Origin of the sequence: Bacteroides sp. AM37-9, from assembly GCF_003603455.1 — a bacterium.
GTDB classification, from domain to species: domain Bacteria; phylum Bacteroidota; class Bacteroidia; order Bacteroidales; family Bacteroidaceae; genus Bacteroides; species Bacteroides xylanisolvens.
This window is the reverse complement of the sequence record NZ_QTNF01000011.1, coordinates 1-56,502: the sequence shown is the minus strand read 5'-3', so window position 1 is coordinate 56,502 and position 56,502 is coordinate 1. Positions and strand designations below refer to the sequence as shown.

The window sequence follows — 56,502 nt, the reverse complement described above, 5'->3', positions numbered from 1 at the left end:
AAAGCATGGGCAGAAAAGAGTAAGACACAGGCATTGAAAAACTAAATAAAAGGCCAATGATATAGCTGGGGATGAAACATTGCCCGGCTATGTTTGTCTTGTAACCTTTCTATAAGGAATCTCTAATGTTTATGCGATATTTTCCGAGAGTGAAACGTTTCTCGATCAAATATAATAAATAATCTATAGGGAAGTATCTATAAAAATAATCGGAAGCAACAGGAAATACCCTGCTTGCTTCCGATTCTCTTTATATAATGATCTCGGATATTTATATTAATCCTGAACGAACTCTATCCTAAAAATGCTGTATATTATTTTTCCAACAACTCTTTTAAGAACTCGTCCAATTCCTTATCCAACCCTTTCAGCAATTCATCGTTCACGAGGATCGTATCATCGTCCACCAGTAACAATTCCGCTATGGTTTCTTTCTCTTCATCCACCAGAACGAAAGAGTAAGGCTTCAGGATAGTCACCTTGTCGAAGTCTCCGGCATCTTTCATTCTGCAAAGAATGTTGCGTAGAGAAGGTTCCACGCTTTCAAGGAAATCATCCCCTTCATACGTAGCCCATTCTTCGACCATGATGTTCGCCAGTTCTTCATCATCATCATTGTAAATATTAAGTTGTCCCGATGTCTGGTCCGGTTGGAGATGGATATCGGTTACGACAGTTTGTTCGCAGTTACATGTATATTTAGCGACTGCCTTTTGGATAGCCGATTCGATAATGGATAGTGATTGTTGGCTTAGTTTCATGGGTTCCTTCTTTTTATAAGTTCAAAGGTATAAAAAAAATAAGATTTGATACACAATTTCCTTAAAAATCATCATTAAATCGGCTCATTTGTAATTTTAACTTAGGTAATTGAGCGTTTCTCTCCTTCAATTCGGCTAAATACAAGGATGTAAGATAATAATTCGGCACATCGTCAATGCTGGCCTGAACACTATCTGTGATATTCTTTTTATCAATTTTCTTGGCTAGTTGCTGTGCTTTTTCCGCCCATTCTTCCGCTTTGGCCAGACTATCTTTCATTTCATAATAAACAGCTATGTTGAGAGCTGCCCGCATCTTCTTCTTTTGGTTCTTGGTACCTTCGAAAGCCTGGTTCCAAAGTTCGTATGCGTCGTCCCATGAATTTTCGCGTACATAGATGGCAGCATCACGCATGGGAACCGAACCTCCGGTATACAGATACCGTGTTCCTTTTTTCCACATGGGGACGAGATATTTCACCGGAACTGTCCCTGCAAATACCGCCGCTTCCTCCAGCATTTGTTTGTCGCGAATCATGCGGGTGGCAGCTTCTACGGCAGTACCTCCAAACTCTTCCCAAAAGATGCTGTCGTTAGGATGGAGCGTAGTCATCGGCCGGCTACGTTCGGGAAGATACACTTTCACCGTGGGATATACTTTTACGTCTACTGCTCCTTGAAAACAGTTGAACTCATTCAGAAAACGGACAGATTTAGTTGCTTTGAGTTGCAGATTTTCTAGTGCAATGATAAAATCCACTCCCAAACTAGAGGCTAACTGACGGACTTCCTCCTGGCTCAACGTACTTTCGCGGGCCAGTTTATCATTTGCCCGCAAAGCAGAATCACAGATGACTACTTCTTCAAAGTAACTCTGATGTGCGATTTCTTCAGCCAGTGATTCGGTGGCAATCTTAGGATCTCCGTTGGCGTATGCCGTTGCACGACTTACCAGCGGTGTACCTTCTTTGATCTTTTCAGTCGTTGTTATTAGTTTGTTATCGGGAGTGTTGCTGGTGTTATTCACGATAGCTACTTTCCGGAGTTGCGGAGGAAAGCTCAAGTCGGCAGGTTGCAGATAATCAATGGAAATCTGTTCCAAACTCTGACAACTGCCCAGTGTCAGCAGGAAGATAGTGACGAAAGCCAGTGAATAAGATTTTGCCATAGTTTTGTTCTATTTAGTAATTTGAACAAAAGTACAATTTTGGAGGAATAAAAGAAAGTCTCAAACAGTTTTTAACCGTTTGAGACTTTCTTTTGTGTATTGAAACTTGAGATTATACCTTAATGTTAAAAATTAAATAAGGCTTTTGAGCGAAGCTGATTAAAAAATGAGCACAAAGAAATAGAAACTCCTACTTACCCAACTTTTAACTCTCAACTCTCAACTCTCCCTTCTCAACTTCTTAAAGGTTTTTACCGTGACAGTTCTTATACTTCTTACCGCTTCCGCATGGGCAAGGATCGTTACGTCCTACAGTCTTTTCTGCACGGATGGGTTCACGTTTCTGCTGTTCACGAGTATCCTGGCTGGCAGCAGCCTGTTGGTTCGGATCACTCAAGTCCTGCTTGTTTTCGCGATACTTGCTCATATCCTGACGTTGTTCAGGAGCAGCCTGACGCACTTCCACACGACGGGCAGCCTGTTCGTCCGGAGCTTCCTGTACAGGAATTTGTCCGCGCATCAAGATAGATATAGTCTGGTTGTTGATCTTGTTCACCATGGCGTCGAACAAAGTCACAGATTCCAGTTTATAAATCAACAGCGGGTCTTTCTGTTCGTAACTTGCGTTCTGTACGGAATGTTTCAGTTCGTCCAGTTCGCGGAGGTTTTCTTTCCATGCTTCATCGATAACGTGGAGCAGGATTGATTTCTCGAACGATTTCACCACTTCTTTAGATTCCGATTCGTAAGCTGCTTTCAGGTTACAAGAGATATTATACATTCGTTTACCGTCTGTAATAGGAATCAGGATGTTTTCATACATGTGTCCCTGATTTTCATATACCTGTTTGATAACCGGATTAGCGATCTGTGCCAGACGTTCAGTTTTGCGTTTGAAGTTATCCATCGCAATGTTGAAAGTCTTTTCGGCCAACTTTTCTTTCTTCTCGTTACGGAATTCTTCTTCAGTGAACGGAGTTTCCATCGCCAATGTCTGAAGCAGTTCCATCTGGCAGCCTTCATAATCATTGTTTTCGATAGCATTGGCACAACGGTCCCAAATCATGTTCACGATGTCCATACCGATACGTTCACCCATCAAAGCGTGGCGGCGTTTGGTGTAAACCACTGTACGCTGCTTGTTCATTACGTCGTCATATTCCAACAGACGTTTACGAATACCGAAGTTGTTTTCTTCCACCTTCTTCTGGGCACGTTCGATAGAATTGGAAATCATCTTGTGCTCGATCATTTCGCCTTCCTGGAAACCAAGTTTGTCCATTACGCTGGCAATACGGTCGGAGGAGAACAGACGCATCAAATCATCTTCCAGTGACACAAAGAATATAGAAGAACCCGGGTCACCCTGACGTCCTGCACGACCACGCAACTGGCGGTCTACACGACGGGATTCGTGACGTTCCGTACCGATGATGGCCAAACCGCCCGCAGCTTTCACTTCCGGACTTAACTTGATGTCGGTACCACGACCAGCCATGTTGGTAGCGATGGTTACTGTTCCGCTCAAACCGGCAGTAGCAACGATGTCCGCTTCTTTCTGGTGCAGTTTGGCGTTCAATACCTTGTGCTCAATCTTACGCATGGTAAGCATCTTGCTCAACATTTCGGAGATTTCTACCGAAGTAGTACCCACCAATACCGGACGTCCTGCCTGAACCAATTTTTCGATTTCCTCGATAACAGCTTTATACTTTTCGCGTTTCGTCTTGTAAACGCGGTCGTTCATATCCTTTCTTGCAATCGGACGGTTGGTCGGGATCACGACTACGTCCAATTTGTAGATGTCCCAAAGTTCGCCTGCTTCCGTTTCAGCAGTACCGGTCATACCGGACAGTTTGTGATACATACGGAAGTAGTTCTGCAAAGTAATCGTTGCAAAGGTCTGCGTAGCAGCTTCCACTTTCACACGTTCCTTGGCTTCGATAGCCTGGTGCAATCCGTCAGAGTAGCGGCGACCTTCCATGATACGGCCTGTCTGCTCGTCTACAATCTTCACCTGTCCGTCGATCACTACATATTCATCATCTTTCTCGAACATGGTGTAAGCCTTCAACAATTGGTTGATGGTGTGTACACGTTCCGATTTGATGGCATAGTTTGTCAGAAGTTCATCTTTCTTTTCAAGCAGTTGTTCGTTAGTCAGATGTTGGTTTTCCAGTTCCGAAAGTTGTCCGGCGATGTCCGGAAGAACGAACAATGTCGGGTCTTCAGAGTTACCGGTAATCAGGTCTACCCCCTTGTCTGTCAGGTCTACACTATTCAGTTTCTCGTCGATTACGAAATACAGCGGATCAGTAACTTCATGCATGCGCTTGTTGTTCTGTTCCATGTAGATTTCTTCCGTCTTGAGCATACCTGCCTTGATACCCTGTTCACTAAGGAACTTAATCAAAGCCTTGTTTTTCGGCAATGCCTTGTGGCTGCGGTATAAAGCGAGGAATCCTTCTTCCACCTCTTTCTTATCGTTGGATGCGATCAGTTTCTTAGCTTCGGAGAGATATTTGGTAGCCAATACTTTCTGTGCTTCTACCAGACGTTCTACTAACGGACGGAGTTGCTCGAACAATTGGTCGTCGCCTTTCGGTACAGGACCGGAGATAATCAACGGAGTACGGGCGTCGTCAATCAATACCGAGTCGACCTCATCGACGATGGCATAGTTGTGCTGACGTTGTACAAGGTCTTTCGGGCTGATAGCCATGTTGTCACGCAGGTAGTCGAAACCGAATTCGTTGTTCGTACCGAACGTGATGTCTGCCAGGTATGCCTGACGGCGTGCGTCGGAGTTCGGTTGATGGCGGTCGATACAATCCACGCTCAATCCGTGGAACATATAAAGAGGTCCCATCCATTCGGAGTCACGTTTGGCGAGGTAATCATTCACGGTAACCACGTGCACACCGTTTCCGGTCAGTGCGTTAAGGAATACCGGGAGGGTAGCCACCAATGTTTTACCTTCACCGGTTGCCATTTCCGCAATCTTACCTTTGTGCAGAACGACACCACCAAAAAGCTGTACGTCGTAGTGAACCATGTTCCATACCGTATCGTTTCCACCGGCTATCCAGTGATTCTGGTAGATGGCCTTGTCGCCTTCGATGCGTACAAAATCTTTCGTTGCAGCCAGTTGGCGGTCAAAATCCGTAGCGGTAACAACGATTTCTTCATTTTCTGTGAAACGTTTGGCAGTAGCTTTCACGATAGAGAAAGCAACGGGCAGCACTTCGTCCAGTGCTTTTTCATATTTCTCCAGAATTTCTTTTTCTGTCTTATCGATTTGTGCGAAGACTTCTTCGCGGTCTTCCAGTTCCAGTGTCTCGATGCTTGCCTTCAACTCTTCCACTTTCGCACGTTCGGCGGTAGCCGATTCATGGATATATTTTTTGAGTTCTTCCGTTTTGGCACGGAGGGCGTCGTTGTCCAGTTTCTCAACCTCCGGGTAGGCAGCTTTGATCTTTTCCACCCAGGGCTTGATTTCTTTCATGTCTCGTGTGGATTTGTTTCCGAAAATCGAGCTTAAAAATTCATTAAATCCCATGTTATATTATTTAGTTTATTATTTATCTTTTTCTGCACCACAGATTTCACGGATTTACACAGATTTTTTCATATAGAACACGGATCTTTCTTTTTAATCTGTGTGAATCTGTGGGATTTGTGGCGAATAATCTCCGCAAAGTTACATTAAAATGCTGATTTATTTATGTTTTGCTCCCTGTTTTTGTGAGTAAATTTTTACCGTAGGTCGGTAATAGGAGCAGAAGTACAGGCATTGGGAGCCCGGATACGCATGAAATGTGCCAGTGTGGGCGCAATATGTTCAATGGTTACAGGTGTCCGGATAATGGCCGGTTTTACGGAATGTCCCATGAAAATCAGCGGTGAAGGGATATAAGAATGACGTACCACTTTGTTTTCGCCGCCGTTCTCGTTGACGATGGTCCATCCGGGAAGGACGTCGATTACGAGGTCGCCCGAACGTTTGCGGTGGTAGCCGTTGCGTATTTTATGAATTTCCGGTGTCCATGAACCCAGCAACAGCCGGTTGGCTGAATATGCTTCGTTCACTCCGCTGAACTGCATCAGGAATTCTGCTGACTTTTGTTGGATCTCTGCCAGATTCAGTTCCTTCTTTTCCAGCAATTTATGATTCAGATAAATCTGCTGGTTGTGGTGAGCTTCCACATACTTTCCTTCGCCATACGTAGCCATCAGGTACATATTCAATAGGGCGGCACAACGGTTGAGGTAAAACTCTCCGCCGGGAATCTTGTACAATCCCGAGTCAGCCGATTCGCTGTCCGTATATCCGGTGGAAGTGACGAAAATAAGCACGTTTTGTAGTCCTACTTTCTTGTCGAGCGCTTCGAGCAGGTTTTCGATGCTGCGGTCGAGACGCACGTAGGTGTCTTGTATTTCCATGGCACATTCCTGTACGGATTTATGTGCGTAGTTTCCTGCATAATAAGTAAGTGCCAATAAGTCAGTAATGTCATCCATGCCGATGGAGCTTTTGTTCAATGCTTCTTCGGCAAGTGCGTTCACTTCGTCATTCACAAAAGGGCTGGCGATGAAGCGTCTGTACTTATTGTTACGGTCGTCATCAAATTTATATTTGAAGAGTATATCCCGCCAATCTGGCAGAAAAGTGTACATGCCACGGGGGAATACCGGTTCCCATGTCATACCCGCAATACGGAAATCAATCGCCTGCCGGTCATTGTATTGGCTTGCCCACCACGGAAATTCTCCATAATAGGTCGTTCCGCTCCATTTTCCGGTGTTGGGATTGAGCCAGAAAGCACCGTTTCCGGCATGTCCGGCTGCGAAAAGCGCGGCATCGCAATCGGGGGCGATGGCATATACGAGTCCTTTGCCTTGGGTCGCTATTTTAAGCTCGTCGGCAATGGTGGAAGTCAGTAATTTGGTGGGTGCGGCCGTTTGGTCGGTGTAATATCCCATGAATGCCGTGTCGTCCGTACTGTTGACGGGGCGAAGGGTAGAGGCGTCCATCCATCGTTGGGAGATGATTCCGTTCATGGAAGGCGTCGTGCCGCTGTAAATAGCTGCGATGGCAGAAGCACGGTCTACGCCGCAGAAGGTATATTCGGCGTTATGGAACACTCTTCCCTCTTTCCAAAGACGTTTGAAGCCTTTCTCGCCGTAGAGTGACGAAAATGCTTCCAGATAGTCCGTACGCAGTTGGTCGATAGTCAGCCCTACCACTAATTTAGGGGCGGAAGGCAGTGACTGGGCTTGTAGCCCGGTGAAAGTCAGTACGGTGATGAGGGAAGTTAGTAGTCCTTTCATTATTTCTTTTTAGATGTCACAATCAGATTGCTTGCTGAACGTATCAGCAAAACGAGTGCCAAAGGTACAACAGCAAAGTCAAATCTTTGCGGAATTACAGGAAAAAGCACTATAAAAAGTGTTAAAACGACCAGATCCAAGGTCAAGTACCAGCATTTCTTCCCTTTTCGGACACAATATACGATGTAGGGAAGGAAAAGAAGTTGCCCCGGATGGAAAAACAATAACAGGAAATTGGAGCTGACTGCCGGGTGTTGGGAGAAGAGGGCGAGGAAGGCGAGGACGCATCCCACGATACCTGCCATGCCAAAAAGAACAAGGTCGATCCCCCATAATCCGGTTCTCCGGCGGATGCCATAGATCGTGGCGGCGGCTGTCAGTATAAATAAGAGTAACGAGCATTGGAGCGGAGTGGGCATCCAGCCGCTTTCATCCGGTTCGGGAGTGACGTCGATTATCAGTTCGTTGGCCTTGACAAGCGGACGGGAATAGGTATCTGTGAAAATCTGTGCGCCGTCGAAAGCATCCATCAGATAGAAGGGGGCAAACATCATTTGCCGTTGTGTGATGGGCTGGTCGGCTTCGCTTCCGATGCAGAGGTCGATGCCGAAACGCGCCCACGGATGTCCTTTGCAATATTGATGTACGATGTCGCGGAAAGTGCGCGAACCATCCTGCGGTTCCGTCGGATAAACCACCTTTCCTGCAATGCTTTCTTCTATCTTGTCCCGGGGACGGGTGGCGCAATTGTCGTAAAAGAAATTATAACGGTACACCCGGTTTTCCGGGCGATAATTTTCTTGTAATAACTGGATTAGTTCTGTTTTCTCTTCATCAGTCAGGTTCAGTGTTTGCTGCCACACGCTGCGTCCGTAGAATGCGTATTCAGCCGCAAAATGCTCATAATCCGTCACTCCCAGTTGGTAATCGGTTTCTCCGAGCGAGAAGCGGAAGATGAAGTTAGGAGTGTTGAAACTGAATAATCCGTAATTGAACACAACGTCAATCCCTTGTGACGGGTTTTCATAGCGGATGGCAGTGTGTCCGAACAGGGAATATATTTCTTCTCCGGGAGCGCAAGTCAACAAGCTCAAGCGGATGGAGTCGTTGCTGTTGGCAGGTGCTTGTCCGGCGGACGGAAGCAACAGGAAGAAGGAGAGGATTGTATATAAGAAAAAACGTTTCATTAGCAGGCTCGTTTTATTTTGGTGGCAAATATAGGAAGAATTGTTGGATTCGGGAAAACGGTGGTTCTGTTTTATCGGAATAGAGTCTCTATTTCATACAAACAGAGGCTCTATATGGCTTAAACAGAGGCTCTGTTTCCCTCAAATAGAGCCTCTATTTGGGGGCTAAAAAATCGAACAGCCAAACGAACACCCCCTGAAGGTGGCTCAACTGCTTGTCTGTCATGCGTTTGCAACGCTCGGAAAAAAGTAGGCGAACCACCAACCGAACATATATAAATACTAAAATATAATAATCTATATAATATAGTTCGCTCAACACACTTTTTCTGTGTTTTGTGAATGAAAAAATGAAGATGATTCAGGAAATTTGCCTTTAGATGAGATAAAACGGAGCCTCTGTTTGAATGAAATAATGTTTCTGCTGGAACGGAAAATTGATTACAAAATAGTGGAACGCTTTGTGGAACGCTGTTTTTCTCTTGTAATCTATTGCTTATTAGTAGTTTATGATGTAATGAAAAAGGACTGCCGAACGCAAAGTGGAATACATAATAAACAATAAAAGATAATTGATCTATTTAAAAATAGATAGTTCGATTTTTTTGTTTGGGGGGATTTCTAAAATGAAAAAAGAAGATAATTCCTCTTCTATGCTTCAACTTTTCTTTTTTTACTTTACCTTTGCGCCCGCTAAAGAACCAAAAGATTTGAATTTAATAATCGACATAGGAAATACAAAGGCAAAGATTGCTTTCTTCGACGGCGGAGAAATGGTGGATGTAGTAGCTGAATCCAATCAGTCTCTAGGTTGCTTGAAAGCTCTTTGTTCTCAATATCCGGTTGAACAGGGGATTGTGGCTACTGTCATTGATCTAAACGAAAAGGTTTTAGCTGATTTGGCCGCTTTGCCGTTTCCTTTGCTCTGGCTCAATCATCAGACTCCGCTGCCGGTTGTCAACCTGTACGAAACTCCCGAAACATTGGGATATGATCGTATGGCTGCCGTAGTGGGTGCTAATGAGCAGTTTCCTCATCGGGATATATTGGTGATTGATGCGGGAACTTGCATTACTTACGAGTTTATCGACTCAAAAGGCCAGTATCATGGCGGTAATATTTCTCCCGGTATGCAGATGCGTTTCAAGGCACTGCATCAGTTTACGGGACGTTTGCCTCTGGTGGACACCAACGGGCGCAAACTCCCGATGGGACGGGACACCGAAACGGCTATACGCGCCGGAGTGATGAAAGGGATGGAATACGAAATTTCAGGTTATATTGAGTCTATGAAGCATAAATATCCTGAACTTTTGGTTTTTTTAACGGGCGGAGATGATTTTTCTTTTGATAGCAGCGTAAAAAGTATCATCTTTGCAGATAGATTTTTAGTGTTGAAAGGATTAAATAGAATTTTAAACTATAATAATGGTAGGATTTAAACACACACTTTGTGCGCTTTTGCTCACGATGGTTACCGGAATGGCAATCGCTCAAAATAATACAAACTCTCCTTATACACGATATGGCTATGGCGACTTGTCCGATCAGAGTTTCGGGAATAGCAAGGCGATGGGGGGAATTGCTTTTGGACTTCGGGATGGAGCACAGATCAATCCGCTGAATCCTGCTTCGTATACAGCCATTGACTCGTTGACGTTTATTTTTGAAGGAGGCGTTAGTCTGCAAAATATGAATATTAGTGGCGGTGGTGTGAAACTGAACGCTAAAAACTCTAGCTTCGACTATTTGGCTATGCAATTTCGTTTGCATCCGAGGGTAGCGATGAGTATCGGTCTGTTGCCATTTTCCAATGTGGGATATTCTGTATCGGAAAGCAATGAGGCTACAGAAACTTCACCGTATAGCACGAAAAGCCTTACTGGTGAGGGAGGTTTACATCAACTGTATGTTGGTGCGGGTGTAAAAGTCTTGAAAAACCTGTCTGTTGGTGTGAATGCTTCTTATTTTTGGGGAGACATAACCCGCTCGTTGACGCAGCTTTATCCGAATACCGCTTCTGCTTATTCTTACATTAGGCAGAATGCTGTGTCAGTGTCGGATTATAAACTGGATTTTGGATTGCAATATACGCAAGAATTTAACAAAAAACATTCAGCCACTATCGGAGCAGTATATTCTCCGAAGCATAAACTGAATAATGATTATACAGTAACGACGCAAGCTAGCTCAACTGTCAGTCAGGATTGGGATGCTACGCTTGAAGTGCCTAATACTTTTGGCGTCGGCTTTACATATAACTATGACAAACGTTTGACTGTCGGTCTGGATTACAGTTTGCAACAATGGTCAAAAACAAAGTTTGGCGTAAATACATCGGATGATGCTGTACGTGAAGATTTTGATGAAACATACACGTATTGCGACCGTCATAAAATATCAGTGGGTGCGGAATATATTCCCAATTTGATTGGACGTTCCTATTTATCCCACATCAAATATCGTTTGGGAGCTTATTATACGACTCCGTATTATAAGATTGGCGGTAAAGACGCAGCCCGCGAATATGGCGTAACAGCCGGTTTCGGTCTGCCTGTGCCTCGTTCCCGTTCCATCCTTAGCATCAGCGGACAGTTTGTTCGTGTAAGTGGACAGGAATCGACCTTTGTAAACGAAAATATCTTCCGCGTTAGCATCGGATTGACGTTCAACGAACGTTGGTTCTTCAAACGCAGAGTAGAGTAATTGAGATGAATGTAAGAAGAGAAAGAATAGACGACTATAATAATAACAACTAAAATTTAGATACAATGAAAATTAAAACGCTTGTGGCTATGTTGTTCCTTTCGGCAGGGGCAACCACTGTGGTAGCACAGGATGCGACTAACTGTAACTCGAACAGTAGTATCTCGCATGAAGCTGTGCGTGCAGGTAACTTTAAAGATGCGTATACTCCTTGGAAAGCTGTGTTGGAAAACTGCCCGACGCTTCGTTTCTATACTTTTACTGACGGATATAAAATTCTGAAAGGCTTGATGGGACAAATCAAGGATAGGAATAATCCGGAATATCAGAAATATTTTGATGAGCTGATGAATACGCATGATTTGCGTATCAAATACACAGATGAGTTCTTGGCTAAAGGTACAAAAGTGTCTTCTGCTGATGAAGCTCTGGGTATCAAAGCAGTAGATTACATCGCTTTCGCTCCGAAAATTGATGTTAATCAGGCTTATCAATGGTTGAGCCAGTCGGTAAATGCAGTAAAAGCTGAATCTGCTGCCGCTACTATCTTCTATTTCCTGCAAATGTCTTTGGATAAACTGAAAACAGATCCTAACCATAAGGAACAATTCATTCAGGATTATCTGGCTGCTTCTGAATATGCTGATGCTGCTATTGCTGCTGAAACGAACGAAGCAAAGAAGAAAAACTTGCAAGGTATCAAAGATAATCTGGTTGCTTTGTTTGTAAACAGCGGAACAGCTGATTGCGAATCACTGCAAAACATCTATGGACCGAAAGTAGAAGCTAACCAAACAGACCTGGCTTACTTGAAGAAAGTAATCGACATCATGAAAATGATGAGATGTACGGAAAGCGAAGCTTATCAACAGGCTGCTTTCTATGTGTACAAGATAGAACCTAGTGCAGATGCCGCTACCGGATGTGCTTACCAAGCATTTAAGAAAGGTGACATCGACGGTGCTGTCAAATTCTTCGACGAAGCCATTGGATTGGAAACTGACAACGTGAAGAAAGCTGAAAAAGCATACGCTGCCGCAGCGGTATTGGCTTCTGCTAAAAAACTGTCTCAAGCAAGAGCATATTGTCAGAAAGCTATCGGGTTCAACGAAAACTATGGTGCTCCATATATCCTGATTGCCAATCTGTATGCAATGAGTCCTAACTGGAGCGACGAGTCAGCTTTGAACAAGTGTACTTACTTTGCAGTAATCGACAAACTTCAACGTGCAAAACAAGTAGATCCGAGCGTAGCTGAAGAAGCTAACAGCTTGATCGGTAGATATTCTGGTCATACTCCACAAGCTAAAGACCTGTTTATGTTAGGTTACAAGCAAGGCGACCGCATCACTATCGGCGGTTGGATAGGAGAGACTACAACGATTAGATAACCGTATGTTGCGAAAACGAAGAAACCGTTTGTTGCATAAAAGCATGAGCATAACAATCACCTTCGGGGTGGTTGTTATGCTTCTTTTATTATCTTCCTGTGGCGGAAAACAGAAAGCTATGGGAGAGGCTATCACAGAACGTGATTCTCTTCCGGTGATGACCACATTGGGAGTTACTACCCTTATTTCCGATTCCGGAGTGACACGTTATAGGGTGAACACGGAAGAGTGGATGATGTACGACCGTAAAAAGCCTTCGTATTGGGCGTTTGAAAAAGGTGTGTATATGGAGCAGTTCGACTCTATCTTTAATGTAGAAGCCAGTATTAAGGCAGATACTGCCTATTATTATGACAAAGAAAGACTTTGGAAGCTGATAGGGAATGTGGATATACAGAACCGCAAAGGAGAGCGTTTTAATACCGAACTGCTCTACTGGAATGAGGCCACTCAAAAAGTGTATTCCGACAAGTTTATACGTATTCAGCAACCGGACAGAATTATCACAGGACACGGCTTCGACTCGAACCAGCAAATGACTATATATACCATTCGTAATATTGAAGGTATTTTCTATGTGGACGAGGAAGCGAGTAGCGGTCCGCCCCAACCGGAAACAAAAGCACTGCCGGATTCAGTGAATAAAGATACTGCGAAATAGGCGAAGTCATATCATTGTACCGTATCTCGTAAATCGTCTGATCGTAAATCAAAACTTATGAATATTTATATCTCTCTAATTATCACCATGGTCTTTTCCGCTTTCTTTTCAGGAGTGGAGATTGCCTTTGTGTCGGTAGACAAACTGCGTTTTGAGATGGAACGCAAGGGGGGAATTACGTCCCGCATCCTTTCTATCTTCTTCAAGAACCCGAATGAATTTATCTCTACCATGCTGGTGGGGAATAATATCGCACTGGTCATCTATGGTATCCTGATGGCACAGATTATCGGCGACAATCTGCTGGCGGGATTCATTGACAATCATTTCCTGATGGTGTTGGCGCAGACCGTTATTTCTACCCTGATTATCCTGGTGACCGGAGAGTTTTTGCCGAAAACAATCTTCAAAATCAATCCCAATCTGGTCTTGAATGTTTTTGCCATTCCGCTTATTGTTTGTTATGTGGTTCTCTATCCCATCTCCAAATTAGCCTCCGGCTTGTCTTGTATTTTCCTTCGCCTCTTTGGAATGAAGGTTAATAAGGATGCGTCCGACAGAGCTTTTGGAAAAGTCGACCTCGATTACTTCGTACAAAGCAGCATTGATAATGCCGAAAATGAAGAAGAGTTGGACACGGAAGTGAAAATCTTCCAGAACGCCCTCGACTTCTCGAACATAAAAATCCGCGACTGCATCGTTCCCCGTACCGAAGTGGTGGCTGTTGATTTGACTACTTCGCTGGACGAGCTGAAAAGCCGCTTCATAGAATCCGGAATCTCCAAGATAATCGTGTATGACGGGAATATCGACAACGTAGTCGGTTATATCCATTCGTCGGAAATGTTCCGTGCCCCGAAAAACTGGCATGAGAATGTGAAACAAGTGCCGATTGTGCCCGAAACCATGTCCGCTCATAAACTGATGAAACTCTTCATGCAGCAAAAGAAAACGATTGCCGTAGTGGTGGATGAATTTGGCGGTACGTCCGGCATCGTGTCTCTGGAAGACCTCGTTGAAGAAATCTTTGGAGATATAGAAGACGAACACGATAACACTTCCTATATCAGCAAGCAAATCGACGAACGCGAGTATGTGTTGTCCGCCCGTCTGGAGATAGAAAAAGTCAATGAGACGTACGGACTCGACTTGCCCGAGTCGGATGATTATCTGACAGTAGGAGGGTTGATCCTGAACCAATATCAGAGCTTCCCGAAGTTGCATGAAGTGGTCCGGGTAGGACGTTATCAATTCAAGATAATTAAGGTCACAGCGACAAAAATAGAACTCGTGCGATTAAAAGTCTTGGAATAATGACGATAATCAAGAAATTTTTAGCCAATAAATAGATGCATATTAGCATTTTTTGTATCTTCGTGCGCTAAAACGACAAAAGAAAGAAATAATAATAAACATAAATCGTATTAATCAAAATGGCAACGTTACAAAACATTAGGTCGAAAGGACCTCTATTGGTGATTGTTATCGGCTTGGCGCTGTTTGCTTTCATTGCGGGTGACGCATGGAAGGTGATGCAGCCGCATCAGGCACATGACGTAGGTGAGGTGAACGGAGACGCTCTTTCCGCTCAAGAGTATCAGAATTTGGTAGAAGAATATACCGAAGTGGTGAAACTCATGCGTGGGGTGACCGCCTTGAATGACGAACAAACCAATCAGGTGCGCGATGAAGTATGGCGTTCCTACGTAAACAATAAACTGATCGAAAAAGAAGCAAAAGCACTGGGACTGACTGTTTCTGCTGCTGAAATCCAGGACATCCTGAAAGCAGGCGTTCATCCTTTGTTGAGACAAACTCCTTTCCAGAATCCGCAAACAGGAAACTTCGACAAGGATATGTTGAACAAGTTCCTCGTGGAATATGCCAAGATGAGCGAATCACAAATGCCGGCACAGTATGCTGAACAATACAATAACATGTATAAATACTGGTCTTTCATTCAGAAAACACTGATCGAGAGCCGTCTGGCAGAAAAGTATCAGGCATTGGTGTCTAAAGCTCTTCTTTCCAATCCGGTGGAAGCACAGGACGCTTTCGATGCAAGAGTGAACCAGTACAACGTGTTGATGGCTGGTATTCCTTACTCTTCTGTAGTGGACTCTACAATCGTAGTGAAAGAATCGGAACTGAAAGACTTGTATAACAAGAAGAAAGAACAATTCAAGCAATATCAGGAAACTCGTGACATCAAGTACATTGATGTACAAGTGACTGCAAGTGCTGAAGACAGAGCTGCTATCCAGAAAGAAGTGGACGAAGCTACTGAACAGTTGGCTACTACTACGGAAGATTATACTTCTTTCATCCGCTCGACTGGCTCGGAAGCTCCTTATGTAGACTTGTTCTATAACAAAACAGCTTTCCCGTCAGATGTAGTTGCCCGTTTGGACTCTGCTTCGGTAGGTACTATTTATGGTCCTTACTATAACGGTGCCGACAATACAATCAACTCTTTCAAAATTGTAGCTAAAGCTGCTGCTGCCGATTCTGTCGAATTCCGTCAGATTCAGGTATACGCAGAAGATGCTTTGAAGACAAAGACCTTGGCTGACAGTATCTACAACGCGATCAAAGGTGGCGCTAACTTTGCTGATCTGGCAAAGAAATATGGTCAGACTGGTGATGCAAACTGGCTAACTTCTGCACAGTACGAAGGTGCACAGATAGACGGCGATAACCTGAAATTCATCTCTGCTATCAACAATACAGGTGTGAACGAATTGGTAAACTTGCCGATGGGACAAGCAAACGTAATTCTTCAGGTAACGAACAAGAAATCTGTAAAAGACAAATATAAAGTAGCTGTTATCAAGCGTGAAGTTGAGTTCAGCAAAGAAACTTACAACCGCGCTTATAATGATTTCAGCCAGTTTATCGCAGCTAATCCTAGTGTAGAAAAGATGGTAGCTAACGCTGAAGAAGCCGGTTACAGATTGCTCGACAGAATGGATTTGAGCAGCTCTGAACACAATATCGGTGGTGTAAGAGGTACAAAAGAAGCGTTGAGATGGGCGTTTGATAAAGCAAAACCGGGTGATGTTTCCGGCTTGTACGAATGTGGCGAAAGCGATCACATGATGGTAGTAGGTCTGGTAGGCATTAAGCCGGAAGGATATCGTCCGTTGAAAGCAGTACAGGATCAGTTGAGAGCTGAAATCGTAAAAGATAAGAAAGCTGAAAAGATTATGGCTGACATGAAAGCTGCCAATGCAACTTCATTCAACCAGTACAAAGAGATGACTAATGCAGTCAGCGACTCTTTGAAGATGGTTACTTTTGCAGCTCCTGCATACGTATCAGCATTGCGCAGCAGCGAACCGCTGGTAGGTGCTTATGCTTCTGCAGCTGAAGTAAATCAGTTGAGCGCTCCTATCAAAGGTAATGCCGGAGTATTTGTATTGCAGGTATACGGTAAGGACAAACTGAACGAAACATTCGACGCAAAAGCAGAAGAAGCTACGCTGACTAACATGCACGCACGTTTTGCCAGCCGTCTGATGAATGATTTGTATCTGAAAGCAAACGTAAAAGATACACGCTTCTTGTTCTTCTAAACAAGTAGCAAGTAATAGATATTAGGCACGGATTACACGGATTTACGCGGTTTAAACTTATGAGGGAACCGCGAAACCCGTGTAATCCGTGCCTTTTTTGTGCTCGTTTTTTTTGTTTATGGTCTTTGTTATCTGATTAAATTTCCATATCTTGCCAATCTTTATCAATTGGCTTTGCGAAATACTTCATTAACTAATACGAATCTATATTATGACTAAACAACTAGCCCAGTATTCAGTTCCCGCTGAAAATTCACGTGTTATCCGTGTATTCCTTTCGTCAACGTTCAGAGACATGGAGATGGAACGTTCTGCATTAGTCAAACTCTTTAAGGGTTTGCAAGTGAAGGCTGCCAGCCGTGGTGCCACCATTTCATTGGTTGATTTGCGTTGGGGAATCACAGAAGAAGATGCGAAAAGCGGCAAGGTTGTTGAAATATGCCTGAAAGAGATCGTTAACTCCCGGCCTTTCTTCATAGGTATGGTAGGCGACCGCTATGGATGGTGTCCCAGTTATGAAGATTTATCTCAAACTCTCAATGACAGCTTGGAATATCGTTGGATAGAAGATGACTTGAATCACCATTTGAGTGTGACGGAAATTGAAATGCAGTTTGGTGTACTGCGCAATCCCAATCCGTTACATGCCTATTTTTATATAAAACAGTCGGCAGATGATGAACTGTCTTGCCCTGAAGAGGAGGCTCTTAAATTGAAACGTCTGAAAGAGAGTATTTTGCAACAGGATCGTTATCCTGTGCAAGAGTATGATTCGCCCGATCAGTTGTGTAACCTTGTGGAAGCTGCTTTCACGGAATTGCTTGAACGGGAGTTTCCTGACGTACTGACCGTTGAAGATAATCAAGCATTGCAAGAACAACTGACGCGCAATGAACTCTTATTCAATTATCACCCAATACCTGAAGCAGATCAGGCGTTTGCTGATTTTTTGGCGGCGGATGAACAGCGGTGTCTGGTGGTAACGGGCGGTTGCGGTCTTGGCAAGAGCGCTTTGTTGGCTCATTGGAGCGATTTAGTGAACAATGATATGCCGATGATTCCTATCTATCATCGCTTGGATAGTACTACATTGTCTTCTTATCCGGAAACGTTGGCGAGAATGTTAGCTTCTAAATGCCAGAACGCACTCAAGCATCAATCTTTGGGTGAGGAAAATTTGTTCGCGGCGGAAGTCTCAAAAGAACTGGACTCGACCCAAAGCACTGCCAAATCCATCATGGACGCCGTGAAAAACTCGGTTTTGATGGGAGATGCTGGCTTGAACACTTTTTCAGGGAACACACTTCGAAACCTCAAGGAGATTGAAGAAGATTTGAATTCTATCCAAAAGTTCAGTCAGTTGTGGAGTGCGCTGGGTGCATCAAGATACCCTATCATTCTGTTGATTGATGACATCAGTTATCTGAATCCGACTGAAGCATCCCTGTTTTCTTTATTTGCATCTATTCCCCCGAACGTGAAAGTCGTGTTGAGCTTTTCTGCGTCATCCACTGCCTACCTGCCCTTTGTTCAGAATGACTACGCTCATTTCCAGTTGAATGGTTTTTCACAGGCGGATGCCAAGTCGTTCTCAAAGCAATATTTGTCTACTTACTCCAAGGCTTTGTCCGCACAACAGGAAGATATTCTTGCTTCGTGGGTGCTGGCTAAACAACCGCGCTGTTTAAGTGTATTGCTCAACGAGCTGGTTTCGTTCGGTCAGTACGATGCTCTCAATGAATATATGAGTGGATATTGCCGGCTCAATGAGGTTGGGCAATTCTATGACAGTGTGCTACGGCGTTTGTCGGCTGATTATGGTTTCGAAGAGATTGGAAGAACGCTTCTGATGCTTTCACTTACTTTAGAAGGATTTACCGAAGATGAAGTGAAGAGCATGGCAGACATTAATCAGATACTTTGGTCGCAGTTGAGAGTGGAAATGAGCAGCTGGCTCACCAACAAAGGAGGACGATATTGCATTGGTGACACACAAATGGTAGAGGCAATCGAACGCTATTTCGCTCAAGATGACGAATGTATAGATGATAGTCGCCATGAAATTATTTCCGCTCTGCTGGATGAGGAAGAGATCCTTTCCCATCCGTTGACTTTTGCCGATTATAACTATCGCATGAAACAGTTCTGCTACCATGATTCGTATCGCTATAAAGTGGAGATTACCTATCAATGCTATAAGATGCAAGAATGGGATATATTGAAGGATTGGATTTGTGATGTGGAGATTTTCGAGATTCTGTATCGCACGAATCGTTCTCTGTTGGAAGATAGCTGGAAGGCGATCATGAACGACAATCCTGAAGTTACGCCTGAAGTCTATGCCGAATTGGACTTTGATGAGATCGATTCTTTTTTAATTCCTGTCATTGCTAATGATATGGCTACTTTCTTGAGCAGTTCTTTCCATCTGACGAAGGCGGCGGCTGCTGTGAGTGAGAAGAGTATGGAAGGTGCTGCCATGCCACTCATTGCCAAGTCGGTATTGAAGATGAATGAGGGATGCCGCTATGCCCGTAATGAAGAATACGAAACGGCATGCGACTGTTTCCTGAAAGCATTGGTGATGCAGGAAAACATTGTACCGACTCCGGAACTGGAGATTGCCAACACCTGCCGAAATCTAGCTCTGGCATATTACTACAATGAGCAATACAATGAAGCAGTGACCTATCTGAATAGGGCGCTTGATTATCATGCGGCTTCTGCTGATGAGAAGAGTCAGGCAGAAGTCATTGAACTTTCCGAATATCTGGCTTATTGTGATTACTATAAGGATGAGGAAGAGAGTGCTGCCGAGAAATTCCGGAAAGTAGCTGAAATGCACGAGTCGTTGAATGGCAGACTGTCCGGTGGAGTGGCTAAATGTTTGCGTATGCAGGGTAAATGTCTTTATTATATCAAACGATACGATGAAGCATGGATGCTGATGAATCAGGCGTTGGACATTGCTATACAGATAGACAGCAAAAAACAGATCGTCGCTTGTCATAAACAGTTGTATTATCTGTGCAGGGAATTCAAACGGATGATGAATGAACGTGGCGATGAGCAGGCATCTACTTTATTCTTCCGTGAGTCTCTTCTGCATGAAATGTATTTCAGCGAAAAACCGCGTCTGGCGGAATTGACTGTCCGCTACGAGGCATTGAGATGTGATATTATGCAGCAGTATTACATGAATAAAGACTATGATAACGTGATTCGTATTGCAACGTCTTTGGATTTTCACGATGATACTGACCCTAATGCTTCCTGTCTGGTATATTATTACAAAGCACAGGCTTATGTGAAGTTGGAGAATTATTCAATGGCGAAAGAGGCTTTCTTCAGAGAGTTTGAACTGCGAAAGAAATATCTGGGATGGGGGGATGAAGATACGATTCTGGCTTGTCAGAACCTAGGGGTTTTGCACAGCTTTTGTAATGAACGGGAAGAGGCGCTGGCTTGTTTCCGTGAGGCGTACGGTCATGAAGTGAAAAAGAATGGCGAGGATTCTGAAATGGCGCAAAAGCTACTTCAATATATCAGCGTGGTTGAATCATAACGGAGGCATACTTCCCTTTTTTGTTAACTTTTACATTCCTGCTATACGGAAATCGACTTTATTTCCTTACATTTGCAGATATAAACTATCAACAGAAAGAAGAATGTCTAAATATCCCCTTTTAGGAATGACTCTTGTAGAGCTTCAATCATTGACAAAAAGACTGGGTATGCCCGGCTTTGCTGCCAAGCAGATTGCATCCTGGCTTTACGAAAAGAAGGTAGCCTCGATTGATGATATGACTAATTTGTCATTGAAACACCGGGAGTTGCTCAAGCAGAACTATGAGGTGGGAGCGGAAGCTCCGGTAGATGAAATGCGCTCTGTAGATGGTACGGTGAAGTATCTTTATAAAGTGGGTGAGAACCATTTTGTAGAGTCGGTTTATATACCGGATGATGACCGGGCAACGTTGTGCGTGTCGTCACAAGTAGGTTGCAAGATGAACTGTAAGTTCTGTATGACCGGCAAACAGGGGTATACGGCTAACCTGACCGCCAGCCAGATCATGAACCAGATTCATTCGCTGCCGGAACGGGACAAACTGACTAATGTCGTAATGATGGGAATGGGCGAGCCGCTCGATAACCTGGATGAGGTATTGAAGGCATTGGAACTACTGACCGCTACCTACGGTTACGCATGGAGTCCGAAGCGTATCACGCTTTCTACTGTCGGGCTACGGAAAGGATTGCAGCGTTTTATCGAAGAAAATGACTGTCACCTTGCCATCAGCCTTCACTCTCCGCTGACCGTTCAGCGTGCTGAATTAATGCCGGCGGAAAAGGCGTTTTCAATCACCGAAATGGTGGAACTGTTAAAAAACTATGATTTTAGTAAACAACGTCGACTTTCGTTTGAATATATTGTTTTTAAAGGGCTCAATGATTCGCAGGTCTATGCCAAAGAGTTGCTGAAACTTCTTCGCGGGCTGGATTGCAGGGTGAATCTGATTCGTTTTCATGCCATACCGGGGGTAGACCTCGAGGGAGCGGACATGGATACGATGACCCGTTTTCGTGATTATCTGACGTCACACGGACTTTTCACCACTATCCGTTCATCCAGGGGCGAAGATATTTTTGCCGCTTGCGGTATGCTGTCGACAGCGAAACAGGAGAAAAATAATGAAAGTTAATATATAAAACCGAACATCATGAAAAAGTACTCTTTTATTTTATGCATCGCTTTGGTAGCCTTTGTCGTTGCATCTTGTGGTCTGAAAGGAAATCACACCTCTAGTGGTCGTGCTTACGAGCTTTTGGTTGTAGTAGATCACGGTGTTTGGGATCGTGCTGCCGGAAGGGCTTTACATGATGCGCTCGATGCTGATATGCCCGGTTTGCCGCAGTCGGAACCTTCTTTCCGGATTATGTATACTTCGCCGAAAGATTATGATTCTACGCTGAAGTTGATACGTAACATTATTATTGTAGATATACAGGATATATATACGAAAGCCTCGTTCAAATATGCGAAGGACGTGTATGCCAATCCGCAGATGATATTGACTATCCAGGCTCCGAACGAAGAAGAGTTCGAGAAGTTTGTGGAAGAGAACAAAAAGACGATTGTCGACTTCTTTACCCGTGCGGAAATGAACCGTCAGATTACGTTCCTGGAAGGGAAACACAGTAATTTCATTTCGCAGAAAGTGGACAGTTTGTTCGGATGCGACATCTGGGTGGATGCCGAACTGGCTAATTCAAAGACCGGGGATGATTTCTTCTGGGCTTCTACCAACACAGGTACTGCCGACCGTAACTTTGTGATGTACTCTTATCCGTACACTGACAAGGATACGTTTACCAAAGAATATTTTGTGCACAAACGTGATTCCGTGATGAAAGCCAATATTCCCGGATTCAAGGAGGGCGTTTATATGTCGACCGATAGTTTGTTGACCGATGTCCGTCCGATCAATGTGCAGAACAGCTACACAATGGAAGCACGTGGCCTGTGGCGTATGAAGGGCGACTTTATGGGTGGTCCGTATGTGTCTCATACTCGTCTGGACGAGAAAAACCAACGAATTATTACAGCAGAAATATTTGTTTATTCACCTGATAAAATGAAACGCAACCTGGTACGCCAGATGGAAGCATCTCTGTATACACTGAAACTTCCGAATGAAGTTCAGCAGAATCAGATTCCATTGGGAGAGGCATCTAAGGAAGCGGAACAAACTAATAAATAAAAACATGGAAGATAACAAGATAAGGATAGGTATCACCCAAGGAGATATTAACGGGGTGGGCTATGAGGTGATTCTTAAGACATTTTCCGACCCTACGATGTTGGAACTATGTACTCCGATCATTTATGGCTCACCGAAAGTAGCGGCTTATCATCGCAAAGCGCTGGATATACAGGCCAATTTTAGCATTGTCAACTCTGCTACCGAAGCGGGGTACAACCGTTTGAGTGTGGTGAACTGTACGGATGATGAAGTGAAAGTGGAATTTTCCAAACCCGACCCCGAAGCCGGTAAAGCTGCGCTGGGGGCTTTGGAACGTGCCATCGAAGAATATCGCGAAGGGTTGATAGACGTTATCGTAACAGCTCCGATCAATAAACATACGATTCAGTCGGAAGAGTTCTCCTTCCCCGGACATACGGAATATATCGAAGAACGTCTGGGCAATGGTGATAAGTCATTGATGATTTTGATGAAGAATGACTTCCGGGTGGCTTTGGTGACGACACATATCCCTGTCAGAGAGATCGCGACTACGATTACCAAAGAACTGATTCAGGAGAAACTGATGATATTCCATCGTTGTCTGAAACAGGATTTTGGTATCGGCGCTCCGCGTATTGCGGTGCTCTCTCTCAATCCTCATGCCGGAGACGGTGGTTTGTTGGGAATGGAAGAGCAGGAAGTGATTATCCCTGCCATGAAAGAAATGGAAGAGAAAGGAATCCTTTGCTACGGTCCTTATGCGGCCGACGGCTTTATGGGTTCAGGCAATTATACTCATTTTGACGGTATCCTGGCGATGTATCACGATCAAGGGCTGGCTCCGTTCAAGGCCTTGGCTATGGAAGACGGGGTGAACTATACGGCAGGCCTGCCGATAGTACGTACTTCTCCGGCTCATGGAACGGCATACGATATTGCAGGCAAGGGAGTGGCTTGTGAAGATTCTTTCCGTCAGGCAATCTATGTTGCCATCGACGTGTTCCGTAATCGTCAGCGGGAAAAAGTGGCTCGTGCCAATCCGTTGCGTAAACAGTATTACGAGAAACGTGACGATAGTGATAAACTGAAGCTGGATACAGTAGACGAAGATTAAAAACGAGTGATGACGAAAGCAGAGATACAACAAGTGAAACAGCGTTTCGGTATTATTGGAAATACTGAAGCATTGTCGCGCGCCATAGATGTTGCCATTCAGGTAGCTCCTACCGATTTGTCTGTGCTGATTACCGGAGAAAGTGGAGTCGGAAAAGAAAGTTTTCCGCAGATTATTCATCAATATAGCCGGAGGAAGCACGGACAGTATATTGCTGTCAACTGTGGCGCTATTCCGGAAGGTACGATTGATTCCGAACTGTTCGGACATGAGAAAGGTGCGTTTACCGGTGCGATTGGCGAACGGAAAGGGTACTTTGGCGAAGCTGACGGCGGTACTATTTTTCTTGATGAAGTAGGGGAGTTGCCGATGTCTACCCAGGCACGTTTGCTCCGTGTACTGGAGAGTGGCGAGTTTATGAAAGTAGGTTCGTCCAAAGTACAAAAAACGGATGTGCGTGTGGTGGCGGCTACCAACGTCAATCTTACACAAGCGATTGCAGAAGGACGTTTCCGTGAAGATTTATATTACCGGTTGAATACGGTGCCTATCCAGATACCGCCTTTGCGTGAACGTGGTGACGATGTACTTTTGTTGTTCCGTAAGTTTTCCGCAGACTTTGCAGAGAAATACCGGATGCCTGCTATTCAGTTGACGGAGGATGCGAAGAAAGAGTTGTTGGCTTACCCGTGGCCCGGAAACGTGCGTCAGTTGAAGAACATCACCGAGCAAATATCTATCATTGAAACCAATAGGGAGATCTCTGCTGCTATCTTGCAGAATTATCTTCCCGCACAAAATACGCAACGTCTTCCCGCGTTGATGGGAACGCGTGAGAGTAAAGGCTTTGAGAGCGAACGGGAGATTCTTTATTCTGTTCTGTTCGATATGCGCCAGGAAGTGGCGGAGCTGAAGAAGATGGTGCACAACCTGATGGCGGAACGTGCCGGACAGGTGGGGCAGGTAGGACAAATGGGAACGGTGGTTACTACTCCGGTAGTGACGGCGCATCAACCTTCGGTACCTGCTATCATTCACACCATGCAGCCTACGGTTTGCAAGGATGATGATGACATACAAGACACGGAAGAATATGTAGAAGAATCCCCTTTGTCACTGGACGAAGTGGAGAAAGAAATGATACGCAAGGCACTTGAGAGGCATCATGGAAAGCGGAAGAGTGCGGCCAAGGACTTGAATATTTCCGAGCGTACACTTTATAGAAAAATAAAAGAATATGAATTGGATTAAGAAAATAATACGCCCTTTGTTACTGTTCGGCTTGCCGTTGGTAGTCATTGCGTGCACTGTTTCCTATAAGTTTAACGGATCGTCTATCAATTATGATAAGGTAAAGACCATTTCGATAGCCGACTTCCCGATCAAGTCGGAGTATGTATATGCTCCGTTGGCAACCAAATTCAATGAGGACCTGAAAGATATCTTCATCCGGCAGACCCGTCTGCAACTGCTCAAGCCGAATCAGAATGCCGACTTGCAGATTGACGGAGAAATCACAGGTTACAATCAGTACAACCAGGCAGTATCTGCCGACGGTTATTCTTCGGAGACGAAGTTGACTATTACCGTCAATGTACGTTTTGTCAACAACACCAATCATGCCGAAGACTTTGAACAACAGTTTTCTGCGTTCCGTACCTACGACTCTAGCCAGTTGCTGACTGCCGTACAGGACGGATTGATTGCTGAAATGTCTAAAGAGATCACCGACCAAATTTTTAATGCAACTGTAGCAAACTGGTAATATAAATGACTTCTGTTAACTTTCAACAATGGATTCAGCATCCCGAGACGCTGAATAGGGATACTTTGTACGAACTGCGCAATCTTCTTGCGAGGTATCCGTATTTTCAGTCACTTCGTCTGCTGTATCTGAAGAATCTGTATATTCTCCATGATATTAGTTTCGGTGGAGAACTGCGGAAAGCAGTTCTTTACATTGCAGACAGACGGCAGTTGTTCCGGTTGATTGAAGGTGACCGCTATGATGTGCAGGCACGGAAAAAGGGAGTACCTCTCACGGAGGTACTGAAAGACGAACCGTCCGTAGACCGCACATTAGCATTGATCGACGCTTTCTTGTCCACAGTACCCGAAGAGGTGACTGCCCGGACCAGCTTCGACTATTCGATGGATTACACCTCTTATCTTTTGGAGGAGACTCCGGCCACGGAACAGTCGGCCGAAGAAACGCCCAAACTCAAAGGCTACGAACTGATTGACGACTTTATAGAAAAGAGCGAGAGCGACTCTCCCCTCTGCATGAAACCTTTAAGAGAAGAAATGCCATCTTCGCCAACCTCTTCGGACGAACCTACCGAAGAAGAAACGATGAAGGAAGAAGAGGAAGATGACAGCTGTTTTACGGAAACTTTGGCAAAAATCTATGTTAAACAGCAACGATATTCAAAAGCTCTTGAAATAATTAAAAAATTAAGCTTGAAATATCCAAAAAAAAATGCTTACTTTGCAGACCAAATCAGATTTTTGGAGAAATTGATTATTAACGCTAATTCAAAATAACTAAAAATGTACTTATTATTCGTTATCTTAATGGTTATTGCAGCCTTGTTGATGTGTTTCATCGTGCTGATTCAGAACTCAAAAGGAGGCGGACTTGCTTCTGGTTTCTCTTCATCTAACGCCATCATGGGCGTGCGCAAGACTACAGATTTTCTGGAAAAAGCAACATGGGGCTTAGCTATCTTCATGGTGGTAATGAGCATTGCTACTGCTTATGTAGTTCCTCGCTCTGCTGTTGCTAAAGACGCAGTGTTGGAACAGGCACAGAAAGAACAACAGACTAACCCGTATAACTTACCCGCAGGTACGGCTGCGCCGCAAACTGAAGCTCCTGCTACCAATGCACCTGCTACAGAAACTCCGGCACCGGCTACTGAAACTCCTGCTCCTGCAGCAGAGTAATTCACTCCGTCGTCAGGTAAGACTTTGGGGGTAAAACCATTAATGGGAAGGTGCAGACGGATGCTGCATTTCTTTGATATTTAAGTGCGGATTACGCAGATTACACGGATTTTCAATCTTCCGCGTGGTCAGTGTAATCCGCACTTAACTTTTTCTTGTAAAAACAATCTCTTTTTGATAGAAACAAACGAGATTTAACTACCTTTGTTGGTCGTATGAAGATTATTAACTACTATTTTTAAATATAACAATGACAGAACATTTGAAACAGAAATTGAATGACTCCGCCGTACTCCGATGGAGTGTTCTAGCATTGGTCGCATTTACTATGCTATGCGGCTATTTCCTCACCGACGTAATGTCTCCTCTAAAACCCATGCTTGAGAAAGAACTACTATGGGACAGTCTTGATTATGGTTTCTTCACAAGCGCTTACGGATGGTTTAATGTATTCCTGTTGATGCTGATCTTCGGTGGTATCATTTTGGATAAGATGGGGGTTCGTTTCACCGGAATGGGAGCTTGCTTATTGATGGTGTTTGGTTGTGGATTGAAATACTATGCGATTTCTACTACTTTTCCGGAAGGTGCCATGCTCTTCGGATTCAAAACACAGGTAACCCTGGCTGCATTGGGGTATGCTATCTTCGGTGTAGGTGTGGAAATTGCCGGTATCACAGTTTCCAAAATTATCGTGAAATGGTTCAAGGGTAAGGAAATGGCATTGGCTATGGGACTTGAAATGGCTACGGCACGTATCGGAACAACTCTGGCAATGGTGCTCACGGTTCCTTTGGCCGACTTTTTCGGATCTACGGATGAGAGTGGCACATTCCATACCAATATTCCTGCTCCGATTCTGTTTTGTCTGATTATGTTGTGCGTGGGTACGATTGCTTTCTTCCTTTATACTTTCTATGATAAGAAGTTGGATGCTTCTTTGGATGCAGAGGGATTGGAGCCGGAAGAGCCGTTCCGTATGAAAGATATTGTGTATATCATTACGAATAAGGGATTCTGGTTGATTGCATTACTATGTGTATTGTTCTACTCGGCTGTATTTCCCTTTATCAAGTATGCTGCCGACTTGATGGTGCAGAAGTATAATGTAGATCCGAAGTTGGCGGGAACGATTCCCGGATTGTTGCCGATTGGTGCGATTATCCTGACTCCGTTGTTCGGCTCGCTTTATGACCGTATCGGTAAGGGAGCTACGTTGATGATAATCGGATCAGTGATGCTTATTTTTGTGCATACGATGTTCGCTCTGCCTATACTGAATATATGGTGGTTTGCTACTATCATCATGATTATATTGGGATTTGCCTTCTCGTTGGTGCCTTCAGCTATGTGGCCGTCTGTTCCGAAGATTATTCCGGAAAAACAGTTGGGTACTGCATACGCATTGATTTTCTGGGTACAGAACTGGGGATTGATGGGTGTTCCTTTGTTGATCGGATGGGTGTTGAATACTTATTGCAAAGGTCCGGTAGTAGACGGTGCACAGACTTATGACTACACGTTGCCGATGGCTATTTTTGCTCTTTTTGGTGTACTTGCTCTGATTGTGGCTTTGATGTTGAAGGCAGAGAACAAGAAGAAGGGATACGGTCTGGAAGAGGCGAATATCCAAAAGTAACTAGGAAATTCAATACCTAAAGTAACAAAGGAATTTTGTATCAAGGTGTAAACAGAAGAGTATCAGTATGAATACTCTGAAATAAAAAATAAGAAGTATGGCTGCCAAAGAGAAAATCAACCTGTTAGAGGTCATTCCCTGTCGCAGTGAACATATTACAGCAGAAAGGGAAGGGGAGACAATTGTGCTCTCCTTTCCCCGTTTTAAATATCCGTGGATGCAACGCTTCCTTGTGCCGAAAGGAATGTCGAAAGAACTTCATGTGAAATTGGAAGAACACGGTACGGCTGTATGGGAACTGATAGATGGAAAACGCAATGTTCGTGAGATTATAGAAAAACTCGCAGACCACTTTCAAAATGAAGAGGGCTACGAGTCGCGTGTATCGGCTTATCTTTCTCAAATGCAGAAAGATGGATTTATAAAACTGGTGATACCAGTCGTATATAGGAACTTATTATTATTTATTTGATAAATACAGCCCAAAGTATGACGGCAATTGCTATCAGGACCCCCATGATAATAAGCGTTCCCCAAACAAAATAATTGCTGTCTTTCTCTTTCTTTTTCTCCGAGTCGTGGATGATACGTTCCATTTCTTCGGGGGTGGTGTTGGGTAGTGGATAAGGTTCGTTTGCACGGTTTAAATGCTTCAACTTATCGTTAGCACGTTCACGACGTAGGCGGGAAGCTTCCCGTCCCTCTTTTATTCGGCGTATCATGTCGAATGCATGTCCTTCACCAACCATATTCTTTGTTTTTTAGAAGTTCACTTCCTCATTTTTCTATTTCCCTTCTTCTCTGTCCACTTTGAGCAATCCTCCCGTATTCGGATCAAAATAAACTTTGATGGTAGAATTCTTGTTGAACAAAACCGGAGCCAGATATTCTATCACACCAAATTGAGTAATAGGAAGCTCACCTTCGTAAAGTTTCTTTTTACCGTCGGTCAGTGTAACCATAGCTTGTCCGGGGACGTTGTAGGCGATTCCATCCAAATCTTTCTTCTTCTTACCGTCTTCCTGTGGCATCTTGACCGATTTCAGGTCTTTCAGACTGATATAAAACGGAGTTCCTGCCAAATCATTGTTGGCAACTACACCTAACTTCTTCGAGAAGCGGAAAGCAACTTCATTGTTGAATTCCTTGTCAGGGGTAAGGCGGACAGTGAATGTTCTCTCTTCTTTGTTGCAGGTGCCGGAGAACATTTGCGTCATGGCTTCTTCCTGTGCATTCAGATTGTCGAGCATAATCTTAAGCTGTGCTCCGTCTGAAGGCATATTATCAGCCTGTCCGCGCAATAAGGCATTTTTGCTTTCGCGGATGTTATAGATCTCTTTAGCCACCAGCTCGGCCATCTTAGCGGTGGAACTAGCCATCAGAATCTCTTCGGTCAGGAATTCGCGAGGATTCGCTTTCTTTTGGAGGACTGCGGGGGCGGGAGCAGCTTTTTTGCCTGCACTGCTATTGCTGTAAGGAACATTGATCGTTTTCACAATGCCATCCTCTGTCAGTTCCATGAGCGGTGCTACTGTCTTATCCTTCAATTTTACGAAATACGTAGTTTCGCTGTTGGGCACACCTACGGATTTCACTTTTACGCTAGCCAGTTCCCAGTACTCTTCAGGGTCGGCGGAGACGTTGGTCAGTCGTAGGTAACGATCAGCATATTTGCTGAATTCTCCCGGAGTATAGTTGACTTTGTTGGCTTTTATTTCAAGTTCTATTTGGGTTTTGGGAAGACTGTAAACCACTCCATAGTCTTTTCCTCGGGTAACCCCTGTCAGTACTTCGGTTTGTGCATAGGCGGACGTTGTCATAAGTAGTCCTGCTGCTATAATCAACTTTTTCATATTCGGTTCTTTTTAACTGGTTTTGAAAACAAAGTTAATGAAGTTATTGAAAAAAGGGTAAGTTCTTAACTTTTATTCGCTTACAAGTCGCCATGCTGTCGGCAGACAGGTGATAATATCGCTTGCGATCATTCCGATCATTCCTTGCTTCTTTTGAGCGACATCGCCCGCCAATCCGTGAATGTAAGTGCCGATTTTAGCGGCTTCCTCGGTGGGGTAACCTTGGGCAAGCAGTGCCAGGATTACTCCGGTCAGTACGTCACCGCTACCTCCGGTTGCCATTCCCGGATTTCCGGTTGGGTTGAAGAAACATTTACCTTCGGGGGTGATGATGGCGGAGTAGGCTCCTTTTAAAATAATGTGAACATGGGCGGCACGGGCCAGTTCGCAAGCCTTCATCAGACGTTCGTAAGAGTCCTGGCATTTGCCGGTCAGACGTTCCAGTTCTTTCGGATGCGGGGTGAGGATGGAACCCTTCGGTAGGTGGGTAAGTGCATGACGGTGGTTGGCGAGGATATTAAGTGCGTCGGCATCCACTACAACAGGAGTCTGGCAGTGTTCCAGTTGCTCCAATAAAGCAGCTTCCGTTTCCTCGTTTCGTCCCAGTCCCGGGCCGATGCCGACTGCTTGATAGTCGTCCGTGTCGGTAGGTACGGCAAAACAGGTTTCGTTGATGTCGGTTTCTACGATTGCTTCGGGTATGGAGGTTTGCAAGATGTCGTTGTTGCACATTGGCGCATGGACAGTCAGCAACCCTACTCCCGAACGGAGGCAGGCGCGGGCAGCGAGAACAGAGGCTCCTGCCATTCCTTTTGAACCGGCAATCAATAGTGCATGGCCGAAGTTCCCCTTGTGGGCAAACTGTTTGCGTGGCTTGATGAGTGAACGGATTTGCTCTATTTCCAACATTTCGTAGTTCGTTTCCATCTCTTCAATACCGTCTTCGCTTAATTGGATGTCCAGCACTTCCCATTCTCCGACAAATTCCGTGTTCTCTGCGAAAAGAAAGGCGAGCTTCGGCAGTTGCAGACTGAAAGTTACGTCGGCACGGATAATATTAGCTTTTACGTTGAATGTATTTTCTTCTCCCATCAGTCCGGAAGGAATGTCGATGGCTACTACCATGGCAGGGGAGGAATTGATGTATTTCACTACGGCAGCGAATCCGCCGCTCAACGGTTTGTTCAGACCTGAACCGAATAATCCGTCGATTACCAGATGGTCGGGCGTCAGGGCGGGAGGTACGAATTGGGTACTGATCTCGTGGAATTTTACTTCTTCCATCATTTCTACCAATTCTTTATTGGTCTGGCAGTCGGGTGAAAGTTCTCCTTTCGTGTTGAAGAGAAATACCTCGATTTTATATCCTTTTTCAGCCATCATGCGGGCTACGGCGAGAGCGTCTCCGCCATTATTCCCCGGTCCGGCAAAGATAGTGACCGGCGTTTCCGTATTCCATCTGTCTGTGATGGCTTTTGTTAATACGGTTGCTGCACGTTCCATCAGATCGATTGATGTAATAGGTTCGTTCTCAATGGTATAAGCGTCCAATTTCTTGATACTGCTGCTTGGAAATATTTTCATTGCGATGTTCTTTTAGTTTTCGGATTACAAATGTACATGATTCTTCTGACTTTTCCCGTTTGTTGTGGGAAGAAAACCATAATTGCAACTTTTAATTCATCATTAGTTCTATCTTTGGGTCAGAGAAATATCTGCTTTTGAACTATTAAGTGTTAGAATAACTCCGCCAAAAAATAATTCAATGCAGCACCATTATGAACTTACTTTTATTTCTCCTGAAAAAGATTTCTTCATTTCATTTCTCATATTCTCATTGTTTTTCGATAAACGAAAGCTAATCAAATAGATATCTTATGAGAAACACTTTTTCGAAACGGTATTTCTCATAAGTTCTCCCATATTTTGGCTCAAAAGCCACCTTATTCTCATAGTATTTCAGGGTATTTCTCATAGTCAAAAGCCATTTGTTCTTCCTTTTTTCTTTCAGCCTGCCTTATTTTTATCAGGAAATGAAGCTACTATTTAGATAAAATAGTGGCTTTTTGCTTGAAGATGCTCATTGGTCTCGATTGTCCCATATATTGTGGGAAAGTTTTCCTTCAATATACGGGAATACTTTCCCACAAAATAAGGGAATACTTTCCCAAGCCTTAGGGAATCTTTTCCCACAATATGTGGAACTAAGACACTGTGTATGGAAGCAAGCAAAAGGAATACATAGTTTTATTTATTCAATGTCAGCTTCCGGCACACTACACTATGAGAAATGAAGCAAAATCCGGGTTATTTTGCGAAGAAACTATGAGAAATGCCTGTTTTTAAATCATTTCTCATAGTCTATCTTATTAGTTTACTGCCACTTGTTTCTTATTTATGAGAATATGAGAAATGAAAAATCTTTTTCTGTAGAGGCGCTGATGGAAATTGTGTTTAGTTTATCGCCATACCTTCTTAAACAAATTTTTAATGCGGTTCCCCTTATTAAGCCTTTGATTATTTGCCGTTTCCGATAAAAATGTTATCTTTGGAGATAGATAATGTGCATCACATCATTTTCCAGTGCTCACAATGAAAATGAATTAAAATCTAAATAACGGATTGTTTAATCTTCTAAAGTTTGCATGATGGAAAAGACAAAAATTGGCTTGAATGCCGGGAAAGTATGGCGCATCTTAAATGAAAAAGGTGAACTTTCAATGTTCGATTTGTGCCGTGAATTAAGTTTGACGTTTGAAGACGTAGCTCTTGCTATTGGTTGGCTGGCCCGAGAAGACAAGATCTTTTTGAGGAAAAGAGAAGGAATGCTTTTTGCCAGTATCGAAAATGTCGAATTTACTTTTGGCTAAGGTGGTAGCTAACCTACATTTAAGATGGATCTCCACTTTATTATTTACACTGCTAAAAAGTAATGAAGTGGATCAGTAGGATTTTTTATGCTCGTTTTTACTATTCCCCCTATTATTCTGTTTGATAAGAGAAGCATCTAATCTACTTTTTCTGTACCTTTGCACCCCATAAACTACTAAACACATAAATTCATGAGTGCATTGAAAGGGCATCCGAAAGGCCTTTATTTGATTTTCGCGACAAGCACGGCAGAACGTTTCAGTTATTACGGTATGCGTGCGATCTTTATTCTTTTCCTGACGCAGGCATTATTGTTTGACAAAGAAGCGGCAGCATCCATCTATGGCAGCTATACCGGACTAGTTTATTTAACCCCGTTGATTGGCGGATACATTGCCGATAAATATTGGGGAATCCGTCGCTCCGTGTTTTGGGGAGCGGTAATGATGGCAGTCGGACAATTCCTGATGTTTATGAGTGCCTCCACTTTAGATAATACGAACCTTGCCCACTGGATGATGTATGGTGGACTCGGCTTCCTGATTCTAGGCAATGGTTGCTTCAAACCCACTGTCTCTTCTCTGGTAGGTCAGCTCTACGAACCCGGAGACAGGCGGCTGGATGCTGCATACACCATTTTTTATATGGGAGTGAATGTAGGCTCTTTTGCTGCTCCTTTGATTTGTGGTTATCTGGGTGATACCGGTGATCCGCATGACTTTAAATGGGGATTTCTTGCAGCCGGAATCATGACACTGTTCACCGTTGTTCTTTTCGAGACTCAAAAGAATAAATATCTTTTTTCTCCTTCCGGAGAACCGATTGGTATTATCCCTGATGCTAAACGTGAAAAGAAAGAAGACAAGGCCGACCATATCTCACACCCGAAGATGGACAAACGTACCAAAGTACGTAACACCCTTGTAATCACAATTCTTACCATTGCTTTAATAGCCTTCTTTAACTATGCATTTGAAGGCGATTGGGTGAGTATCGGCATTTTTACCGCTTGCATTGTTTTCCCTGTTCTGATCTTGTTAGACGGTTCATTGACAAAAATAGAACGCAGCCGTATTTTCGTTATCTATATAGTAGCCTTCTTTGTCATCTTCTTCTGGGCAGCCTACGAACAGGCGGGAGCTTCTTTAACTCTCTTTGCGTCCGAACAGACGAATCGTGACATTTTCGGTTGGGAAATGCCGGCTTCATGGTTTCAATCCTTCAATCCACTGTTTGTAGTTGTCCTGGCATATATCATGCCGGGTGTATGGAGTTTCCTGAACAAACGAAAGATGGAACCCGCTTCTCCTACCAAACAAGCGATTGGTTTGTTACTCCTTTCTTTAGGTTATCTTTTCATCTGTTTCGGAGTGAAAGATGCTGTTCCCGGAGTGAAAGTGAGCATGATTTGGCTGACAGGACTTTACTTTATTCATACCATGGGTGAAATAGCTTTGTCGCCTATCGGACTTTCAATGGTAAATAAATTGAGTCCGCTGCGTTTCGCCTCCCTGATGATGGGAATCTGGTATCTGTCTACTGCCACAGCCAATAAATTTGCGGGAATGTTGAGCGGGCTCTATCCGGAAGCCGGAAAAGTGAAGTCAATCTTTGGTTATCAGATTGCTACCATGTATGATTTCTTTATGGTATTCGTCGTAATGTCCGGTGTTGCTTCGTTGATTCTGTTCCTTCTCTCAAAGAAATTACAGAAGATGATGCACGGGGTAGAATAAAAAATCGTATTTTTGCAAGGTGAAGTTACGAAAAGAGTGTAATTTATTGGAAATGAGCGTAGGTTAATTGCTCTTGATAGTAATAGGTTACGATTTAGTTAGTTATCTACTGCATTATCCTTCTGCGCGTTGCGTAACCTTCAAAGAACTCTTCGTATGCAAAAGTAGCTATTTAATTCGAGATTTTGATATAAACTCCCGTTTTTTATCCCCTCATTCATAAGAATTTTCCGTAAAAGCGGTATTGTCCGTCGGCACACCATTGCCCAAAACGAGTTTGGAACAAACGTGTGCCGACTACCGCATAGCTGGAGAAAAGGGCATTGCCTCACGCCTAAACGATGTTTAGACAGATGAAGCAATGCCCCTTTCTTTTGCGCCTATGCCAAGAGGTGCTTTTACGGGTTTTCAAATGATTTTTCTTTTTTCGCTGTCTCTTTTGCCGGAAGCGGAAAGTGAATGCAGAGTGTGTCAGCCTGCCCCATGAATGAAACAGGCGCCCACACACAGCCGGACAAACCGGGAAGAATGATTGTTGCCACCCGGCTGAACAAGTTCCGTCGGATCGGAAACAATCATACTTCCTTTGTTGTGGTTTGCCCTTTTCACGCTTCCGGTGATGTCTTTTTCCTTTTGGTGATTCTTTTTTTTACGGATTTTCCCCTGAAGTTTTTTTCTACACAATCTGCCTCTGTTTTCGTTTACCTCCATTTTGCGCCTTTCAGTAAGCCGCATCAGTCAGTCATTTTCGTTCTGGGCGCAAAGGTAATTCCGGGATTGGACGGGAAAGCAAGGTCAAGCCTCCTGTTTTCGGTAAAAATCTCCAGCCCTGCGGGTAGTATTTTGACCGAAAAACCTTGCATTCCCTAATCCCTACCTTTTCAAGCACCCGAAACGAAAACGACCGATGCGACAGAAAGACGCATAAAAAAAATGTCGGATAAACGAGAGGCAGATAAGATAGTTTGAAACTCAACTCCCTCAGCTCTTGAATCCGCATTAAAAACAAAAAAATCAAAAACAGCGAAGATATGACGGCAACGGCAAATTTCAGACAAATGGCGCAACACATCGGGTTGGCGATATGCGGCTTGATGATGCGCACCGCCTTCGGGGTGTTCGGCATCCTTTGGGGCATCATCAGAGAGATTGTAAACGGAGTGTTCCGAGTGGCGATAGGTGTAATCGTGGCTATCCTTTCCACCATTGCCTTCTTTGGCTTCATCCTTTGGTTATTCACCCTTTAACCCTTACCGACATGGCAAAAAGAAACAGCAAGACGGCAGCGCAGCAGTGCAGATATTACGAGGTGGACAACATCTTCGTGTATATGGTGGAAACGTACATCAACGGCAATTTTGAAACTTTCCGAAGATTGTACCACGAACTGAACAAGGACGCACGGAGGGATTTCATGGACTTCCTTCTCAGCGAGGTAGAGCCGACCTATTGGAGAGAGATACTGAAACAGATAATCTAAAAATGACAGCGATATGAAAGGAACAGACCATTTCAAGAGAACGATATATATGTACTTGGAACAGCGTGCGGAGGAAGATGCGCTATTTGCAAAGAAGTACCGCAACCCTGCCAAGAACATGGACGAGTGCGTGACCCACATTCTGAACTATGTGCAGAAAAGCGGTTGCAACGGTTTCACGGACGGAGAGATATTCGGGCAAGCCATCCACTACTATGAGGAAAACGAGATAGAGGTGGGCAAACCGATGGACTGCCAAGTGGTTGTGAACCACGTTGTGAAACTCACGGCAGAGGAAAAGGCGGAGGCACGTCAGAACGCTGTCCGCAAATACCAAGAGGAGGAACTCCGCAAGTTGCAGAACCGCCACAGACCGTCAGCGAGAAAAGAAAACCAACCCCAACCCTCATTATTTGATTTAGGCTTATGAAACCGAAGACCAAGATACAGAAAGAGGTGGCAAGACTTTCCGCCAACCTTCGCCCCATATCAGCGACACAAATAGATTGGGCATACCGCCACTGCGTTGAGCATATCGGCTACCGCACCAAGAAAGGGAACATCACCTGTTCCGACTGCGGTCACGAGTGGCACAGCGACAGCGGACTATGCGACACCCTTGAAGGCTGCACCTGCCCCAAATGCCATGCCGAACTCAAAGTGCAGGACACACGCAGACGCATCTACAAGGAAACGCAGAATTTCAGCGTGATAACCACCTGCAAAGGGTATCAGGTAATCCGCGTGGCGCAGGTCAGATGCGAGAGCAGGAAAGGCGAACCGATGCGTTTCTACTGCCACGAGGTCGTGCAGCGTTGGATTTCACCCGACGGCAAGGTTACGGACATGGCGTTGCTCCGTGGCTTCCTTTTCTGCTATTGCGATGTGTGGGCATTAGGCAGCGATATGGAGGTAAGACCGCACAACAGCCTATACGATGATGTGGTGGCAAGAAGCTGTGCATATCCAAAGATGAGGATATTGCCCCAACTCAGACGTAACGGCTTCAAGGGCGATTTCCACGGCATCTCCCCCGTGCGTCTTTTCAAAGCCTTGCTTTCAGACCCAAGAATTGAAACCCTTATGAAAGGCGGTGAGATTGAGGTCATGAAACACTTTCTTTTCAATACCCGTACTGCCGATGAATGTTGGGCATCATATCTGATTGCCAAGCGTCACAAGTATCAGATAGACAACCTCTCAATGTGGTGCGACTATCTGCGTATGCTCAAAAAACTCGGTCAAGACCTCCGTAACCCGAAGAACATCTGTCCCGAAGATTTCATGGCGGCACACGACAACGCAACCCGAAAAATTGAAGCCATACACGAGAAGGAAAGAGCCGCAGAGCAACGCCGTTGGGAGATTGAAAGGCGTGAGCGTGAGCAACAGCGACAACTCCAACGAAAGAAAGATGCGGAGGATTTCATCGCCAACAAATCCAAATTCTTCGGCTTGGTAATCACGGACGAGGAAATAATCGTCAAGGTGCTTGAAAGCATAGACGAGTATTACAACGAGGGCAAGACGCAGGGCATCTGCGTGTTTGGCAGTGGATACTACAAGAAAGCCGACACCCTCATACTATCGGCAAGGATTGGCGATGAGATTATTGAAACCGTAGAGGTGGACTTGCGAACCCTCGAAGTGGTGCAGTGCCACGGCAAGCACAACCAGGACACCGAATATCACGAGCGCATCATAGACCTTGTGAACAAGAACGCCAACCTTATCCGTGAGCGGATGAAAGCGGCATAGCATAACCCCTAAAACAACATTGATATGGAAGTAAGAATTGAAAGTATGATTTGTGTGTGGGATGATGCAATCCCCACGATGTTCCTTGAATTTGTGAACCTCCTCACTCTCACAACGAGTGAGGGGGAATTGAGAAAGAGCGTAAAGGAGTTTGCCGAGAAGCACGAACTTGACAAGTTTTTCCTTTACGGCTTCGGCTCACACCATTTCTACCTGCACCAACGCTACACAAGCAACCCCGAAATGGTGATGAAGAACAGAGTTCTGTCAGTACATTTTTAACCATCTAAAAAGCAACATTATGACAACACGAATGACCATCAACGGAGTAAGCACCTGCGCGGAAGCAGGTACGGAGAAATACGAGCGTTTCCAATCGGGTATCGGAAGACGCAGGCGGACACTTGTGCAGTACGACTACCGCCACCCCATAGACAGAGAATTGTTCTCTTGTGTCAAACCCACGTTGGACGAGTGCCGAGCCGCACGGGACAAGTGGCTGAACGCAAAGAAGGGAAAGGAGGACAGACTATGAACACGACCTATCAAACGCTGATAGTCAAGTTCAGCGAACCTATCACGGCATTGGACGGTATCTTTGACGATACCGGAGCGTGGGGAACGGACACCCTCAAGGGGTGGATAGATGATTACGAAAGCACACGTTTCACCGCCACCGACAGCCATACGGCAGTCATCACGAGCGAGTACAATATGGAATGTGTGAAAGAGTGGCTACAACGGCAGACCCCCATTTCCGAAATGCGAGAATTTTGAACGGGATGGCGGTGTCCGCACCGCCAATACTTAAAACCCTAAAAACAAAAGATATGATAGCCAAGACGATATTACAGCAGATAGGCGGAAAACGCTTCACCGCCATGACAGGTAGCCGTGATTTCATAGATATGGGCAACGGCTTACGGATGAGCCTTGCAAGGAACAAAACAAGTGCCAACCGCCTTGACATCATCTATGACGAAGGGGCAGACCTCTACAATATGCGCTTCTACCGCAGGACGTTCAGCAAAAAGACCTTTGAGTGCAAGACAAAGGACATTGCCGTACACGAGGGTATCTATTTTGATATGCTGGAGGAAATGTTCACGATGGTGACGGGACTTTACACACGCTTTTGAGTGGCGGGGCGGCGAGAGCCGCCCTACTTTCTTTCAGTGAGCATGATGGCGGACAAAGAAAGTAGCAAAGAAACCTTTGTCCAATCTGCGATAACTAAAAAATCCGCAAGTAAAACTTGCGGAGGCTATATATTGGGTCGTTATTTTTTGGTGGAGGGGAATGATAATCTCGAACCGTTGAACTACACATTTCTGCTTCGTCTCCATTTCCCCCAACGATTTGATACGTTCAATCATTTTTGTTGTTCCTTTCTGAATTTTCCTAAATACTTTCTTCATAATTTCGCTATACTTTTTATGGTTAATAACTATGTTTTGTATTGCTCTCACAACACTTACAACTTGAAGTGTTATTTGGAAACCGATAGGCAAAAATGGCTCAACGATGTCAATTAACGAGAAAATCCTACGATAATCTATCAAGTGATAGAGCAAAAGACGTGCCAAGTTAAATATGGCACGTCTTTTGCCAGTTTTGTCAGTCCTTTTATGGGATATACAACAGCGCAAACTCCGCCTTTCTCCGTTTGAGCAGCATGGCGTGGCGTTTTCCTTTGTAGTTGCAGAAGGCTATATACTCACGGTAGATGTTCCTGTCACCAGCTTCCAGCTTCTTGATTAAGGTGCTTTTGGGGATTGTTTTGCTGCCTAACAGCTTCGCCGGTCCCACATTGTAAGCTAACGTGCCAAGCAAAATCGAATCAACCCCGAATTTACGGAACATGGCGACAAATTTGCGCAGGTCTTTCCGCAAAAGTTCATCCGCATCCCGTTTTGTCATGGTTCGTGCCGAATACTTCTCGTTTGGCAAAAGTTTGTGACCCCAACCGACGTATGGGTAGTGTTTTTCTGAGTGCCAGCCTTCAAAGTAGCGGCAGCATAAAAAAGCACGTTCCATAAGCGGCAGTCGGTAGATTGCCGCCTGCCCGTCCGTTCCCTCTTGGCGGCTGATCTGCGCGGACACAGAACAGACCGTCAGAAGTGAACAGAGCATTGTCATGAATACACGCATCATTTCAACAAGGGGCTGAAGTTGCCGATGGGAACGATGGTAAGATCGTCGTCCTTTACATTCCTGTTGTTGAAGTCAAATTCCAGTTCGTAGGAGTTGCTAAAGTTATCCTCCACCACCACGATGAAATTATGCGCCTCATCACCCGCCGCCGTGTAGTACAGGCGGAATTTTTCGTTCTCCAGCAGGTAGCGGTCGTTAGGCAGGAAGGTGATGCCGTTATCCATTTTGAGCGAGCCTTCCCCCTCGAACTGGAAATAGCGGATGGTATAGAGCGTACCCGAAAAGTCGCCCTCCTTTTTCAGTTCACAGCGGATTTCCACTGTCTGCCCCTTTACTACCTTGTTCGGCACGGGCATGACCTCCACCGTGAAGGGATAGGACTGCTGGATGTCCATGTCATCGTCACATGACACGAGGGTGAATGACATGGCGGCTATCAGGCATAACGCCACTGCCTTGAATATTGATGTTCTCTTGTTTCTGTTGTTCAGTATGTTCATTGTTCTTCGATTTTTAGATGGTTGTTTTTCTGTTTTTTCGTTGTCAGTTGCAGGTACTCGTTCAAGTCCTTGCAACCGTCATAGAGGGAGGAACGGTCGGTGACACGTTCCCCGTATCGCATGGTAAGTGCGGCAAGCGTCCGCCGTCCGGCTTCGTCACGGTCGAGGAAGCAGCCGATGCGCCCGTATCCGTCCAGCAATCCCGCCGCCTTCTCCACGTTGGCGACTGAGTTCAGCACAAGACAGTCAGCGTTACCGGTTACACCAAGCGTCACGGCAGAGAGAAAGTCCATGAAGCCCTCGAACACGAGGCACTCGTCAGCCGGGATGTCATTCGCCTTTACCAGTGATACAGACTTCGGAGGTATGCAACCCTTGAAATATCGGCTTCTGACTTCATAGCCACCTGCCATGTTCGGAAAGCCAACGGCAAAATACCGTTTCCCACGCACACCGTAGTTCAAGCGGCAGCAGTGACGGGATGCGATGGCGTAAGGGATGCCCCGTTCCTCTAAATACTCCGTCAGCAGTGAGCGGAGCAGCGGAGCGACCTCCACATCCTCAAAAACGGATTCGGTCGGCTTCGAGAGATAGACGGGCTTTTCCCATCCGGCAACCGTCATATTGGCGGCTTCCGCTATGAACTTCGCTTGCTTCATGAAGTCATCGCTTTGCAGAAACTCCCCGGCAAGCGTGAAGATGTCGCCGCCCTTGCCCAAACCGAAGTCGTACCAGAGCTGTTTCGCCACGTTCACACGGAAAGAGGATGTGCGCTCGCCCCTGTACGGGGCAAGATACCACAGCTCGTTACCGCTCCTTCTGACAGGCTCATGCCCCAGCCGTGCGAGAAAATCCGCAAGCGGCATCCTTCTGACAGCATCTATTTCCGTCCTTTCCATGCCCGTGTCAGTTGATGATGAACTTGATACCGACCCCGAACTGCGTGTGGAACTTCCGTGTGTCGCCACCCCAAAGGCAACGCTCCCGCAGGTTGGCAAGCAGGGCGATACGGTCTGCCACGTAACACTCCACATCGAGCGTCAGCGCACCGCCGTAGATGAAGGCGTCCCGGTCGTGCAGCGTGGAGCCGTCATGCAGCACCTTCTTCCCCCAATTTACCGCCTCATATCCGGCGAGAGCCGAAGCCCCGGCATAGACGAAAACAATCTTTCGGGCGTCCGACAGTATCTTGAAGTAATAGCCGCCCTCCGCCGTGAACTGCGCCACGGGTATCTTGGTGTCCTTGTAGGGATTGTTCTTCAACAGGTATTCGCCACCGAACACCCACTTGTTCCCCTTCTTCGTGTAGGTGGAGAGAGCCGCCCCGAAGCTGTACCCGCCGTCCTTGCCGCCGAGATTGAAGCCGTCCGCCATGTCCGCCCTCACCTCGATGCCCTGCATCTTCGGCAGACACCGCTGGGCGTGCGCCTGCCCTGTAAAAAGGGCAAGCGACGCGATGATTATTGCGATGTACTTTCTCATGGTCAGCGTACTTGAAGTTCGTTGATGGTACCCGCGCGTACCAAATCCTCGTTCTCAATCACGAAGGACTGGTGACGGCCGCCGTTCTTCTCGTTCAATTCCACCACGAGGCACTTGTCATCGGGGATGGTGAACTTCGCCATCGTGAAGACCGTGCGCTCGCTCTTTTTGCCCGGCACGAGGGTGGCGTAGTTCTGCGCGCGGAGCGGCAGAATAATCTGCTCCTGCACGGCAGTACGCTTCGCAACCTTCTTGTCCACGATTTTCCAAGTGATGTAGTCCACATCGAAAGGCACGTTGCTCTGGTTCTTTATCTCCGTGTGGAAATAAAGCAAGCCGTTGTGCGTGTAGATGCCTTTCAACAGGTATTGGATGCCGAAACGCTTGCAGCCGATATGCTTCACCTCGCGCTTGTTCTGTTTGTGGATGGACTTCATGATAAGGCGCACCAGCATCGGGCTTTCGCTGCCCAGCTCTTTCAGATAGATTTCCTGCGCGTTGTTCGGGCGGTTCACCGTGCTGCCGTCATGGATGAAGTCGCACATCTCCACGTTGAGCAACAGCGGTTCGGCGGCGTACTTCACGTTGAAGGTGTAGAAACTGCCGTCCTCCGTGATGACGGACATATTCGTTTCGTTGGGAAAATTCCTTACGGTAGCCTTCACACGGATGATGTTCTCCGCTCCGTCGGCTTTCCCGGCAATCAGGTCGGGCGAGCCTAAATCGACATAGCGCACCTCCGCCGGAAAAATGACGTGGACGGTCTTGTCGTAGGTCACTTCCAGACCGTGCGGCGGTATCATGCGGTCGAAGGTCAGCTTGCGTGACAGCCCGTGATATAGGTCGCCGTCCGCCTCCTTCTGCGGATAGACCTCCTTCGTCAAGGTCGGTTGTTCACTTCCGTTGGTCGTTTCAACGGTTACATTCTCCTGCGCGTTGGCAGTTATGATGCCCATAGCGAGGGCAAACATGATGATTACTTTTCTCATTACTTTTGGATTTTAGTGGTAATTTTTATTGTTTTCAATATTTTTCTTGGTAAAGCATGACCCTGTACCCGGCTTTCAGATGCACCTTGACGGTTCGCATCTTTTTGGCGATGTACTGGCTCGTGCCTTGTATCAGCCCCTTGCCCAAGTCGGAGGCGAGCTGCGCCCCGGCATTGGTGGAGATGTTGATGCTGCTTCCCAGCGAGCCGCCCATGTTGGCGGCGACCTCCCGGACGGCGTTCATCTCCATCGAGTTCGGGATGAAGATGCCGGGCTGTCCGTCCGTGTCATAGACCGCAAGCTCCACGGGGATAATCGTGCCGTCGTATTCCAGCGAGGTAATCTCGATGTCGAGCCGCTCACCCTGTATCTTGCCCGTGCCGACCACCACCGCACCCCGGGGTATTGTCCTGCCTGCCACCGCCATAGGCTCCAGCAGGCGCAGCCTTACCGTCTGCCCGTCCGTCACGCTCTGCGCCCCATGCACGCACGCCGGTATGGTGTTCCTGTCCAATACCTCCGCCGTGCCGACAGCCGTGTTGAAACCCCGGTTGCGTTCCTGCGATAAGGCGGCGACAAACTCCGCGTTACTCATAGGCTGTGAGAGTGAAGAAACTACTTGATGCTCCACCTGTCTGATAGGCATTGCCTTGTTCTTCTTCCCTTTCTGCACGGTAGTTGGCTCTGCCCTCTGTTCCGCCGATGGCTGTCCTCCGTTCTGACCGCCCATGTACTTTGCCGCCAGCTCGTAGGACTTCTCCATAAGAGCCACCTGCTCGTCCATAGAGGAAGCCTTGCCCCTCTCGCTTTCCAGTTCCGACTCCAGCGATGCGATGCGCTCCAACAATTCGTCCATCTCCGCATTGTCGTTTTTCGGCTGGTCGTAGAAGTTTCCGAGCGTGGCGTTCAGGTCACGGTAGGCGGCTGCGGAGGACTGGATGGTCTGCGGCGTGGCTGGCTTTGCCCTTTCTTCCTTGCCGCCCGGATTGGCGAGGTCGAAGTCCACTCCGTTCTCCGTTCCCGCTATCTCGCGGTCGAACATGTCGCCCAGCTGCCCGATGGCACGGTTGCGGCTCTCCTGACGCTCTTCCATCTCCCCATGCTCGTAGGCTTTCAGCTTGTCGCCGATAATCTGCCGGTTCGCCTTGTCAGCGTCGGGCATCTCGGTGTTGTATCCGTCCGTTCCCGGCGGTTGCTCCTTGCCGGAGGACGGGGCGAATATCAGCCACATCGCCCCGATGAACACCAACACCATAGCGGGCAGCACGATCATCTTCTGCCGTTTCAGCCGTTGCGCCTCTGTCAGCGGTTCGCGCTCCTTTTTCGGTTTCCCCGTTTCGGGAGCAGCTTTGTTCTCTTTCGTCGGTTCATTCTTTGTCTGTTCCATATAAATAAGGTGTTAAGTGATTGCCTGTTTCCGCCGGGGTCGGCAGTTCCACCCGTCCGGCGTGTCCCGTTTCCATATGTGAGCCGTCGTTCCTGCCGATGTCATAGACGGCTCTGCCGAAGGTGTAAAGGGCAAGCACCGCGAAGGCGGCGAACATCCCCAGCACGATGCGGCGGCGTGTTTCCGGCGGCAAGCCGTCCAGATACCCTTTGAGACTTGCCGCCAAGCGTTTCCGTTTGTCGTGGAGTTTCCAATACATGCCCCACATTGATTTTCTGATACTTTTCATGTCCTGTTACCGTTTGATAGTCTGTAAATCCTTGTTCTCAATGATGGTGAAACCCTCGATGGTAAAACCGTTCGGGTTGTCATCCGACCGCGATGCGTTCAGCAGGCGGCAGGTGGTCACGAGGCTGCGCTCGGTGACGTTGCTCTGCCGGATGATTTTCTGTGTGGCGTAGGTCACGGCACGGTAGGGATAGGCGTTGAAGTCGCACACCACGCTGTCCACCTTCAGCACTTGGTTGATGTTCCCGGCGATGATGCGGTTGTAGTACCCCTTCTCCGCGAAGTCCGAATAATAGTGGTACACGCTCTTGTCCGCCAGCAGCAAGGCACGTTTCACGTTGTGTTCAATCGCGCTTTTTTCAGGTGATAGCGTGAAGAACATCTCGTGGAAACGGCGCACATGTTCCCGTGCCTCCGCCGGGCGGTTCTGCGACAAATCCTGAGACAAGGCGAGCATCAGGCTCTTGCCGTTGTCCAGCACATAGATTTTCTCCCGTTGCTTCTCTGCGAAACGGTAGGAGTTCCACACGCTCCACACCGTCACCACGGCGCACAGCGAGAGGAAGACGATACCGAACAGGCGTATCTGCCTGAACGACGATTCGATGTTTCTAAGTGATTTGAATTCCATTTATATTTTCCAATTTATGATTGCACATTGATTATTTCAGCAATTTGCCGACACGTCCGACTGCGTTTCCTGCGGCTGCACCCGCCACGCTGCCCGCCATGCTTCCGGCTCGTCCCGCCATCTGGTTCACGTTGCGACCGTAACCGCCCATGCCTCCGGCTTGGATAATCCAGCCCGCAACGGTGGGAATGGTAAAGTAGCCGATGATGCCGATGCAGAGGAATACGATATACACCCCGTCGCTCGAATCCAGCGAGAAGTTCGGGTCTGCCTGCATCCGCTCGATGTCGTTTTGCAGCATCAGAACCTGTATCTTCGCCAGTATGGTGCTGAACATGTCCGATACCGGTAGCCACAGATAGACCTGTATATAGCGGCATATCCACTGCGTGAGCGTGTTTTGGAAACCGTCCCATACCGACAGGGCGAAGGCTATCGGACCGAGAATCGCCAGCACCACGAGAAAGAAGGTGCGGACGGTGTCTATCACGAGGGCGGCGGCTTGGAACAGCAGTTCGAGTATCTCGCGGAAGAAGTCGCGGATGCTCTTCTTCATGTTGTACATTCCCCGGTCGATATACATTCCCGCCATCGTCACCATGTCGGAGGGCGACCAGCCGAGTTCCTCCAGTTGCTTGTCAAATTCCTCGTTGGACACGAGGTAGGCGGTTTCGGGGTTGCGTACCATCGCCTCGTATTCCAGTTTGTCCTTCTGCTCCCGGTATCGGTTCATGTCCAGCGTTTCCGCCTCCAGCATCTTTGCCGTGCCCTGTACGACGGGTGAGAGGATGCTGTTTATCGTGCCCAGCACCACAGTCGGGAAGAACATGATGCACAGACCGATGGCAAAAGGACGGAGCATCGGGAATACGTCTATCGGTTCAGCTCTCGCCAGCGACTGCCATACCCGGTAGGCGACGTAGAACAGCGCACCCAGCCCGGCGATGCCTTTCGCCACACCAGCCATGTCCCCACACAGCGGCATCATCTGCTCATAAAGTGAACGTAAAATCTGATGAAGGTTGTCGAACTTCATAGGCTACCAGTATCTTTCGTTCATGTTCCCGTACAGCCCCATGATGCGGTCGAGGTCGTTCTTCTTTTTCGCACGCAGGTAACTCACGGAGATGTTCTTGTTCGTGTAGTAGCTCACGAGGTTGCGGTAACGCTTCATCTTCGAGTGGCAGCGTTCCACCACGTCCATGCGCTCCTTGTCGGTCATGGAGAGCGTGGTGATGTTCACCACGTTCCTGAGTTCCGTCAACACTTCGTTGCTTTCCTCCAGCAGTTTCGTGTAGCCGAAAGCGATTGCGGAAAGCTCTTCGGGTCTGAAATTCCCGTCACGGAGCATCCGTTGGAAACTGTTCACATAGATGTCTGTGATGTCGCCCACCATCAGGATGGTCTGCTGCACCTTGCGGGCGTCCTTGACCAGATTGTTCACCGATTTGAGGGCATCGTAATACTTCTTGCCCTGCTGATAGATTTTCACCGTCTCCTGAAAGTTGCTCACCATGTTCGTGGCGGTCTTGGAGGTATGGATGATGTTTTTGGAGGCATTGATGATGCCCTGCGCTAGATTGCCCGGATCGCTTACGACCCACTGTGCGCTTGCCCTGCCCGCGAAAAGCAGGCACAGGCAGATAATCATTGTTATTCTTGTTCTCATGTTACTTTGGATTTTAGTGGTTGTTATTCTTCGGTCGGATGTCCCGGCTGCGGCTTCACCCGCACATAGTCCCCGTTTGGCGAGAAAGTCAGCACATCCGTGGCCTCGTTGTAGGACACGTCGATGCGGAAGCCGGTGTTCATGAACAGGTTGCCGTTCTCCTCCTGCAAGAGATAGGTTTCCGGCTTGAGCTTGCGGCGCAGACCGCTACGACGGAACACCGTCACTTTGTAGGCTTCGCCCTCCTTGTAGATAAGCACGTCAGGTTTTCCCTCCACGCTCTCCCAGTTCCCGCACAGCATGTCGCGGCGGTTGTCGGCCACGTCGCAGGATTGCAGCATCATGACCGCCAATCCGATAAGGCACTTGCTGACTTGCAGCATTTTCACTTTTGGTAAATTCATACGCGTTTTTCTTTTTTGGTTGATACATTCTGTTTTTTAGTTATTCCTTGTTTCTCCGCCTTTCGGCAAGCTGCCGGATGGCGGCTTCGATGTCGTCGCCCAGCTTCTCCGCCAGACGGTAAACCTCCACTTTTTCCGTTTCCTCGGTGGTGTACGCCAGATACTCTTCCGCGCTGACCTCCGTGGCATAGACCGCCGACTGCGTGCCGCCCAAGCCTATCCACACCTCCTTGTAGAGCCGTGAAGGGTTGTTCGCCATGTTGATGGAGAGTATCTGCGACTTCTCCTTTTCCGTCAGTCCGAGCAACGCCTGTATCTGGTCGAACTTGTTCATATATTTCCTTTGGTCAAGCAGGATTTTACAATCCGAGTTGTTGATAATGCTCTCTTTGACCACCGGAGAACTGATAATGTCGTCCACCTCCTGCGTCACCACGATTGCCTCGCCGTAATATTTTCTGACCGTCTTATACATATAGCGCAGATATTCAGCCATGTTCGCCGATGAGAGGGCCTTCCAAGCCTCTTCCACGATAAGCTGTTTCCGCACGCCTTTCAGCCGCCGCATCTTGTTGATGAAGGCTTCCATGATGATGATGGTCACGACGGGGAACAGTTCGCGGTTTTCTTTAATCGAATCTATCTCGAAGACGATGAACCGCTTGCCGAGCAGGTCGATGTTCTCCGTGGAGTTGAGCAGGAAATCGTAACGCCCGCCCCGGTAATACTGCCGCATGGTGGTGAGCATGTTGTCGATGTTGAAGTCGGACTTCTCCACCTTGATGTCACGCTGTGCCAGTTCCTTGCGGTAGTCGTCACGCATATACTCGTAGAAGGTGTTGAACGACGGCACGATGCTACGGTCGGATTGGATGCGCTCAATATAGGCACTCACGGCACTGCCCAGCTCGCCGCTCTCCGTCTTTGTCACCTTGTCGTCCTCCGACTTCCAGAGCGTCAGCAACAGGGTCTTGATGCTGTCCTTCTTCTCCACGTCGAAGATGTAATCGTCGGTGTAGAACGGGTTGAAGCTGATGGGCTTATCTTCCGTGTAGGTGAAATACACACCGTCCGCTCCGCCTGTCTTGCGTCGGATCATGCCGCACAAGCCCTGATAGGAGTTTCCCGTGTCCACCAATACCACATGTGCGCCTTGCTCATAATATTGGCGCACGAGGTGGTTCATGAAGAAAGACTTGCCGCTGCCCGAAGGACCCAGCACGAACTTGTTGCGGTTGGTCGTGATACCTCGCTTCATGGGCAGGTCGGAGATGTCAAGGTGCAGCGGTTTTCCCGTGAGCCTGTCCACCATCTTGATGCCGAAGGGCGAGAGCGAGCTGCGGTAGTTGGTTTCCTCTGTGAACAGGCACACCGCCTGTTCGATGAAGGTGTGGAAACTCTCTTCCGCCGGGAAGTCCGCCGCATTGCCGGGTATCGCCGCCCAGTAGAGTGTCGGGCAGTCGATGGTGTTGTGGCGCGGCACGCATTCCATGCTTGCCAACTGGCTGCCCACGTCGTTCTTGATATGCTTCAGTTCCTCCGCATCGTCGCTCCACGCCATGACGTTGAAGTGTGCCCGTACCGAGGTCAGTCCGTAGGAATGGGCTTCGTTCAGGTATTGGTCTATCCACTCGCGGTTGATGCTGTTGCTCCTTGAATAGCGAGATAGCGACTGCATGTTACGGGCGGACTTCTCGAACTTCTGCAAGGTTTCCTCACTGTTGTCTATCAGCACATACTGGTTGTAGATATGGTTGCAGGAGAGCAGAAGCCCCACCGGGGAGGCGAATGACAGTCGGCAGTCACTCCGGTCGGTGGAGAGCTTCTCGTAACGGGTGTCGGTAGCCACCTTGCCCGGCAGGTCTTCCGCGTCGGAGAGGGTGTGCAGACACAGGCGGTTGTCGCCGATGCGCATCTCCCTTGCCGAAAGCTCGATGTCCTGCAAGGTGGTGTCACCTTCCGGCATGAGCGAGAAGTAGCGTTCAATAAGTCCCGTCTTTCCCTCAGTACCCACAATCTCATCGGTGGAGAGGCGGCGCAGCCTGACAAGCCCGCTGTCGTTCATGATGCGCTCGAACTGTTCGCAGGCTTCCAAGAACTTGGTCGTGGTTTCCCTGTCCAGCTCCTTCGGGATGATATGTCCCCGGCACAGCGTGCTGAAATTGCTCTGCATCCGGTTACGCTCCTTTGTTGTCTTGGTCAGGTAGAGGTAGCAGGTGTGTTTCAGGTACGGACGCTCGTTGAAGTGACGCTCGAAAGAGCGGCTTAAAAAGCTCATGTCGTCCTTCTGAAGCTCCGGTTTGTAGCGTTCCTTGATGAACCAGTCCTGTTTGTGGACGACGGAGTAGTCCGGCAGCACCTTGATAGCCTTGCACCAGCAACTGTGTATCGCCTCGTACTCCGCACCCGTCACGGTGTAAAGTTCCGGTAGTTCCACCTCGAAAGCCACCGTGATGTCGGCGTCCTTTGAGATGATGCAGCCATGCTCCACCGCTAAAAGTGGGAACCTGTTTTCCAGTGTTGTCATTTTCGATGTATTCCTCATTGTCTTTCTTCCTTTCGTTGTCGTTTGAACAGACGGGTTATCCGCCGCCGGTTGATAAGGTATCGGGGATGGCTCCGTGCCGCTCCTAATTTCATCAGCCCGTGTTCACCGTACCGGGCGTTCAGCGCGAAGGTCTGCCATACAAGGAGGGAGGACGATGCCGCGCCGAAGCCGATACATATCCACTGGTCGATACCGACCATGTAGAGGATGACGAACAGGACGAAGAGAGCCAGCAGACCTCCGCAGAAGATGAAGAGGTACTGTGCCTTCAAGCCCTTGAACTCTACCGGACGGCCGATACCCTTGTTGATTGGGTATTCAGCCATACATTATTTATTAAAGGAAGAATGAGCGCAGGATGGTGGCGGCAACAATCAGGAAGATGCACGCGCCGAACCACGAGGCGGCTGTCTTGCTGGTGTCGGGGTCGCCCGATGAAAACTTGCCGTACACTTTTACGCCCCCGATAAGCCCGACGACTGCACCGATGGCGTATATCAGTTTAGTTCCGGGGTCGAAATAAGAACTCACCATAGAGGTGGCTTCGTTGATGCCCGCGATGCCGTTTCCCTGCGCGAAAGCGGAGGCGGTTGCGGCGATGACAAGTGCCGCGGAGAGGATTGCTTTTCTGTTTTTCAAGATGTTCTTGTTCATAAACTGTTCTTGTTTTTTGCCGTCAAAAGGGTGGATGGTCCTTTGTCGGGCGGTTGATACTTTGTTTCTTTACTTTGGTTTTAGTGGATGCCCGTTTGTTTCCACGGACGTGGGCGTGTCCGTTGCGGATGGGGATGCGCCTTGCGTTTCCTCGCCGCGTGGGTTGATGTCATTCTTTCATGTTCATTTCTTTTATTGTTGTCATACATAGTTGCGAATGTCGAACTCCTCGATGTTGTCCGGCACGACGAACTCCTTTTCAGATTTCTTCAGCCGAATCTCGATAAGCCCCTTGATGCGGATGCCTATCTCCGAAGAGCCTTCCATCATTTTCTCGTACAACTCCGTGCCCTCCATGTCGGTGAACACCTTAGCCGCCTTTTCACGTTCCGCCTGTGTCGCGTCCGGGTTTTTGGCGGTCTTGCAGGCGTCGTCAATCTCGTCAAAGCTGCTGCCCGAAGCCCGTGGCGTGTCCGAGGCGTCCTCTTCCGGTTCGTCGTCCCCGTATCCCAGTTCCTCCGGCGGTATGCTCGTGAAGGTCTCATCGAGTTTTTCCTCCGGGACTTGTGCCGGGCGGGATGCGTTTCCCGTTTTTCCGTCGTCAAAAGTAGCCTCTTCCTCCGACAGCTCAATGCCTTTTTCAATAGTGGCGGCTTCTTGTGTCGGTATGGCAGCGGTTGTCCGGGTGGATGCCATCCTGAAACGGCTCTTGCCGATGATGTCCGCCTTTTCCGCAGGGACTTCCTCGTGTGCCGCTATGCGTTTAGCCTCATTCCCGTCCAGTGACCGCCATAATCCGACAATGCCCTTGAAGAAGCGGACAATCCGCGTGTCCATGATGCGCTCGTAAAGGAGCAGGAACAGGAACCAGAGGTTGCAGCCGACCGATACCGCCAGCAGAATGTCTGTCATGCTGATTGTGTAATTCATATCCTTCCGTTTTTGGTTAGAATACTGAATTGTAATTTCGGGCATAAAGGCTCTTTATCGCATCTTCGCACTGGTTGAAGTGGTGCGTCAGCACATGGTCGATGTAAGCGGACAGCGTAAGCCGGTCATGCCCGATTACACGGGTGATACGCATGATACGCTCGTGGTACTCCGGGCGCACATACGCCATCTTCCCCTCACGTGCCTTTACTTCCGGGTCGCGGATGAACAGGCGTTCATAGTCCTTCTCACTGCATTTGCCGCTTACCGGGACAGGCGACAGTATTTCCACACTCGCCTGCACTTGGGTAAACATACCTCCGCAGTCTTGCTGTGGTCTTTTTTCATTCGGTGTCATTTCTTTTTCCATTTTCAAATCAGATCTTCACGTTGTTTCTTGTACAGTTCGTTGATTCTCTCCTTGTGCTGTTCCAGATGCTGGCGCAGCACGGTATCCACATATCCGCCTACTGAGATTTCCCCTCCGGCGATGTCGTTCACGATTCTGAGGATCTTGCCGTGGACGTCACGGCTGATATAGACACATTGGCGGGTCTTTATCTCGTTGCGGCGCAGGAATAGCTCGTTGTAGTCCTCGTCCTGCCTTTTCCGGCGTCCACTTTCCCTCTGCGCTTTTTCCCGTGTTACGGGTTGCACAGGAGATGGTTCCGGTGCGGCGGTGTCCTCTTCGGTCGGTGCAGCTGCGGGTACTTCCTGTGCGGGGCGCAGTGTCCCGTCCTGTGTGCGCCGCCCGATGGAGGCTAACAGCAGTTCCTCGTCGATGCCTTCCGTGTTCACTTTCCTGCTGCCCATGCTCACTGCGGTCTGATGATGTCGCTTATCTCTTCGGAAAACTCCCGGATGCCACTCCCTTTCAGCAGTGCCGTGTCCATCGGGAAGATGGTGGAGCGGAAAACGCTCTTGCGCTCTTCCGAAAGGTCACGGCGGAACTTCTTGCTGTCGGGCAAGCGGGTGGAAAGTACCGGAAAGCCCATTTCGGCTATCACTTCCTCGTAGATGCCGTACAAGTCGTTCCTCTCCCTGCCGTCCACCATCGTCCAGAACAGATGCAGCCCCTTTGTTTTCGCCTGTCCGGTAGTCATCAGCCTGTCGCGGAACATCGTGACGAATTTCAGGGTACTCTCCACGACAAAGCGGTCGGCACTCAGCGGAGTGAAAATGTAGTCCATCTGCGAGAGCGTCTTTATCACGCCGTTGCTTCGGAGTGTGCCGGGCATGTCGAAGAACACCACGTCGGGTTTCACGTCCTCAGTGGCAATCATCCTCTCGGCATCGTCGAGGGCGTTCACCGCATTGCTTTTGACGATGGTGTAGGCGTTCTTTTTGATCCGGCGGAAATGGTCGCAAGCGAGAGCCTTGAAGTAGGTGCTGCTGTCGATAAGCCCCATTTCGTGTTCGCGCAGCCCGTGGATGCTGTGCTGCGGGTCGTCGCAGTCCACGACGGCGACATTGTAGCCTTTCACGTTGTGCAGGTAGCTGGCGGCAAGTGCCGTGACAGTGGATTTGCCGATGCCACCTTTCTGTGTTGCGAATGCAACGAAGATTTCCTTACTCATAGTTCCATTTATTTTAATTGTTGATGATTTGTTTTTCTGTTTCCATACGGATTTGGCTGTCGCACCATCCGCTTCCGTGACTACACACGCAGGCGGGTCGTCGCGTATCCGGTTCTGTGGTGAAGCGGTGCGTCGGACAAATGGTGATTGACGACATTGCGTCATGAAGTCATTGAATCCATACGTCACCGAATTGTCGGAGAACCGGGTTTCCGACGGTTCGGGTATCCGTTTCGGCAAGTATCCGAAGAAGCGGATTTCCGGGTATTTGAATGTTCCGTTTATCATATCTTCAAATCGTTCGTTTCTTGAATCATGCTGCAAATAAACAAGTATATTTTGGAACCTGTATCACTTCTCCGGCAAGTGGCGGCACGTTGCGCCGGTTGGCAGTCATTGACCGGGTCAAGCATCTGTCCGATACCGCTTTAAGGGCGTAACTTTGCACCCGGACAGCAGGGTTCGCCGATGACGCGCGGCCCGGAGTCCTGAAAGGTATTTTCCCAATCCGTCCCCTGACGGATTTTTATGTTCACCTGAACATAGCAAGATGTCTTTTCAGCCGCTCAAAATATTTTGAGCAGCCACGAAAAGCACTTGCCCTTGCAGGGGGCGGGCTTTCCCTCCGAAGTCGGGAAGCCTTTCAGAACTGCGGTGCTGTAATCCGAAGCGGCGGCTTATGCCGTCAATCCGCTAAATCCAAAGTAATATGAAAGAGAAAAGGAAAAGCAAATCAGGGAGAAATCCCAAACTTGATCCGGCGGTGTACCGGTACACCGTCCGTTTCAACGAGGAGGAACACAACCGTTTCCTCGCCATGTTCGGAAAATCGGGTGTCTATGCACGGTCTGTTTTCCTCAAAGCGCACTTCTTCGGGCAACCGTTCAAGGTGCTGAAGGTGGACAAGACGTTGGTGGACTATTACACCAAACTGTCGGATTTTCATGCACAATTCCGTGCCGTGGGTACGAATTACAACCAAGTCGTGAAGGAACTGAGGCTGCATTTTTCAGAGAAAAAGGCGATGGCGTTGCTCTACAAATTAGAGCAACACACCGTCGAACTCGTGAAACTGAGCCGCCGGATTGTGGAACTTTCAAGGGAAATGGAGGCAAAATGGTCGCAAAAATCAGTGTAGGAAGTTCGTTGTACGGCGCGATTGCCTACAACGGGGAGAAGATTAACGAGGCGCAGGGGCGGCTTCTCACCACCAACCGCATCTACAATGACGGTTCGGGAACGGTGGACATAGGCAAGGCGATGGAGGGTTTTCTCACCTTCCTGCCACCGCAGATGAAGATCGAGAAGCCGGTGGTGCATATCTCTCTCAACCCGCACCCGGAGGATGTGCTGACCGATATTGAGTTGCAGAATATCGCCCGCGAGTATCTGGAAAAACTCGGTTTCGGAAACCAGCCTTATCTTGTATTCAAGCACGAGGACATCGACCGCCACCACCTGCACATCGTGACGGTCAACGTGGACGAGAACGGGAAAAGGCTCAACCGGGATTTTCTCTACCGCCGCAGCGACCGTATCCGCAGGGAACTGGAACAGAAGTACGGATTGCATCCGGCAGAACGTAAAAATCAGAGATTGGATAATCCGTTGCGCAAGGTGGCCGCATCGGCAGGTGATGTGAAGAAGCAGGTAGGCAACACCGTGAAGGCTCTGAATGGGCAGTACCGTTTCCAGACGATGGGCGAATACCGTGCGCTCCTTTCCTTATATAATATGACGGTGGAGGAAGCGAGGGGCAACGTGCGCGGACGGGAGTATCACGGGCTGGTCTATTCCGTCACGGACGACAAGGGTAACAAGGTGGGCAACCCGTTCAAATCCTCGCTTTTCGGGAAGTCCGCAGGCTATGAAGCCGTACAGAAGAAGTTTGTCCGTTCCAAATCGGAAATCAAGGATAGGAAACTGGCAGACATGACGAAACGCACCGTCCTTTCCGTGCTGCAAGGCACTTATGACAAGGACAAATTTGTATCCCAACTCAAAGAGAAGGGCATCGACACCGTACTGCGCTACACAGAGGAAGGGCGCATCTATGGGGCTACCTTCATCGACCACCGCACGGGATGCGTGCTGAACGGTTCGCGCATGGGTAAGGAGCTTTCGGCGAATGCCTTGCAGGAACACTTCACCCTGCCATACGCCGGACAACCGCCGATACCGCTATCCATCCCTGTGGATGCTGCGGACAAGGCACACGGGCAGACCGCCTACGACAGTGAAGATATATCGGGCGGTATGGGCTTGCTCACTCCCGAAGGTCCGGCGGTAGATGCCGAGGAAGAGGCTTTCATCCGGGCGATGAAGCGCAAAAAGAAGAAAAAACGCAAGGGCTTGGGTATGTAATCAGAGTATCAACAATTAAAAAATCAATGTATGTCACAACAAGAAGACGATTTGAGGGCATTGGCGAAAATCATGGATTTTCTGCGTGCCGTGAGTATCATTTTAGTGGTCATGAACGTGTACTGGTTCTGCTACGAAGCCATCCGGCTGTGGGGCGTGAACATCGGCGTGGTGGACAAAATCCTTCTGAACTTCGACCGCACGGCGGGGCTGTTCCATTCCATTCTCTACACGAAGCTGTTTTCCGTCCTTTTGCTTGCCTTGTCCTGTCTGGGTACGAAGGGTGTCAAGGGTGAGAAAATCACTTGGGGGAGAATCTGGACAGCATTTGCCGTCGGGTTCGTGCTGTTTTTCCTGAACTGGTGGTTGCTGCCCCTGCCGCTGCCGCTTGAAGCGGTGACGGGACTGTATGTCCTTACCATTGGAACGGGCTATGTCTGCCTGTTGATGGGTGGTCTGTGGATGAGCCGCCTGTTGAAACACAATTTGATGGAGGATGTTTTCAACAACGAGAACGAGAGTTTCATGCAGGAAACGAGGCTTATCGAAAGCGAGTATTCGGTCAATCTGCCGACACGTTTCTATTACAGGAAACGCTGGAACAACGGTTGGATCAATGTAGTTAATCCCTTCCGTGCGTCCATCGTGTTGGGTACGCCGGGCAGCGGCAAGTCCTATGCCGTGGTAAACAATTTTATCAAGCAACAGATTGAAAAGGGCTTTAGTCAATACATCTACGATTTCAAGTATCCCGACCTATCTACTATTGCCTACAACCATTTGCTGAACCACCCGGACGGCTACAAGGTAAAGCCGAAGTTCTATGTGATCAACTTCGACGACCCGCGACGCTCTCATCGGTGCAATCCCATTCACCCGGATTTTATGGAAGATATTACGGATGCCTATGAGAGTGCCTACACAATAATGCTCAACCTCAATAAAACGTGGGTGTGACCTGTAAAGTCGCGTAATTGATTGTTAAACAGTGATATTAGTTG

General features: G+C 47.3%; 59 protein-coding genes and 1 pseudogene (1 of these 60 only partly in view). 32 read left to right on the top strand and 28 right to left on the bottom strand.

What is annotated here, in order from left to right; translation table 11 throughout:
* On the top strand, positions 1-45 hold the end of the coding sequence (locus DW862_RS09640; RefSeq protein ID WP_120067935.1) for an alpha-N-acetylglucosaminidase. It extends 2,088 nt beyond the left edge of the window; the window shows 45 of its 2,133 coding nt (coding positions 2,089-2,133); its start codon lies off the left edge, out of view; its stop codon occupies positions 43-45.
* A 269-nt stretch (positions 46-314) separates the two neighbouring features.
* Here DW862_RS09640 and DW862_RS09635 read toward each other — a convergent pair whose 3' ends face one another.
* The 5 genes from DW862_RS09635 to DW862_RS09615 form a co-directional block, all read right to left on the bottom strand.
* Positions 315-761 (bottom strand): hypothetical protein, encoded by a 447-nt coding sequence (locus DW862_RS09635; RefSeq protein ID WP_008020975.1) that lies wholly within the window; start codon positions 759-761, stop codon positions 315-317.
* 61 nt (positions 762-822) lie between these two features.
* Positions 823-1,929: a DUF6340 family protein gene (locus DW862_RS09630; RefSeq protein WP_120067933.1), complete on the bottom strand. Its 1,107-nt coding sequence runs from the start codon at positions 1,927-1,929 to the stop codon at positions 823-825.
* A gap of 241 nt (positions 1,930-2,170) precedes the next feature.
* Positions 2,171-5,488 carry a preprotein translocase subunit SecA gene (gene secA, locus DW862_RS09625; protein WP_008020978.1) on the bottom strand — a complete coding sequence of 1,106 codons (3,318 nt, stop codon included), beginning with the start codon at positions 5,486-5,488 and terminating at the stop codon, positions 2,171-2,173.
* A gap of 197 nt (positions 5,489-5,685) precedes the next feature.
* Positions 5,686-7,260, bottom strand: a complete 1,575-nt coding sequence (locus tag DW862_RS09620) for an alkaline phosphatase family protein (protein ID WP_117684978.1) — start codon at positions 7,258-7,260, stop codon at positions 5,686-5,688.
* Positions 7,260-8,447 (bottom strand): DUF4105 domain-containing protein, encoded by a 1,188-nt coding sequence (locus tag DW862_RS09615; protein ID WP_120067931.1) that lies wholly within the window; start codon positions 8,445-8,447, stop codon positions 7,260-7,262. Before DW862_RS09615 ends, DW862_RS09620 begins: the two co-directional genes overlap by 1 nt.
* A gap of 653 nt (positions 8,448-9,100) precedes the next feature.
* Here DW862_RS09615 and DW862_RS09605 point away from each other — a divergent pair.
* The 16 genes from DW862_RS09605 (at position 9,101) to DW862_RS09530 (ending at position 28,698) form a co-directional block, all read left to right on the top strand.
* Entirely contained in the window at positions 9,101-9,889 is a 789-nt protein-coding gene (locus DW862_RS09605; protein ID WP_008020984.1) for a type III pantothenate kinase, read from the top strand.
* On the top strand, positions 9,876-11,153 hold the full coding sequence (locus DW862_RS09600) for an OmpP1/FadL family transporter (protein ID WP_009039713.1): 1,278 nt from the start codon (positions 9,876-9,878) through the stop codon (positions 11,151-11,153). The genes DW862_RS09605 and DW862_RS09600 overlap by 14 nt, the downstream gene beginning before the upstream one ends.
* 65 nt (positions 11,154-11,218) lie before the next feature.
* Positions 11,219-12,544, top strand: coding sequence for a hypothetical protein (locus DW862_RS09595; protein WP_008017009.1), 1,326 nt, complete (start codon positions 11,219-11,221; stop codon positions 12,542-12,544).
* A gap of 43 nt (positions 12,545-12,587) precedes the next feature.
* Entirely contained in the window at positions 12,588-13,205 is a 618-nt protein-coding gene (lptC, locus tag DW862_RS09590) for an LPS export ABC transporter periplasmic protein LptC (RefSeq protein ID WP_008645327.1), read from the top strand.
* Positions 13,206-13,262: 57 nt separating this feature from the next.
* Positions 13,263-14,519, top strand: a complete 1,257-nt coding sequence (locus DW862_RS09585; protein ID WP_004314044.1) for a hemolysin family protein — start codon at positions 13,263-13,265, stop codon at positions 14,517-14,519.
* Between the two features lie 119 nt (positions 14,520-14,638).
* On the top strand, positions 14,639-16,780 hold the full coding sequence (locus DW862_RS09580; RefSeq protein ID WP_004304661.1) for a peptidylprolyl isomerase: 2,142 nt from the start codon (positions 14,639-14,641) through the stop codon (positions 16,778-16,780).
* 211 nt (positions 16,781-16,991) lie between these two features.
* On the top strand, positions 16,992-20,345 hold the full coding sequence (locus tag DW862_RS09575) for a DUF4062 domain-containing protein (RefSeq protein WP_120067928.1): 3,354 nt from the start codon (positions 16,992-16,994) through the stop codon (positions 20,343-20,345).
* 103 nt (positions 20,346-20,448) lie between these two features.
* On the top strand, positions 20,449-21,483 hold the full coding sequence (rlmN, locus tag DW862_RS09570; protein WP_008017001.1) for a 23S rRNA (adenine(2503)-C(2))-methyltransferase RlmN: 1,035 nt from the start codon (positions 20,449-20,451) through the stop codon (positions 21,481-21,483).
* Positions 21,484-21,501: 18 nt separating this feature from the next.
* On the top strand, positions 21,502-22,542 hold the full coding sequence (locus DW862_RS09565) for a DUF4837 family protein (RefSeq protein ID WP_004315823.1): 1,041 nt from the start codon (positions 21,502-21,504) through the stop codon (positions 22,540-22,542).
* A gap of 4 nt (positions 22,543-22,546) precedes the next feature.
* On the top strand, positions 22,547-23,641 hold the full coding sequence (gene pdxA, locus DW862_RS09560; RefSeq protein ID WP_004309801.1) for a 4-hydroxythreonine-4-phosphate dehydrogenase PdxA: 1,095 nt from the start codon (positions 22,547-22,549) through the stop codon (positions 23,639-23,641).
* 9 nt (positions 23,642-23,650) lie between these two features.
* Positions 23,651-24,892 (top strand): sigma-54-dependent Fis family transcriptional regulator, encoded by a 1,242-nt coding sequence (locus DW862_RS09555; protein WP_004309800.1) that lies wholly within the window; start codon positions 23,651-23,653, stop codon positions 24,890-24,892.
* The gene (gene lptE / locus DW862_RS09550) at positions 24,879-25,406 is read left to right on the top strand and encodes an LptE family protein (protein ID WP_004309799.1); all 528 of its coding nucleotides are present in this window, start codon (positions 24,879-24,881) and stop codon (positions 25,404-25,406) included. Before DW862_RS09555 ends, lptE begins: the two co-directional genes overlap by 14 nt.
* A gap of 5 nt (positions 25,407-25,411) precedes the next feature.
* The gene (locus DW862_RS09545; RefSeq protein WP_120067926.1) at positions 25,412-26,185 is read left to right on the top strand and encodes a tetratricopeptide repeat protein; all 774 of its coding nucleotides are present in this window, start codon (positions 25,412-25,414) and stop codon (positions 26,183-26,185) included.
* 6 nt (positions 26,186-26,191) lie between these two features.
* Positions 26,192-26,587 carry a preprotein translocase subunit SecG gene (gene secG, locus DW862_RS09540; RefSeq protein WP_004301890.1) on the top strand — a complete coding sequence of 132 codons (396 nt, stop codon included), beginning with the start codon at positions 26,192-26,194 and terminating at the stop codon, positions 26,585-26,587.
* Between the two features lie 250 nt (positions 26,588-26,837).
* The gene (locus DW862_RS09535; RefSeq protein WP_004309797.1) at positions 26,838-28,226 is read left to right on the top strand and encodes an MFS transporter; all 1,389 of its coding nucleotides are present in this window, start codon (positions 26,838-26,840) and stop codon (positions 28,224-28,226) included.
* 97 nt (positions 28,227-28,323) lie between these two features.
* Positions 28,324-28,698 (top strand): PqqD family protein, encoded by a 375-nt coding sequence (locus DW862_RS09530; RefSeq protein ID WP_120067924.1) that lies wholly within the window; start codon positions 28,324-28,326, stop codon positions 28,696-28,698.
* On the opposite strand, the gene DW862_RS09525 is transcribed toward DW862_RS09530, so the two are convergent.
* The 3 genes from DW862_RS09525 to DW862_RS09515 form a co-directional block, all read right to left on the bottom strand.
* The gene (locus DW862_RS09525; RefSeq protein WP_004301893.1) at positions 28,691-28,975 is read right to left on the bottom strand and encodes a hypothetical protein; all 285 of its coding nucleotides are present in this window, start codon (positions 28,973-28,975) and stop codon (positions 28,691-28,693) included. The two genes, DW862_RS09530 and DW862_RS09525, sit on opposite strands and share 8 nt — an antisense overlap.
* Positions 28,976-29,011: 36 nt before the next feature.
* Positions 29,012-30,079, bottom strand: a complete 1,068-nt coding sequence (locus DW862_RS09520) for a DUF4831 family protein (RefSeq protein WP_009039717.1) — start codon at positions 30,077-30,079, stop codon at positions 29,012-29,014.
* 72 nt (positions 30,080-30,151) lie between these two features.
* A complete protein-coding gene (locus tag DW862_RS09515) occupies positions 30,152-31,663 on the bottom strand; it encodes an NAD(P)H-hydrate dehydratase (RefSeq protein WP_087322627.1) in 1,512 nt (503 codons plus the stop codon).
* Between the two features lie 1,061 nt (positions 31,664-32,724).
* On the opposite strand from DW862_RS09515, the gene DW862_RS09510 reads away from it, so the two are divergent.
* Both DW862_RS09510 and DW862_RS09505 read left to right on the top strand, forming a co-directional pair.
* Complete coding sequence (locus DW862_RS09510) at positions 32,725-32,949, top strand: winged helix-turn-helix domain-containing protein (RefSeq protein WP_004301899.1); 225 nt, start codon at positions 32,725-32,727, stop codon at positions 32,947-32,949.
* 192 nt (positions 32,950-33,141) lie between these two features.
* Positions 33,142-34,686 (top strand): peptide MFS transporter, encoded by a 1,545-nt coding sequence (locus DW862_RS09505; RefSeq protein WP_004301900.1) that lies wholly within the window; start codon positions 33,142-33,144, stop codon positions 34,684-34,686.
* 140 nt (positions 34,687-34,826) lie between these two features.
* Here the strand turns inward: DW862_RS09505 and DW862_RS26730 are convergent, their stop codons facing one another.
* On the bottom strand, positions 34,827-35,039 hold the full coding sequence (locus tag DW862_RS26730) for a hypothetical protein (RefSeq protein ID WP_007567577.1): 213 nt from the start codon (positions 35,037-35,039) through the stop codon (positions 34,827-34,829).
* Positions 35,040-35,145: 106 nt separating this feature from the next.
* On the opposite strand from DW862_RS26730, the gene DW862_RS26725 reads away from it, so the two are divergent.
* The 9 genes from DW862_RS26725 to DW862_RS09450 all read left to right on the top strand — a co-directional run bounded on the left by DW862_RS26725 (position 35,146) and on the right by DW862_RS09450 (position 39,063).
* Positions 35,146-35,556, top strand: coding sequence for a hypothetical protein (locus DW862_RS26725; RefSeq protein ID WP_004291538.1), 411 nt, complete (start codon positions 35,146-35,148; stop codon positions 35,554-35,556).
* Between the two features lie 161 nt (positions 35,557-35,717).
* Positions 35,718-35,933, top strand: a complete 216-nt coding sequence (locus DW862_RS09485; protein ID WP_004291535.1) for a hypothetical protein — start codon at positions 35,718-35,720, stop codon at positions 35,931-35,933.
* Positions 35,934-35,944: 11 nt separating this feature from the next.
* On the top strand, positions 35,945-36,166 hold the full coding sequence (locus DW862_RS09480) for a hypothetical protein (RefSeq protein ID WP_004291534.1): 222 nt from the start codon (positions 35,945-35,947) through the stop codon (positions 36,164-36,166).
* A gap of 13 nt (positions 36,167-36,179) precedes the next feature.
* Positions 36,180-36,596, top strand: coding sequence for a PcfK-like family protein (locus DW862_RS09475; protein WP_004291533.1), 417 nt, complete (start codon positions 36,180-36,182; stop codon positions 36,594-36,596).
* Positions 36,593-37,924 (top strand): PcfJ domain-containing protein, encoded by a 1,332-nt coding sequence (locus DW862_RS09470; RefSeq protein ID WP_004291532.1) that lies wholly within the window; start codon positions 36,593-36,595, stop codon positions 37,922-37,924. Before DW862_RS09475 ends, DW862_RS09470 begins: the two co-directional genes overlap by 4 nt.
* Positions 37,925-37,948: 24 nt before the next feature.
* Positions 37,949-38,206 (top strand): hypothetical protein, encoded by a 258-nt coding sequence (locus tag DW862_RS09465; protein WP_004291531.1) that lies wholly within the window; start codon positions 37,949-37,951, stop codon positions 38,204-38,206.
* Positions 38,207-38,225: 19 nt separating this feature from the next.
* Positions 38,226-38,459 (top strand): DUF3873 domain-containing protein, encoded by a 234-nt coding sequence (locus DW862_RS09460; RefSeq protein WP_004304291.1) that lies wholly within the window; start codon positions 38,226-38,228, stop codon positions 38,457-38,459.
* Positions 38,399-38,701, top strand: coding sequence for a hypothetical protein (locus DW862_RS09455; protein ID WP_005783104.1), 303 nt, complete (start codon positions 38,399-38,401; stop codon positions 38,699-38,701). Before DW862_RS09460 ends, DW862_RS09455 begins: the two co-directional genes overlap by 61 nt.
* 53 nt (positions 38,702-38,754) lie before the next feature.
* Positions 38,755-39,063 (top strand): hypothetical protein, encoded by a 309-nt coding sequence (locus DW862_RS09450; RefSeq protein ID WP_004304290.1) that lies wholly within the window; start codon positions 38,755-38,757, stop codon positions 39,061-39,063.
* 33 nt (positions 39,064-39,096) lie between these two features.
* Here the strand turns inward: DW862_RS09450 and DW862_RS26720 are convergent, their stop codons facing one another.
* From DW862_RS26720 to DW862_RS09355, 19 genes are all read right to left on the bottom strand, one after another.
* Positions 39,097-39,486, bottom strand: coding sequence for a hypothetical protein (locus tag DW862_RS26720; protein WP_004291527.1), 390 nt, complete (start codon positions 39,484-39,486; stop codon positions 39,097-39,099).
* 64 nt (positions 39,487-39,550) lie between these two features.
* A complete protein-coding gene (locus DW862_RS09440) occupies positions 39,551-40,078 on the bottom strand; it encodes a glycoside hydrolase family protein (RefSeq protein WP_004291526.1) in 528 nt (175 codons plus the stop codon).
* Positions 40,075-40,578 (bottom strand): DUF3872 domain-containing protein, encoded by a 504-nt coding sequence (locus tag DW862_RS09435; RefSeq protein ID WP_004291525.1) that lies wholly within the window; start codon positions 40,576-40,578, stop codon positions 40,075-40,077. Before DW862_RS09435 ends, DW862_RS09440 begins: the two co-directional genes overlap by 4 nt.
* Positions 40,575-41,477, bottom strand: a complete 903-nt coding sequence (locus DW862_RS09430) for a toprim domain-containing protein (protein WP_004291524.1) — start codon at positions 41,475-41,477, stop codon at positions 40,575-40,577. The genes DW862_RS09435 and DW862_RS09430 overlap by 4 nt, the downstream gene beginning before the upstream one ends.
* 7 nt (positions 41,478-41,484) lie before the next feature.
* Positions 41,485-42,060, bottom strand: a complete 576-nt coding sequence (locus DW862_RS09425; protein WP_004291523.1) for a conjugal transfer protein TraO — start codon at positions 42,058-42,060, stop codon at positions 41,485-41,487.
* A gap of 2 nt (positions 42,061-42,062) precedes the next feature.
* The gene (gene traN, locus DW862_RS09420) at positions 42,063-43,049 is read right to left on the bottom strand and encodes a conjugative transposon protein TraN (protein WP_004291522.1); all 987 of its coding nucleotides are present in this window, start codon (positions 43,047-43,049) and stop codon (positions 42,063-42,065) included.
* Positions 43,050-43,083: 34 nt separating this feature from the next.
* A complete protein-coding gene (gene traM / locus DW862_RS09415; RefSeq protein ID WP_004291521.1) occupies positions 43,084-44,436 on the bottom strand; it encodes a conjugative transposon protein TraM in 1,353 nt (450 codons plus the stop codon).
* Positions 44,417-44,725, bottom strand: a complete 309-nt coding sequence (locus DW862_RS09410) for a TraL conjugative transposon family protein (RefSeq protein WP_004291520.1) — start codon at positions 44,723-44,725, stop codon at positions 44,417-44,419. The genes traM and DW862_RS09410 overlap by 20 nt, the downstream gene beginning before the upstream one ends.
* A gap of 6 nt (positions 44,726-44,731) precedes the next feature.
* Positions 44,732-45,355: a conjugative transposon protein TraK gene (gene traK / locus DW862_RS09405; RefSeq protein WP_004291519.1), complete on the bottom strand. Its 624-nt coding sequence runs from the start codon at positions 45,353-45,355 to the stop codon at positions 44,732-44,734.
* Between the two features lie 31 nt (positions 45,356-45,386).
* Positions 45,387-46,391, bottom strand: a complete 1,005-nt coding sequence (gene traJ, locus DW862_RS09400; RefSeq protein WP_004291518.1) for a conjugative transposon protein TraJ — start codon at positions 46,389-46,391, stop codon at positions 45,387-45,389.
* A 3-nt stretch (positions 46,392-46,394) separates the two neighbouring features.
* Entirely contained in the window at positions 46,395-47,024 is a 630-nt protein-coding gene (locus tag DW862_RS09395) for a DUF4141 domain-containing protein (protein WP_004304283.1), read from the bottom strand.
* 23 nt (positions 47,025-47,047) lie between these two features.
* Positions 47,048-47,428 (bottom strand): DUF3876 domain-containing protein, encoded by a 381-nt coding sequence (locus tag DW862_RS09390; RefSeq protein ID WP_004291516.1) that lies wholly within the window; start codon positions 47,426-47,428, stop codon positions 47,048-47,050.
* A 40-nt stretch (positions 47,429-47,468) separates the two neighbouring features.
* On the bottom strand, positions 47,469-49,973 hold the full coding sequence (locus DW862_RS09385) for a TraG family conjugative transposon ATPase (protein WP_004291515.1): 2,505 nt from the start codon (positions 49,971-49,973) through the stop codon (positions 47,469-47,471).
* Complete coding sequence (locus DW862_RS09380) at positions 49,970-50,302, bottom strand: DUF4133 domain-containing protein (protein ID WP_004291514.1); 333 nt, start codon at positions 50,300-50,302, stop codon at positions 49,970-49,972. Before DW862_RS09380 ends, DW862_RS09385 begins: the two co-directional genes overlap by 4 nt.
* Before the next feature lie 10 nt (positions 50,303-50,312).
* Positions 50,313-50,630: a DUF4134 domain-containing protein gene (locus tag DW862_RS09375; protein ID WP_002560983.1), complete on the bottom strand. Its 318-nt coding sequence runs from the start codon at positions 50,628-50,630 to the stop codon at positions 50,313-50,315.
* Positions 50,631-50,831: 201 nt separating this feature from the next.
* Complete coding sequence (locus DW862_RS09370; RefSeq protein WP_004304280.1) at positions 50,832-51,560, bottom strand: hypothetical protein; 729 nt, start codon at positions 51,558-51,560, stop codon at positions 50,832-50,834.
* 16 nt (positions 51,561-51,576) lie between these two features.
* On the bottom strand, positions 51,577-51,930 hold the full coding sequence (locus tag DW862_RS09365; protein WP_004291505.1) for a DUF3408 domain-containing protein: 354 nt from the start codon (positions 51,928-51,930) through the stop codon (positions 51,577-51,579).
* A gap of 2 nt (positions 51,931-51,932) precedes the next feature.
* A complete protein-coding gene (locus tag DW862_RS09360) occupies positions 51,933-52,373 on the bottom strand; it encodes a DUF3408 domain-containing protein (RefSeq protein ID WP_004291503.1) in 441 nt (146 codons plus the stop codon).
* Between the two features lie 2 nt (positions 52,374-52,375).
* Complete coding sequence (locus DW862_RS09355) at positions 52,376-53,302, bottom strand: ParA family protein (protein ID WP_005783105.1); 927 nt, start codon at positions 53,300-53,302, stop codon at positions 52,376-52,378.
* On the opposite strand from DW862_RS09355, the gene DW862_RS26315 reads away from it, so the two are divergent.
* The 4 genes and pseudogenes from DW862_RS26315 to DW862_RS09330 all read left to right on the top strand — a co-directional run.
* Positions 53,301-53,465, top strand: coding sequence for a hypothetical protein (locus DW862_RS26315; RefSeq protein ID WP_196029218.1), 165 nt, complete (start codon positions 53,301-53,303; stop codon positions 53,463-53,465). The genes DW862_RS09355 and DW862_RS26315 overlap by 2 nt on opposite strands.
* Before the next feature lie 381 nt (positions 53,466-53,846).
* Positions 53,847-54,275 (top strand): conjugal transfer protein MobA, encoded by a 429-nt coding sequence (mobA, locus tag DW862_RS09340; RefSeq protein ID WP_004291488.1) that lies wholly within the window; start codon positions 53,847-53,849, stop codon positions 54,273-54,275.
* Positions 54,254-55,501, top strand: coding sequence for a conjugal transfer protein MobB (gene mobB, locus DW862_RS09335; protein WP_004291483.1), 1,248 nt, complete (start codon positions 54,254-54,256; stop codon positions 55,499-55,501). Before mobA ends, mobB begins: the two co-directional genes overlap by 22 nt.
* Positions 55,502-55,531: 30 nt before the next feature.
* A pseudogene (locus DW862_RS09330) lies at positions 55,532-56,455 on the top strand (YWFCY domain-containing protein); the annotation flags it as partial.
* Positions 56,456-56,502: the final 47 nt, after the last annotated feature.

What these genes read in the sequence shown, in the direction of transcription:
- DW862_RS09635 (WP_008020975.1), bottom strand. Translation starts at nt 761, where the DNA reads ATGAAACTAAGCCAACAATCACTATCCATTATCGAATCGGCTATCCAA.
- DW862_RS09630 (WP_120067933.1), bottom strand. Translation starts at nt 1,929, where the DNA reads ATGGCAAAATCTTATTCACTGGCTTTCGTCACTATCTTCCTGCTGACA.
- secA (WP_008020978.1), bottom strand. Translation starts at nt 5,488, where the DNA reads ATGGGATTTAATGAATTTTTAAGCTCGATTTTCGGAAACAAATCCACA.
- DW862_RS09620 (WP_117684978.1), bottom strand. Translation starts at nt 7,260, where the DNA reads ATGAAAGGACTACTAACTTCCCTCATCACCGTACTGACTTTCACCGGG.
- DW862_RS09615 (WP_120067931.1), bottom strand. Translation starts at nt 8,447, where the DNA reads ATGAAACGTTTTTTCTTATATACAATCCTCTCCTTCTTCCTGTTGCTT.
- DW862_RS09605 (WP_008020984.1), top strand. Translation starts at nt 9,101, where the DNA reads ATGCTTCAACTTTTCTTTTTTTACTTTACCTTTGCGCCCGCTAAAGAA.
- DW862_RS09600 (WP_009039713.1), top strand. Translation starts at nt 9,876, where the DNA reads ATGGTAGGATTTAAACACACACTTTGTGCGCTTTTGCTCACGATGGTT.
- DW862_RS09595 (WP_008017009.1), top strand. Translation starts at nt 11,219, where the DNA reads ATGAAAATTAAAACGCTTGTGGCTATGTTGTTCCTTTCGGCAGGGGCA.
- lptC (WP_008645327.1), top strand. Translation starts at nt 12,588, where the DNA reads ATGAGCATAACAATCACCTTCGGGGTGGTTGTTATGCTTCTTTTATTA.
- DW862_RS09585 (WP_004314044.1), top strand. Translation starts at nt 13,263, where the DNA reads ATGAATATTTATATCTCTCTAATTATCACCATGGTCTTTTCCGCTTTC.
- DW862_RS09580 (WP_004304661.1), top strand. Translation starts at nt 14,639, where the DNA reads ATGGCAACGTTACAAAACATTAGGTCGAAAGGACCTCTATTGGTGATT.
- DW862_RS09575 (WP_120067928.1), top strand. Translation starts at nt 16,992, where the DNA reads ATGACTAAACAACTAGCCCAGTATTCAGTTCCCGCTGAAAATTCACGT.
- rlmN (WP_008017001.1), top strand. Translation starts at nt 20,449, where the DNA reads ATGTCTAAATATCCCCTTTTAGGAATGACTCTTGTAGAGCTTCAATCA.
- DW862_RS09565 (WP_004315823.1), top strand. Translation starts at nt 21,502, where the DNA reads ATGAAAAAGTACTCTTTTATTTTATGCATCGCTTTGGTAGCCTTTGTC.
- pdxA (WP_004309801.1), top strand. Translation starts at nt 22,547, where the DNA reads ATGGAAGATAACAAGATAAGGATAGGTATCACCCAAGGAGATATTAAC.
- DW862_RS09555 (WP_004309800.1), top strand. Translation starts at nt 23,651, where the DNA reads ATGACGAAAGCAGAGATACAACAAGTGAAACAGCGTTTCGGTATTATT.
- lptE (WP_004309799.1), top strand. Translation starts at nt 24,879, where the DNA reads ATGAATTGGATTAAGAAAATAATACGCCCTTTGTTACTGTTCGGCTTG.
- DW862_RS09545 (WP_120067926.1), top strand. Translation starts at nt 25,412, where the DNA reads ATGACTTCTGTTAACTTTCAACAATGGATTCAGCATCCCGAGACGCTG.
- secG (WP_004301890.1), top strand. Translation starts at nt 26,192, where the DNA reads ATGTACTTATTATTCGTTATCTTAATGGTTATTGCAGCCTTGTTGATG.
- DW862_RS09535 (WP_004309797.1), top strand. Translation starts at nt 26,838, where the DNA reads ATGACAGAACATTTGAAACAGAAATTGAATGACTCCGCCGTACTCCGA.
- DW862_RS09530 (WP_120067924.1), top strand. Translation starts at nt 28,324, where the DNA reads ATGGCTGCCAAAGAGAAAATCAACCTGTTAGAGGTCATTCCCTGTCGC.
- DW862_RS09525 (WP_004301893.1), bottom strand. Translation starts at nt 28,975, where the DNA reads ATGGTTGGTGAAGGACATGCATTCGACATGATACGCCGAATAAAAGAG.
- DW862_RS09520 (WP_009039717.1), bottom strand. Translation starts at nt 30,079, where the DNA reads ATGAAAAAGTTGATTATAGCAGCAGGACTACTTATGACAACGTCCGCC.
- DW862_RS09515 (WP_087322627.1), bottom strand. Translation starts at nt 31,663, where the DNA reads ATGAAAATATTTCCAAGCAGCAGTATCAAGAAATTGGACGCTTATACC.
- DW862_RS09510 (WP_004301899.1), top strand. Translation starts at nt 32,725, where the DNA reads ATGATGGAAAAGACAAAAATTGGCTTGAATGCCGGGAAAGTATGGCGC.
- DW862_RS09505 (WP_004301900.1), top strand. Translation starts at nt 33,142, where the DNA reads ATGAGTGCATTGAAAGGGCATCCGAAAGGCCTTTATTTGATTTTCGCG.
- DW862_RS26725 (WP_004291538.1), top strand. Translation starts at nt 35,146, where the DNA reads ATGCAGAGTGTGTCAGCCTGCCCCATGAATGAAACAGGCGCCCACACA.
- DW862_RS09485 (WP_004291535.1), top strand. Translation starts at nt 35,718, where the DNA reads ATGACGGCAACGGCAAATTTCAGACAAATGGCGCAACACATCGGGTTG.
- DW862_RS09480 (WP_004291534.1), top strand. Translation starts at nt 35,945, where the DNA reads ATGGCAAAAAGAAACAGCAAGACGGCAGCGCAGCAGTGCAGATATTAC.
- DW862_RS09475 (WP_004291533.1), top strand. Translation starts at nt 36,180, where the DNA reads ATGAAAGGAACAGACCATTTCAAGAGAACGATATATATGTACTTGGAA.
- DW862_RS09470 (WP_004291532.1), top strand. Translation starts at nt 36,593, where the DNA reads ATGAAACCGAAGACCAAGATACAGAAAGAGGTGGCAAGACTTTCCGCC.
- DW862_RS09465 (WP_004291531.1), top strand. Translation starts at nt 37,949, where the DNA reads ATGGAAGTAAGAATTGAAAGTATGATTTGTGTGTGGGATGATGCAATC.
- DW862_RS09460 (WP_004304291.1), top strand. Translation starts at nt 38,226, where the DNA reads ATGACAACACGAATGACCATCAACGGAGTAAGCACCTGCGCGGAAGCA.
- DW862_RS09450 (WP_004304290.1), top strand. Translation starts at nt 38,755, where the DNA reads ATGATAGCCAAGACGATATTACAGCAGATAGGCGGAAAACGCTTCACC.
- DW862_RS09440 (WP_004291526.1), bottom strand. Translation starts at nt 40,078, where the DNA reads ATGATGCGTGTATTCATGACAATGCTCTGTTCACTTCTGACGGTCTGT.
- DW862_RS09435 (WP_004291525.1), bottom strand. Translation starts at nt 40,578, where the DNA reads ATGAACATACTGAACAACAGAAACAAGAGAACATCAATATTCAAGGCA.
- DW862_RS09430 (WP_004291524.1), bottom strand. Translation starts at nt 41,477, where the DNA reads ATGGAAAGGACGGAAATAGATGCTGTCAGAAGGATGCCGCTTGCGGAT.
- DW862_RS09425 (WP_004291523.1), bottom strand. Translation starts at nt 42,060, where the DNA reads ATGAGAAAGTACATCGCAATAATCATCGCGTCGCTTGCCCTTTTTACA.
- traN (WP_004291522.1), bottom strand. Translation starts at nt 43,049, where the DNA reads ATGAGAAAAGTAATCATCATGTTTGCCCTCGCTATGGGCATCATAACT.
- traM (WP_004291521.1), bottom strand. Translation starts at nt 44,436, where the DNA reads ATGGAACAGACAAAGAATGAACCGACGAAAGAGAACAAAGCTGCTCCC.
- DW862_RS09410 (WP_004291520.1), bottom strand. Translation starts at nt 44,725, where the DNA reads ATGAAAAGTATCAGAAAATCAATGTGGGGCATGTATTGGAAACTCCAC.
- traK (WP_004291519.1), bottom strand. Translation starts at nt 45,355, where the DNA reads ATGGAATTCAAATCACTTAGAAACATCGAATCGTCGTTCAGGCAGATA.
- traJ (WP_004291518.1), bottom strand. Translation starts at nt 46,391, where the DNA reads ATGAAGTTCGACAACCTTCATCAGATTTTACGTTCACTTTATGAGCAG.
- DW862_RS09395 (WP_004304283.1), bottom strand. Translation starts at nt 47,024, where the DNA reads ATGAGAACAAGAATAACAATGATTATCTGCCTGTGCCTGCTTTTCGCG.
- DW862_RS09390 (WP_004291516.1), bottom strand. Translation starts at nt 47,428, where the DNA reads ATGAATTTACCAAAAGTGAAAATGCTGCAAGTCAGCAAGTGCCTTATC.
- DW862_RS09385 (WP_004291515.1), bottom strand. Translation starts at nt 49,973, where the DNA reads ATGAGGAATACATCGAAAATGACAACACTGGAAAACAGGTTCCCACTT.
- DW862_RS09380 (WP_004291514.1), bottom strand. Translation starts at nt 50,302, where the DNA reads ATGGCTGAATACCCAATCAACAAGGGTATCGGCCGTCCGGTAGAGTTC.
- DW862_RS09375 (WP_002560983.1), bottom strand. Translation starts at nt 50,630, where the DNA reads ATGAACAAGAACATCTTGAAAAACAGAAAAGCAATCCTCTCCGCGGCA.
- DW862_RS09370 (WP_004304280.1), bottom strand. Translation starts at nt 51,560, where the DNA reads ATGAATTACACAATCAGCATGACAGACATTCTGCTGGCGGTATCGGTC.
- DW862_RS09365 (WP_004291505.1), bottom strand. Translation starts at nt 51,930, where the DNA reads ATGGAAAAAGAAATGACACCGAATGAAAAAAGACCACAGCAAGACTGC.
- DW862_RS09360 (WP_004291503.1), bottom strand. Translation starts at nt 52,373, where the DNA reads ATGGGCAGCAGGAAAGTGAACACGGAAGGCATCGACGAGGAACTGCTG.
- DW862_RS26315 (WP_196029218.1), top strand. Translation starts at nt 53,301, where the DNA reads ATGAAGTCATTGAATCCATACGTCACCGAATTGTCGGAGAACCGGGTT.
- DW862_RS09355 (WP_005783105.1), bottom strand. Translation starts at nt 53,302, where the DNA reads ATGACGCAATGTCGTCAATCACCATTTGTCCGACGCACCGCTTCACCA.
- mobA (WP_004291488.1), top strand. Translation starts at nt 53,847, where the DNA reads ATGAAAGAGAAAAGGAAAAGCAAATCAGGGAGAAATCCCAAACTTGAT.
- mobB (WP_004291483.1), top strand. Translation starts at nt 54,254, where the DNA reads ATGGTCGCAAAAATCAGTGTAGGAAGTTCGTTGTACGGCGCGATTGCC.